This window comes from Kribbella kalugense, assembly GCF_004365875.1.
Classification (GTDB): Bacteria; Actinomycetota; Actinomycetes; order Propionibacteriales; family Kribbellaceae; genus Kribbella; species Kribbella kalugense.
Genome location: NZ_SODF01000003.1, coordinates 687,246 through 742,510 on the forward strand (window position 1 = coordinate 687,246; position 55,265 = coordinate 742,510).

General features: G+C 66.5%; 61 protein-coding genes, 1 tRNA gene and 1 pseudogene (1 of these 63 only partly in view). 38 read left to right on the plus strand and 25 right to left on the minus strand.

Going from position 1 to position 55,265, the window contains the following annotated elements; genetic code table 11:
* Positions 1-335 carry the 5' portion of a hypothetical protein gene (locus tag EV650_RS34600; RefSeq protein WP_134123364.1) on the minus strand. Its footprint begins 172 nt before the window's first position, so the window shows 335 of its 507 coding nt (coding positions 1-335); the start codon lies at positions 333-335; the stop codon falls past the left edge of the window.
* A gap of 1,660 nt (positions 336-1,995) precedes the next feature.
* Here EV650_RS34600 and EV650_RS34605 point away from each other — a divergent pair.
* Positions 1,996-3,249, plus strand: coding sequence for a hypothetical protein (locus EV650_RS34605; protein ID WP_134123365.1), 1,254 nt, complete (start codon positions 1,996-1,998; stop codon positions 3,247-3,249).
* Positions 3,250-3,270: 21 nt separating this feature from the next.
* Positions 3,271-3,846, plus strand: coding sequence for a hypothetical protein (locus EV650_RS34610; protein ID WP_134123366.1), 576 nt, complete (start codon positions 3,271-3,273; stop codon positions 3,844-3,846).
* A gap of 126 nt (positions 3,847-3,972) precedes the next feature.
* Here the strand turns inward: EV650_RS34610 and EV650_RS34615 are convergent, their stop codons facing one another.
* Positions 3,973-4,263: a carboxymuconolactone decarboxylase family protein gene (locus EV650_RS34615; RefSeq protein WP_134123367.1), complete on the minus strand. Its 291-nt coding sequence runs from the start codon at positions 4,261-4,263 to the stop codon at positions 3,973-3,975.
* An 870-nt stretch (positions 4,264-5,133) separates the two neighbouring features.
* Here EV650_RS34615 and EV650_RS34625 point away from each other — a divergent pair.
* Together EV650_RS34625 and EV650_RS34630 are read left to right on the plus strand one after the other, a co-directional pair.
* Complete coding sequence (locus EV650_RS34625; RefSeq protein ID WP_134123368.1) at positions 5,134-5,337, plus strand: hypothetical protein; 204 nt, start codon at positions 5,134-5,136, stop codon at positions 5,335-5,337.
* Between the two features lie 143 nt (positions 5,338-5,480).
* Positions 5,481-5,996: a DUF2690 domain-containing protein gene (locus tag EV650_RS34630; protein ID WP_134123369.1), complete on the plus strand. Its 516-nt coding sequence runs from the start codon at positions 5,481-5,483 to the stop codon at positions 5,994-5,996.
* Here EV650_RS34630 and EV650_RS34635 read toward each other — a convergent pair whose 3' ends face one another.
* Positions 5,997-6,686, minus strand: a complete 690-nt coding sequence (locus tag EV650_RS34635; RefSeq protein ID WP_134123370.1) for an XRE family transcriptional regulator — start codon at positions 6,684-6,686, stop codon at positions 5,997-5,999.
* 1,556 nt (positions 6,687-8,242) lie between these two features.
* On the opposite strand from EV650_RS34635, the gene EV650_RS34640 reads away from it, so the two are divergent.
* Entirely contained in the window at positions 8,243-9,703 is a 1,461-nt protein-coding gene (locus tag EV650_RS34640) for a helix-turn-helix domain-containing protein (RefSeq protein ID WP_166678380.1), read from the plus strand.
* 96 nt (positions 9,704-9,799) lie between these two features.
* On the opposite strand, the gene EV650_RS34645 is transcribed toward EV650_RS34640, so the two are convergent.
* Positions 9,800-9,872, minus strand: a tRNA-Thr gene (locus EV650_RS34645).
* 27 nt (positions 9,873-9,899) lie between these two features.
* Between EV650_RS34645 and EV650_RS34650 the strand changes: the two genes are divergently transcribed.
* Positions 9,900-11,108 (plus strand): MFS transporter, encoded by a 1,209-nt coding sequence (locus tag EV650_RS34650; RefSeq protein WP_369409973.1) that lies wholly within the window; start codon positions 9,900-9,902, stop codon positions 11,106-11,108.
* Here the strand turns inward: EV650_RS34650 and EV650_RS34655 are convergent.
* Positions 11,038-12,231 carry an MFS transporter gene (locus EV650_RS34655; protein ID WP_134123373.1) on the minus strand — a complete coding sequence of 398 codons (1,194 nt, stop codon included), beginning with the start codon at positions 12,229-12,231 and terminating at the stop codon, positions 11,038-11,040. The genes EV650_RS34650 and EV650_RS34655 overlap by 71 nt on opposite strands.
* Before the next feature lie 39 nt (positions 12,232-12,270).
* Here EV650_RS34655 and EV650_RS34660 point away from each other — a divergent pair, with 39 nt between their 5' ends.
* Complete coding sequence (locus EV650_RS34660; protein ID WP_134123374.1) at positions 12,271-13,650, plus strand: pyridoxal phosphate-dependent decarboxylase family protein; 1,380 nt, start codon at positions 12,271-12,273, stop codon at positions 13,648-13,650.
* Positions 13,651-13,717: 67 nt separating this feature from the next.
* On the plus strand, positions 13,718-14,008 hold the full coding sequence (locus EV650_RS34665) for a DUF4287 domain-containing protein (RefSeq protein ID WP_134123375.1): 291 nt from the start codon (positions 13,718-13,720) through the stop codon (positions 14,006-14,008).
* Between the two features lie 81 nt (positions 14,009-14,089).
* Here the strand turns inward: EV650_RS34665 and EV650_RS34670 are convergent, their stop codons facing one another.
* Positions 14,090-14,644 carry an AMIN-like domain-containing (lipo)protein gene (locus EV650_RS34670; RefSeq protein ID WP_134123376.1) on the minus strand — a complete coding sequence of 185 codons (555 nt, stop codon included), beginning with the start codon at positions 14,642-14,644 and terminating at the stop codon, positions 14,090-14,092.
* 167 nt (positions 14,645-14,811) lie between these two features.
* On the opposite strand from EV650_RS34670, the gene EV650_RS34675 reads away from it, so the two are divergent.
* The 4 genes from EV650_RS34675 to EV650_RS41365 all read left to right on the plus strand — a co-directional run bounded on the left by EV650_RS34675 (position 14,812) and on the right by EV650_RS41365 (position 16,310).
* A complete protein-coding gene (locus EV650_RS34675; protein WP_134123377.1) occupies positions 14,812-15,552 on the plus strand; it encodes a TrmH family RNA methyltransferase in 741 nt (246 codons plus the stop codon).
* A 64-nt stretch (positions 15,553-15,616) separates the two neighbouring features.
* Positions 15,617-15,919, plus strand: a complete 303-nt coding sequence (locus EV650_RS34680) for a SigE family RNA polymerase sigma factor (RefSeq protein ID WP_134123378.1) — start codon at positions 15,617-15,619, stop codon at positions 15,917-15,919.
* Positions 15,916-16,191, plus strand: a complete 276-nt coding sequence (locus EV650_RS34685) for a hypothetical protein (RefSeq protein ID WP_134123379.1) — start codon at positions 15,916-15,918, stop codon at positions 16,189-16,191. The genes EV650_RS34680 and EV650_RS34685 overlap by 4 nt, the downstream gene beginning before the upstream one ends.
* Positions 16,179-16,310 carry a hypothetical protein gene (locus EV650_RS41365; RefSeq protein WP_255512127.1) on the plus strand — a complete coding sequence of 44 codons (132 nt, stop codon included), beginning with the start codon at positions 16,179-16,181 and terminating at the stop codon, positions 16,308-16,310. The genes EV650_RS34685 and EV650_RS41365 overlap by 13 nt, the downstream gene beginning before the upstream one ends.
* On the opposite strand, the gene EV650_RS34690 is transcribed toward EV650_RS41365, so the two are convergent.
* Complete coding sequence (locus EV650_RS34690) at positions 16,300-16,890, minus strand: SecDF P1 head subdomain-containing protein (RefSeq protein WP_134123380.1); 591 nt, start codon at positions 16,888-16,890, stop codon at positions 16,300-16,302. The genes EV650_RS41365 and EV650_RS34690 overlap by 11 nt on opposite strands.
* Before the next feature lie 17 nt (positions 16,891-16,907).
* Positions 16,908-17,807: a GIY-YIG nuclease family protein gene (locus EV650_RS34695; protein ID WP_134123381.1), complete on the minus strand. Its 900-nt coding sequence runs from the start codon at positions 17,805-17,807 to the stop codon at positions 16,908-16,910.
* 210 nt (positions 17,808-18,017) lie between these two features.
* On the opposite strand from EV650_RS34695, the gene EV650_RS34700 reads away from it, so the two are divergent.
* From EV650_RS34700 to EV650_RS34715, 4 genes are all read left to right on the plus strand, one after another.
* Entirely contained in the window at positions 18,018-20,993 is a 2,976-nt protein-coding gene (locus tag EV650_RS34700; protein WP_134123382.1) for a PQQ-dependent sugar dehydrogenase, read from the plus strand.
* Positions 20,994-21,032: 39 nt separating this feature from the next.
* Positions 21,033-21,521 carry a VOC family protein gene (locus EV650_RS34705; protein ID WP_134123383.1) on the plus strand — a complete coding sequence of 163 codons (489 nt, stop codon included), beginning with the start codon at positions 21,033-21,035 and terminating at the stop codon, positions 21,519-21,521.
* Positions 21,522-21,587: 66 nt separating this feature from the next.
* Positions 21,588-22,883: an esterase-like activity of phytase family protein gene (locus tag EV650_RS34710; protein ID WP_134123384.1), complete on the plus strand. Its 1,296-nt coding sequence runs from the start codon at positions 21,588-21,590 to the stop codon at positions 22,881-22,883.
* Between the two features lie 191 nt (positions 22,884-23,074).
* Positions 23,075-23,857: an FAD-binding oxidoreductase gene (locus EV650_RS34715; protein WP_134123385.1), complete on the plus strand. Its 783-nt coding sequence runs from the start codon at positions 23,075-23,077 to the stop codon at positions 23,855-23,857.
* Positions 23,858-23,871: 14 nt separating this feature from the next.
* On the opposite strand, the pseudogene EV650_RS41540 reads toward EV650_RS34715, so the two are convergent.
* From EV650_RS41540 to EV650_RS34730, 3 genes and pseudogenes are all read right to left on the minus strand, one after another.
* Positions 23,872-24,312: pseudogene (locus EV650_RS41540) on the minus strand (GNAT family N-acetyltransferase); the annotation flags it as partial.
* A gap of 1 nt (position 24,313) precedes the next feature.
* Complete coding sequence (gene ychF, locus EV650_RS34725; protein WP_134123386.1) at positions 24,314-25,390, minus strand: redox-regulated ATPase YchF; 1,077 nt, start codon at positions 25,388-25,390, stop codon at positions 24,314-24,316.
* A gap of 42 nt (positions 25,391-25,432) precedes the next feature.
* A complete protein-coding gene (locus EV650_RS34730; protein ID WP_134123387.1) occupies positions 25,433-25,963 on the minus strand; it encodes a GNAT family N-acetyltransferase in 531 nt (176 codons plus the stop codon).
* Between the two features lie 67 nt (positions 25,964-26,030).
* Between EV650_RS34730 and EV650_RS34735 the strand changes: the two genes are divergently transcribed.
* The 10 genes from EV650_RS34735 to EV650_RS34780 all read left to right on the plus strand — a co-directional run bounded on the left by EV650_RS34735 (position 26,031) and on the right by EV650_RS34780 (position 34,515).
* Positions 26,031-26,897 (plus strand): DUF817 domain-containing protein, encoded by an 867-nt coding sequence (locus EV650_RS34735; protein WP_238174668.1) that lies wholly within the window; start codon positions 26,031-26,033, stop codon positions 26,895-26,897.
* 75 nt (positions 26,898-26,972) lie between these two features.
* Positions 26,973-27,743 (plus strand): polysaccharide deacetylase family protein, encoded by a 771-nt coding sequence (locus EV650_RS34740; protein WP_238174669.1) that lies wholly within the window; start codon positions 26,973-26,975, stop codon positions 27,741-27,743.
* Between the two features lie 23 nt (positions 27,744-27,766).
* Positions 27,767-28,765 (plus strand): methyltransferase, encoded by a 999-nt coding sequence (locus tag EV650_RS34745; protein WP_134123388.1) that lies wholly within the window; start codon positions 27,767-27,769, stop codon positions 28,763-28,765.
* Between the two features lie 46 nt (positions 28,766-28,811).
* Positions 28,812-30,002, plus strand: coding sequence for a DNA recombination protein RmuC (locus EV650_RS34750; protein WP_134123389.1), 1,191 nt, complete (start codon positions 28,812-28,814; stop codon positions 30,000-30,002).
* 121 nt (positions 30,003-30,123) lie between these two features.
* Positions 30,124-31,296, plus strand: coding sequence for a glycoside hydrolase family 64 protein (locus tag EV650_RS34755; protein WP_134123390.1), 1,173 nt, complete (start codon positions 30,124-30,126; stop codon positions 31,294-31,296).
* Positions 31,297-31,336: 40 nt separating this feature from the next.
* Positions 31,337-31,675, plus strand: coding sequence for an ArsR/SmtB family transcription factor (locus EV650_RS34760; RefSeq protein WP_202875189.1), 339 nt, complete (start codon positions 31,337-31,339; stop codon positions 31,673-31,675).
* The gene (locus tag EV650_RS34765) at positions 31,672-32,121 is read left to right on the plus strand and encodes an SRPBCC domain-containing protein (RefSeq protein ID WP_134123392.1); all 450 of its coding nucleotides are present in this window, start codon (positions 31,672-31,674) and stop codon (positions 32,119-32,121) included. The genes EV650_RS34760 and EV650_RS34765 overlap by 4 nt, the downstream gene beginning before the upstream one ends.
* Before the next feature lie 7 nt (positions 32,122-32,128).
* Complete coding sequence (locus tag EV650_RS34770; RefSeq protein WP_134123393.1) at positions 32,129-33,244, plus strand: aromatic ring-hydroxylating oxygenase subunit alpha; 1,116 nt, start codon at positions 32,129-32,131, stop codon at positions 33,242-33,244.
* Positions 33,245-33,351: 107 nt separating this feature from the next.
* Positions 33,352-33,870 (plus strand): SigE family RNA polymerase sigma factor, encoded by a 519-nt coding sequence (locus tag EV650_RS34775; RefSeq protein WP_134123394.1) that lies wholly within the window; start codon positions 33,352-33,354, stop codon positions 33,868-33,870.
* 3 nt (positions 33,871-33,873) lie between these two features.
* On the plus strand, positions 33,874-34,515 hold the full coding sequence (locus EV650_RS34780) for a hypothetical protein (RefSeq protein ID WP_134123395.1): 642 nt from the start codon (positions 33,874-33,876) through the stop codon (positions 34,513-34,515).
* Here the strand turns inward: EV650_RS34780 and EV650_RS34785 are convergent.
* Both EV650_RS34785 and EV650_RS34790 read right to left on the minus strand, forming a co-directional pair.
* Positions 34,508-35,548, minus strand: coding sequence for a 4-hydroxy-3-methylbut-2-enyl diphosphate reductase (locus EV650_RS34785; RefSeq protein WP_134123396.1), 1,041 nt, complete (start codon positions 35,546-35,548; stop codon positions 34,508-34,510). The two genes, EV650_RS34780 and EV650_RS34785, sit on opposite strands and share 8 nt — an antisense overlap.
* Positions 35,549-35,659: 111 nt before the next feature.
* Positions 35,660-36,157: an HAD domain-containing protein gene (locus tag EV650_RS34790; RefSeq protein ID WP_134123397.1), complete on the minus strand. Its 498-nt coding sequence runs from the start codon at positions 36,155-36,157 to the stop codon at positions 35,660-35,662.
* 45 nt (positions 36,158-36,202) lie between these two features.
* Here EV650_RS34790 and xseA point away from each other — a divergent pair, with 45 nt between their 5' ends.
* From xseA to EV650_RS34805, 3 genes are read left to right on the plus strand one after another with little or no spacing between them, the layout of a single operon-like run.
* On the plus strand, positions 36,203-37,417 hold the full coding sequence (gene xseA / locus EV650_RS34795; protein ID WP_134123398.1) for an exodeoxyribonuclease VII large subunit: 1,215 nt from the start codon (positions 36,203-36,205) through the stop codon (positions 37,415-37,417).
* Between the two features lie 17 nt (positions 37,418-37,434).
* Entirely contained in the window at positions 37,435-37,620 is a 186-nt protein-coding gene (locus EV650_RS34800) for an exodeoxyribonuclease VII small subunit (RefSeq protein WP_134123917.1), read from the plus strand.
* Between the two features lie 8 nt (positions 37,621-37,628).
* A complete protein-coding gene (locus EV650_RS34805; protein ID WP_134123399.1) occupies positions 37,629-38,141 on the plus strand; it encodes a GNAT family N-acetyltransferase in 513 nt (170 codons plus the stop codon).
* Here the strand turns inward: EV650_RS34805 and EV650_RS34810 are convergent.
* Positions 38,119-38,745, minus strand: a complete 627-nt coding sequence (locus tag EV650_RS34810) for a TetR/AcrR family transcriptional regulator (protein WP_134123400.1) — start codon at positions 38,743-38,745, stop codon at positions 38,119-38,121. The two genes, EV650_RS34805 and EV650_RS34810, sit on opposite strands and share 23 nt — an antisense overlap.
* A gap of 40 nt (positions 38,746-38,785) precedes the next feature.
* On the opposite strand from EV650_RS34810, the gene EV650_RS34815 reads away from it, so the two are divergent.
* Positions 38,786-39,382 (plus strand): flavodoxin family protein, encoded by a 597-nt coding sequence (locus EV650_RS34815; RefSeq protein ID WP_134123401.1) that lies wholly within the window; start codon positions 38,786-38,788, stop codon positions 39,380-39,382.
* A 13-nt stretch (positions 39,383-39,395) separates the two neighbouring features.
* On the plus strand, positions 39,396-39,716 hold the full coding sequence (locus tag EV650_RS34820; protein WP_134123402.1) for a DMT family transporter: 321 nt from the start codon (positions 39,396-39,398) through the stop codon (positions 39,714-39,716).
* A gap of 316 nt (positions 39,717-40,032) precedes the next feature.
* Here the strand turns inward: EV650_RS34820 and EV650_RS34825 are convergent, their stop codons facing one another.
* A complete protein-coding gene (locus tag EV650_RS34825; protein WP_134123403.1) occupies positions 40,033-40,692 on the minus strand; it encodes a nucleotidyltransferase family protein in 660 nt (219 codons plus the stop codon).
* 162 nt (positions 40,693-40,854) lie between these two features.
* Positions 40,855-41,469, minus strand: coding sequence for a DUF4245 domain-containing protein (locus EV650_RS34830; protein ID WP_134123404.1), 615 nt, complete (start codon positions 41,467-41,469; stop codon positions 40,855-40,857).
* A gap of 121 nt (positions 41,470-41,590) precedes the next feature.
* Here EV650_RS34830 and EV650_RS34835 point away from each other — a divergent pair, with 121 nt between their 5' ends.
* On the plus strand, positions 41,591-42,538 hold the full coding sequence (locus EV650_RS34835; RefSeq protein WP_134123405.1) for a carbohydrate kinase family protein: 948 nt from the start codon (positions 41,591-41,593) through the stop codon (positions 42,536-42,538).
* A 1-nt stretch (position 42,539) separates the two neighbouring features.
* Positions 42,540-43,010 carry a hypothetical protein gene (locus EV650_RS34840; RefSeq protein ID WP_134123406.1) on the plus strand — a complete coding sequence of 157 codons (471 nt, stop codon included), beginning with the start codon at positions 42,540-42,542 and terminating at the stop codon, positions 43,008-43,010.
* Here EV650_RS34840 and EV650_RS34845 read toward each other — a convergent pair.
* The gene (locus EV650_RS34845; RefSeq protein WP_238174670.1) at positions 43,007-43,675 is read right to left on the minus strand and encodes a FadR/GntR family transcriptional regulator; all 669 of its coding nucleotides are present in this window, start codon (positions 43,673-43,675) and stop codon (positions 43,007-43,009) included. The two genes, EV650_RS34840 and EV650_RS34845, sit on opposite strands and share 4 nt — an antisense overlap.
* Before the next feature lie 206 nt (positions 43,676-43,881).
* On the opposite strand from EV650_RS34845, the gene EV650_RS34850 reads away from it, so the two are divergent.
* Genes EV650_RS34850 through EV650_RS34860 form a run of 3 tightly spaced genes read left to right on the plus strand, consistent with a single transcriptional unit; the run spans position 43,882 to position 46,521 of the window.
* The gene (locus EV650_RS34850; RefSeq protein ID WP_238174671.1) at positions 43,882-45,210 is read left to right on the plus strand and encodes a 2-isopropylmalate synthase; all 1,329 of its coding nucleotides are present in this window, start codon (positions 43,882-43,884) and stop codon (positions 45,208-45,210) included.
* The gene (locus EV650_RS34855) at positions 45,198-45,968 is read left to right on the plus strand and encodes an ABC transporter ATP-binding protein (protein ID WP_134123408.1); all 771 of its coding nucleotides are present in this window, start codon (positions 45,198-45,200) and stop codon (positions 45,966-45,968) included. Before EV650_RS34850 ends, EV650_RS34855 begins: the two co-directional genes overlap by 13 nt.
* Positions 45,969-46,026: 58 nt before the next feature.
* Complete coding sequence (locus EV650_RS34860; protein ID WP_134123409.1) at positions 46,027-46,521, plus strand: hypothetical protein; 495 nt, start codon at positions 46,027-46,029, stop codon at positions 46,519-46,521.
* A gap of 17 nt (positions 46,522-46,538) precedes the next feature.
* Here the strand turns inward: EV650_RS34860 and EV650_RS34865 are convergent, their stop codons facing one another.
* Together EV650_RS34865 and EV650_RS34870 are read right to left on the minus strand one after the other, a co-directional pair.
* A complete protein-coding gene (locus EV650_RS34865; protein WP_238174672.1) occupies positions 46,539-46,838 on the minus strand; it encodes a helix-turn-helix domain-containing protein in 300 nt (99 codons plus the stop codon).
* Positions 46,839-47,037: 199 nt separating this feature from the next.
* On the minus strand, positions 47,038-47,736 hold the full coding sequence (locus EV650_RS34870; protein ID WP_134123410.1) for a DUF1707 SHOCT-like domain-containing protein: 699 nt from the start codon (positions 47,734-47,736) through the stop codon (positions 47,038-47,040).
* Between the two features lie 91 nt (positions 47,737-47,827).
* Between EV650_RS34870 and EV650_RS34875 the strand changes: the two genes are divergently transcribed.
* Together EV650_RS34875 and EV650_RS34880 are read left to right on the plus strand one after the other, a co-directional pair.
* A complete protein-coding gene (locus EV650_RS34875; protein ID WP_134123411.1) occupies positions 47,828-48,172 on the plus strand; it encodes a hypothetical protein in 345 nt (114 codons plus the stop codon).
* Between the two features lie 40 nt (positions 48,173-48,212).
* Entirely contained in the window at positions 48,213-49,880 is a 1,668-nt protein-coding gene (locus EV650_RS34880) for a fumarate hydratase (RefSeq protein ID WP_134123412.1), read from the plus strand.
* A gap of 3 nt (positions 49,881-49,883) precedes the next feature.
* On the opposite strand, the gene EV650_RS40540 is transcribed toward EV650_RS34880, so the two are convergent.
* The 6 genes from EV650_RS40540 to phoH2 all read right to left on the minus strand — a co-directional run bounded on the left by EV650_RS40540 (position 49,884) and on the right by phoH2 (position 55,096).
* Positions 49,884-50,042, minus strand: coding sequence for a hypothetical protein (locus EV650_RS40540; RefSeq protein WP_166678381.1), 159 nt, complete (start codon positions 50,040-50,042; stop codon positions 49,884-49,886).
* A gap of 55 nt (positions 50,043-50,097) precedes the next feature.
* Positions 50,098-50,763, minus strand: coding sequence for a ribonuclease FAU-1 family protein (locus EV650_RS34885; protein WP_238174673.1), 666 nt, complete (start codon positions 50,761-50,763; stop codon positions 50,098-50,100).
* Positions 50,760-52,163 (minus strand): class II fumarate hydratase, encoded by a 1,404-nt coding sequence (locus EV650_RS34890; protein ID WP_134123413.1) that lies wholly within the window; start codon positions 52,161-52,163, stop codon positions 50,760-50,762. The genes EV650_RS34885 and EV650_RS34890 overlap by 4 nt, the downstream gene beginning before the upstream one ends.
* 72 nt (positions 52,164-52,235) lie before the next feature.
* Entirely contained in the window at positions 52,236-52,871 is a 636-nt protein-coding gene (locus EV650_RS34895; RefSeq protein ID WP_202875192.1) for a spermine/spermidine synthase domain-containing protein, read from the minus strand.
* A gap of 32 nt (positions 52,872-52,903) precedes the next feature.
* Positions 52,904-53,593, minus strand: coding sequence for an aggregation-promoting factor C-terminal-like domain-containing protein (locus EV650_RS34900; protein WP_134123414.1), 690 nt, complete (start codon positions 53,591-53,593; stop codon positions 52,904-52,906).
* A 171-nt stretch (positions 53,594-53,764) separates the two neighbouring features.
* The gene (gene phoH2, locus EV650_RS34905) at positions 53,765-55,096 is read right to left on the minus strand and encodes an RNA 5'-3' helicase PhoH2 (protein WP_134123415.1); all 1,332 of its coding nucleotides are present in this window, start codon (positions 55,094-55,096) and stop codon (positions 53,765-53,767) included.
* Positions 55,097-55,265 lie beyond the last annotated feature (169 nt).

The following is a 55,265-nucleotide window of genomic DNA, read 5'->3' on the forward strand; positions in this document are numbered from 1 at the left end:
TCGTCTGCGGTGGCGACATACAGGTCGGTGCTCGCGCGAAAACCCTGACCAGTGATGAGGATTTGAGCGCCAGCCGGCCCTGAACGGTCGGACAACGTGATCGCGCGACCAACTGGAGCACTGATCGCCGACGACCTCGGAGCAGTCTTGGGCGGCGGTGATAACGACGGCACCGGGACCTCAGTCGCACGAATCGAACTCGAACCACTCGGCGGACCGGGGCTCGGCGCCCGCGAGTCATCGCTGCTTGCCCGGAGAATGATTGGGATAAGCGCCGCAACAACGACGCAGATCCCCCCGATCCACGCAGCCTTGACCGTGCCCTCACTCGCCATAGCGCCCCCTCGGCGCAGGCTCAACTAGAACCCTTCCCGCCAGCGTGCACCTGACTGACGACCAGTACAACCTCGACGAGGCTCATCACAGACGTCAACTTGAGCCTAATGATCTTCGTCCCTCGCCCACTCCGGCTCGACTATCCACCTTAGTGAACGGGCCTTGGATCCAAGACACGGTCCACGACGGGCGGCACACGCATCGTTCAAGTGTCCCTGGACAGGCGTTGAGTCGACGAGGAGGGTCAACTGGAGCCACCGCTTTACAAGTGCGCAGGCCCGCATACGGCTTGATGTCTGGAGCTGGAAACCTGTGGATTTCGACTGTCTCCGCTGCCTGTTCTGCCGCAACTCACCTGGGTTTCATTGACAGACCCATTGACAGCCGCTGCCGTCACCGACGCGCGCCCGACCCGACAAGGACCAGGTCGCGGACATCAGGTGGCCTCCCAGTGACACAGCTGTTCGACGAAGAACCACACCGGCCAGATATCCGACACTTTCACCCGATCTACACTCTGCCTGGCACAGGTCTCCGCCGTGCTGCCGAGATCTGGCCGCGAACGTCTCTCTGAGACAGAACCTGCCGCACGCCTTCCTAGTGGCACCGGGCACGCCCGCCGCAGCCCAGCCGTCGGCGAACTGCCCTACCGACAGGCCGGGTTGATCCGTTGGGCTCGGTGAGCCGCTTCCGGTGGGCCTCCTCTTCAAACCCCCCGAACTCGATCCAGCTGGGCGAGTTCGTGGCGGGGGTGCGGCAATTCGTCACTTAGTCCCGGCGCGATCCCTGGCCGCGAGCCCGGCGCTTGGGCTGCGTGAAGTATGCGGCCACCGGTTCCACGCCTAGGCCAGGAAGGTGCTGGACCGGATGCTGAGCCTTGCGTTGGCCGAGTACATCTAGTCCTGGGTCACCTCCCGCGGCGTCGGCCTCGAAGGCGAGTGCCGCCGGTCCAATCGACGGCGATCGCTCGGCGCGCGATCGACCATCACATGGCACCTCGCCACCAAGCAGGCCTGCTCTTACAACCCATACAGCGTTTGTATGGGTCGCTGTATGTGGTCAGGCAGTAACCTACCGAGCATCATCGGCGGCGAGAGTTCCTCTGGACTCGCGTAAGGGGGGTCCAAGTGGACGGACTGCAAAGTCGTCGACGAAGGGATGCAGATGTCCAGACCGTTACTTGCCGCCGCCTTGGCGGCAACAATCCTGGTGATGCCAGCGGGAGTCCCCGCGATCGCGTTGGCAGACCAACAGGGTCGAGTGTCGTCCAACCGGGTGCTGTACATAGACTCTGATGCCTTTCCGCCCGGCCAAACCAGTCCAGGCACTCCGAACGCAGTCTTCAGCGTGATCTCGGAGACCACCCGTGCGAGCCGACTTGAGTTGACCCTGGACGGACACCGGGAACCTGACCGCGACTTCACAGCTCAGGGTGCCCGTGGCCGCACGCAGTTCACATTGTCGCCAAGCGTCGGCTGGCACGACCTCACGCTGACAATCGTGGATGCAAACGGCGATCGGAGCCCCGCCCGCAGGTACTCGTTCGGCGTCCGCGCCGACGGTGGCACAAGATCCACGAGTACCGTCCCGTCCGTCGGCGGTCGATTCACCGAAGCGGACGGCTCACCTGCGGTGAATCTCCCAGTGGGGGTTTATCCGATGCTGCCGATGTCGGGCGAAGGAACAACGATCGAGCAAAAGCCCCTGGCTACGACGACAACCACGGCCGACGGCACCTGGAACGTCGCACTATCTGCACTCCCCAAGGCCGCGATCGATGCTGCAGCGGCCAACGACGGCGTACTGAACCTCCAGGCGGTTGCTGATGGTGTGACACGCGACCCGCAGAGCGGGGAGCTCCGCCAGATGACGGGGGTAGCCGCGTTCGCGACGGGTATCGCAATCGGCGGCACCATGAGTGCTGCCGCAACCGACGCAGCGACGGCCGCCGTGCCCACAGCACCGCTGCTTCCAGTTCGGCGCCCGAAAGAGCTTCCACATTCCCCCGACCAGGCCCCTCCAGCAAATGTAACGAACCCGAAGTCCACGCTGACCGCCGAGCAGGCACAGCACGACCGGCCAGTCTTCTTCGGCCAGCCCGACGTGACGGGAAAGCCAGCCGGCGATATGGCCGCCGCTCAGCGGATCGGTGACAGCGACTACACCAACCAAGCGATCACTCCGGCCACGTCAGCAGACGACGCAAAGCTGGCCACAATTGCGGGGCCGGCCGCAACCGGCGATGAATGCCCCCTTGAGAACGTCCTCGTCACCGACCGCAACAAGGGAACCTGGGGCTACACAACGATGCTCGAGTCCCACGCACGCCAAGACTCGTGGGGCGGTGTCGACTACAGCCACACCGCCGGCTCGAGCATGACCATGGGCCTCAGCTACAGCGGCGGCGCAAGCTGGACCGTGCACGGTACACACTACGTGGGCAATGATTTCGGGATCTCCACAGGCTTCACCAAAGGCCCCAATTGGTCCTACCAGTGGCAAGTCGCAGTCTCCTACGGCTATTACACGGTTTACGACTGCAAGCGCGACAGCCAAGGCATCAACAGGAAGATCTACAAATACAACTACACGACCGCAGAGGGTGTCGTAGTTCCTCAGGATGCCTATGCAGGAAAATACGGCGCCGACGTCTCGAGCTACGACGGGTACTACGGCTGGACAGACGCGCCATACAAGTGGAAGGTCCAAGCCGGCACATACTTCAACGCCAGCACCAACGCCAGCAACAGCCACAGCGCCGCGATCTCCGTCTTCGGATTCTCGGTAACCTCCACCACATCGAAGTCCTCAGCGCGGCAGCAGCGCTACACTGCGGGCAATCAATCTGTAAGTCATAACCTGTTCGCCTACGAAGCCCCCGCGCCGGGGATGAAGGTCTTCTACAGCTACTAATGACAAAATGGGGGCGGTCGGGTGAGGAAGAAGGTCGTGATCGCGTCGGCTGCGATCGTGGTAGCGATATGCGTAGGCGTCGGGCTGATGCTTCGGAGCCCTGGCGATCCGAGCACGACCCGGGAAGGGGACGCATTCGGCACCGCAGACGGCTCGTATGAGATCGGCATCCCGACCGCCCACGTCAACGACGATGTCTGGTACTTCGCCCCGGCCATCACCAACCACTCCTCGAAGAAGTTGACACTGGAGGACGTCCGCCCCGGAACGCTGCCCGACGGCATCAGCTTCGTCGAAGCTCGACTCTTCGACAAAGAGGCGTTCGCCGCTGGTGTCCCGATGTCGTGGGACACCAGCGGCGGCTCGGCAGCTGACGACCCGTCAAGCAAACCGTCAACCGACGTACGAGGCTACACACTGCTCCCAGGCCAGACCTTGCCGGATCAGAAGATCGTCTACCTCCACATTCGGGTCACCTCGGCCAAGCGACCACTGATGTCAGATGGCGTCAAGTTCATCTACCAGCAAAGCGGCAAACGCTACTCGCAGACGTTGAACGCGAATCTCACCATCGCCCCTGCCTCGTCGAAGCGGTGATCAAGCTCCCCGTCGCAGCGACGGCACCGCTCGTTGCAAGCTGGGGTCCTGCCGGCGCTCCCGCCCGGAACTTCACGTGGGTCGCGCTCGACAAGGGGTGCAGCCCAGACAGGATCGACCGGGACTTCACGAGATCCTCACCCCCGCCGAACGCTCTCGCGTTGCCGAGATCGTTAGCGCGATCCTCGACGACTCATCCGGCAGCCCCTGACAACTCCCCCGCCCATCGAGGGCCAGAGTCGAACTGTCGAGCGGCGGATTAAAAGGCTGCGCGATGAAGCCCATATGGGGGGCTGGAACACCGCAGTAGATCGCCGCCTGGGCAGGCGTCTCCTTGATCTCGTCGACCGTGACGTCGTTGCGGCGGGCCGCCTGGATGTGTATCGCGAGCTCCTCGTCACGGCCGCGAGCGATCAAGAAACAGGACTGAGTTCCTTCAGAGCCGTTGAATCAGCTCCCCTGGATACGAGCTTAAGAGAATACTTATCGGACCGATTTGTCGGATCAGGCGGCCGGACGCACGTCGCGAACGAACAAGCAGACCTCCGTGGCGAGGTCGTTGGCAGGTCTGGATCGGTGTCGTCGGGCCAGCCGGTCCACTCGCGGATCAGGCGTGGTGCGTACCGGCGTCGAAATCCTGTAACGACTCACGCCCAGCGACGGATGTAGCAGGCAACATCGCGCAAGGCGGCTCACGGAATCGTAGAGTCGTAGGCTTGTCGAGTCGACCGCTCTGCCGGGAGTGAGGCTTGCGATTCATGGGCGCGACGAAGAGTCCTGGGACCGGATGGTCGCTGCCGGTTTGGGGTTTTGGAGGAGCGCGCACGGCTAGGCATCACCACTACGGACACCGAGCTCAATGCCGTGCCTGTTCGCCGCGCCGGCTGTCGTTCGTTCGACTTGAGCAGGCAGCCGAGCGTGCTGCCATAGGTCATCTTTTGGGGTGCATCGTGGTCCGCACGTATCCGCGGCTCCACCTGATGCTGTCAGCACTCGTCCAGTATCTCGACGCCAACAACGCCGGCCCAGGGTTTCTACCAGCTCGCTCAATCGATGGGGTTGCTAGACAGGCGAGCCGGGCGCTCGGCCAAAGAAGAGTTTGGATGGACCAATGACCGCATTTCATACACAGTTCGCTACCGGGCAAGCTCGGTTAAGCCCGTGGCGCGCCCGGTGCGGAGTTTGCTACCGACGCTTCTGGTCAGGATGACCGCAGACCTGACGAGCGTCAGCGACCGCAAGGTGTTGACAATGGCGGCTCCCAAACCGGAGGGCTAGAGATCGCAGGTGGGATCGAAGATCGGCCAGCTAGTAGTCCAGATGGACTCGCTCGCAGACGAGACCTGGCGGAAGGTCGCCTACGGTCCGCGTCGCAACGTTCGGTTTCGCGAGGACGCGATCACTGGTCACAACCTGTTCGAGCTCGAACAGCGTCATGAGTGGCTGCAAGTCTGGGCGTACACCGCCAAGGAACGTCGAAGACCCGCATAGCAAGCGGGACCGTCCGTGCGGTCCTCCAATGGCGTTGTAAGCCGTCTGTCAGTTGACACCTTCTCTGTGTTCGCTACTAGCGCCGCGGCGGCATCCTCGAGGTAGGCAGTCCGAGCCCTTGGACGCCGGCCCTAGGAGGACCAATGCAGTCGAGGCTTCAGATCCGACTGAACTGTTTATCGACGCCGCGGCGGCGTTCCGCAAATCATCGGAGGCGTGGCGCTCGTTTCCTCGCGCTGCTGACTACCCTGCTGGTGGCCGTGGCCGCCAATGTGCTCTCTCCGGTTGGAACTCCAACAGCATCTGCCGCGGGCTGCTACCGGCAAAGCTGTAACAACCAGGACCCGCAGGCCATGGGCTGCGCGGCGGATGCGAAGTCGCTGGACGCGTACACGTGGAACGGCTTCTACGTGGAGATGCGGTTCTCGCCATCGTGCAGCGCCGCCTGGACCCGAGCTACGACCAGCGATTGCCGCTACGGCGGATCGATCAAAACGATCGCTTGGTACGACTGGCAGGCGACGCAATGGGCGGCTCAGAGCAATGTGACGGTTCCTTGCTACGGGACCCGTTGGACGAACATGTTCAACTTCTACTTCTACATCCAGTCGTGCATCCAGCTGTACGGCGGTCCGCAATACTGCACTCGGACTCATTAATCACGGAAGGTCGATCCAATCCGTCTCGCCGTACGCCACTTCAATGCCGTCAAATCGCACCCTGACCCACGCATGCAGACCGCCGGAGCCGGTCTTGAGAAGGTCACCCCAGTGATAATCGAAGGCATACTCGTCTCGGTACTCGAGCGACTTGCCGTCTGCCTGACGATCGATGCCGATCACGAGATCGACCCTGTGACGGTGCAAGGCAAGCACGTCGAGTCCTTCTGTCCCACCAAACCGTCCCCAGGCTGCCTGCTCACCGTGCGAGTAGCGCAGCTCGATCTCACCGACGATAAGGCGTCGGGTCGTCAGTGAGACCTTCCTCGCCGCGACCGTGACGGCATCAAGATAGCAACCGGAGTCCAGAGGATCGGCGCCGTCGACAGCCTCCTGCTTCGGTCCAGGCGGTCCGGCCATGACGGCTCCAGGTGCTTCCGATGCCCGGATTGCAAGGGCTGCCCAACGCCGCCGCCATATCTCTGGATCGCCCTCGCAAGCCCGGACAAAAGCCATCGTGACATCAAGGGAAGGGAGTGACTTTCCAAGAGCCGCTTCCGCGAGGCTCGTGTGTGAGTAGTGCGCGACCTTCGCGAGCGCGCGGTAGCTGGAGATGCCTGCGCCGGTACGCAACTTGCGGAGATCTGCCGCGAATCGCTGAAGCGAAAGCGAGTCGGATTGCTCGTTCATCGAGGTCGCTACGCGATCGCGCCCCACAGCGGCACCAGGATAGAGCGAACCGTTGCGCAACCATACTGCTGAATCCTCGCGTCCCGACCAGCGGCGGTACCGCCGAGCCAGCTTGCACTGATTGGCGACGTCATCTCCCATCCAGCCCCGGCGAGCCGTTCAGCTAGTTCTTCCTCGACCGTCATCGGGCCCCCGACCTTGCAGAGCGAAAGACACACGGAATGCGGAGGCGACGGAGCGGCACGGCGCCTACGATCCATGCTTCGAGCTTCGGCTGTCGCGCCACCGAACCTCGCAATCCGACCGCTCCCTAGCGGGCACTATGCCGCGATCAGAGTCGGTTGCCAAGCGCTCGAGGACAGGCCACGACCGAGAAGTTTCGCTCCGCGTCGGCACTTGTCTGCGGTGAACGCTGGCGTGACCGCGACGCCGAGCCTCTCCTGCTCACCTCGACCGCCGGGTCCGAGTTGTAAGCGACCGACCGGCGGCGACGCCTTCGAGGTCGGAGACATCTCCGACCTCGACCGTCTCCGCGAACGATCGCCGACCCTGCTGATCAACTTCCACGCGGACATCACACAGTCTGGAATCAGCGCCTGAACATCCACAGTCGGACAATGCCGGCTGAGCGCAGGTGCCGAGCCCTACGTGCGCATTGTGGCCAAAGGCGACTTCACGGCGTACTGCTCGCAGCAGGCCGATCGGCCCGGCTCGCAGGCCCCGACGAACATGCGCGCGCAAGGAGCTGCACGATCCTGAACTTTGATCGCCCGCTCTGTCGCCATGCTGACGACCGTCAGCCCGGTGGTCTCAACGGGAGGGACTGCCACCTCCGTCCCCACGCCCCTCCCCGCTGAGCTCGCCGATCGCAGGGCGCCGCGCCAGGCACTTCCCACAGGCGCCTGTCCTACACTCACGCGGGCGTAACCTCACCTCATGCCGCTGACCGCATGCGCCAAGAAACTCTTGAGCAGGTCCGACCGAGCTGCCTTCTCGATCGGCGAGGATGAACCGAGAGGCATGGACTCCGTCCGGGCGGCCGCCTTGCCGAGACAGAGGCTGAGGATGGCGAGTGCCGATCGCTAATCGCTCGTTTGGCTAGGTACGGCGCTATAGCCAGAGACGCTGTCTGCGAGGACGACCGGCGCCGCGCAGAGGGCGACAGCGACCCAGAGGGCGACGGCCAATCGGTCGTTGCCACGGCCAACGGCTTCGATCGCCTAGCTCGGCTCGACCCGGCACCCTAGGCAGCGAAACTCGAGGACTCCGCGCATAGGCACCTGTCGGCAACGAGGTTGTTGCTACACAGCCAGCCACTGATTCTGCTGAGTCCGTGGACGCCGCAGGGTTACATCCAGCGACACTTCTAGCGATGCCGCGCTTCGTCGCCGGACCTCACTCAGCCGAGAAGACGAGGCGCGGCGTCCTGCTGCAGCCTTGCAGAGAGTCGGCTAGACAGCCAGCAAACTTCGCGCGCACGGATGGAAGTCGTCAAAGTCGTCAAAGTCGTCTCGGCTCGGGCGTTGAACGGACCTCTTATGTGTTCAGGAGGTCTGATGGCGAGGGAACCGCTGCCGGTCGGGACTTGGGGAAAGATCACTTCGCGAGCGGTCAAGTGGAACGACGACGGCCGGGCGAGTAGGTACGAGGCGCGGGCTAAGTTTCGGGATCTGGATGGGCGGACTCGGCCAGTTGCGAAATGGGGAGACACGGCGAGTCAGGCCGAGAATCGGCTCCGGGGTGTGCTCAAGGCACGGCAGCGGGTGGGGGACGCAGGAGAGCTGACGTCCAGTGATCGGGTCTCGGCTGCGGCCGAGTTGTATATGGCGGAGGTACGGGACCTCGTAGATCAGGACGTGCTGTCGCCAGGGACGTACGACACCTACCGGTATCAGTACGACAAGAATCTAGAACCACGCATCGGATCATTGCGGCTCATCGAGGCGGGCACGCCTCGATGCAGCGATGTCATCAAGGCGATCAGAGATGAAGTGGGGTCCGCCAGCGCGAAGACCTGCAAGAGCATCCTGACCGGCACGTTCGCGCTGGCCGTGACACATGGCGCGCTGTCGGCAAATCCCGTACGAGAGGTCAAGATCCGGGCGACGTCGAAGAAGCGACTGCCGCGGGCACTGGAGGCTGACGAACGCGAGCAGTGGTTCGAGCTGATGCGACAGGACGAGCGGGCCGTCCGGGCGGACCTGATCGATCTGAGCAAGTTCATGATCGCTACAGGCGAACGAATCGGCGAGAGTCTCGCCGTCACTTGGCGAGACCTAGACCGCGAGACGGGCGAGATCGATTGCAGTCATCAAATACAGCGGATCAAGGGCAGGGGGCTGATACGGCGGAGGGTCAAGTCTTCAGCCGGGGATCGAATCATCGGGTTGCCGCCGTGGGCACGGGAGATGTTGCTCGCTAGGTGGACGCCAGGAACAGACCTCGACGCGCCGATCTTTCCTGCCAGCAACGGCGGGTTCCGAGACCCCCACAACGTTCAAAAGGCACTGCGAAATGCTCGCCGGCCGGTCGGCGGCCAGAGGCGGCAAGAGCTGGGCAGAACGCTTCGCGATCATCGACGCACTGCCGGCTTCACACAGAACGAGGTCGTCGCCAAGCTCAACTGGCGCAAGACCCGAATCAGTCTGATTGAGACCGGGCGAGTCAGGCTGACCGCCGAGGAAGCGGTCAGCCTGGCCGAGACGTACCGTCTGTCCCGGACAAATCGGGCAGCCTTGCTCGAGCTCACGGAGCTGGCTGGAATGCGCTCGCTGGCTGACGAGCTCGAGTGGGTGACAGCGCACGTGTTCAGGAAGACCACCGCGACGATTCTCGAGGGCGCCGGGCAGACGCCGCGACAGGTCGCCGATCAGCTCGGGCATGCGCAGACATCGACGACGGTCGACGACTACTTCGGCCGACGCCGACGGAACCCGGAGGCTGCCGGGCACCTCGAAGCGGCGCTAAGGCACATCCATGAGGAGGATTGCGAAGCGTCGGCAGAGCCTGAGATCTAGCGGCGATCTCGAACGTCCGCGGATGCAAAGAGGTGAGTAAAGGGTGAGTTGAGTCCCGGAAGTTGATCACGTCCGGGGCATGTTCCCAGGTCAGAGAGCCGGTGAGGGGACTCGAACCCCTAACCCCCGCTTTACAAGAGCGGTGCGCTGCCAGTTGCGCCACACCGGCCGGTGTGCGGGTACATAGTAGAGGATTGTGTGGGGGTTGCTGCGGGGGTCGGCGGGGTTTCGGGCGTTGTGGGGGGCTCGGTCGGTTTCGTTCCTCGGGGACTCGCTGGGGTTGGTGGCGCTGCTGTTGTATGTGCAGGCGTCGACCGGGGCCGCGTTGGCAGTCGCTCTCCTCTTATTGGCGGGCGACACCGTGCCGGGGTTGTTCGGGGCGTTGGCGGGGGCGATCGGGGATCGGTTCGATCTCAGGCGGGTGATGGTCATCTGCGACCTCGTACAGGGGGCGCTGACGGTCGCGATGGCTGTGATCTTGCCGCCGATGCCGGTGCTGCTGGTCATGGTGGCGGTCCGGAGTGTGACGGCGACGGTGTTCCTGGCCAGTTCGCGGAGTGCGATGCCGGCGCTGGTCAACGACGACCAACTCGAGGCGGCCAACTCGGCGTTGGGGGCTGGTACGAACGGGTTGGAAGCGATCGGCCCGATCATCGCGGCAGGTCTGTTCCTGATCACCGACGTACGCGGGATCCTGCTGATCGATGCGGCCACCTTCTTCGTGTCGGCGACCATGCTGAGCCGGCTGCCGAAGATCCCGCCGGTCGAGCCGTCGGGACACAGTCTGCTGAAGGACGCGCGGGACGGTCTGGGCTACATCTGGCGGGCTAAAGCGGTCCGCGTGATCGGGATCGGGTTCTTCGCGGTGGTCGCGTTCAACGGGGTGGATGACGTCGCGATGGTGTTCCTGGCGAAGGACGAGTTGCACGGCAGCGACTCCGCATCGGCGACGTTGTACGCCGGCGTTGGAATCGGGCTCATCGTCGGGTTCATCATCCTGGCGAGGTACGCGGGCAAGCTGACGATGCCGGTCTTGATGCTGATCGGGTTCGCCGTCAGCAGCGCGGGCAACCTGGTCACCGGCCTCGCCTGGGCGATCTGGGCGGCGCTCGCACTGCAGGTGATCCGCGGGCTCGGGATCGCAGCGATCGACGTCGGCGTCAACACTCACCTACAACGCGTCGTACCGCCGCAGCTCCGGAGCCGCGTGTTCGGCAATCTGTACGGCGCAATCGGTCTGGCGGCCGGGATCTCGTACGTACTCGGCGGGCTGTTGCTCCAGCACACCAACGCCCGTACGACGTTCATCACCGCAGGCGTCGGCGGGCTGTTGGCTACGGTTGTGACTGCGATCGGAGTTCGGCGATCGGCCGGCGGAGAGAGCGAGCCCCGGGTACGGCGATGAGCGCGATCGCGGCCATCACCAGGAACGCGGCCAACGGGTGGTCGACGAGGAGCCCGACCACGACCGCGACCACCAGGCCGCCGAGGTTGCCGGCCATCCAGATCAGGCCGGCCGCGGTGCCTTCGGCTTCTCCGGTACGGCGTTCTACGAGTTCGAGCACGATCGGGAGGGCGGGAAGCAGGAGCAACCCGATCACCGTGATGGATACGAATCCAGTCAGTACGCCGGGAGCGACGGCGAGCAGCACGCAGGCCAATGACGTCATGGTCAGGCTCACCACGAGCAACCAGGACTCCGCGCGGCGACGGACGACCAGGATCGGGATGGTCGCGCTGCCGAGGACGCCGGCGACGACGTTCACCAGGAGGATCGTGCTCGCGGTACCGCCGCTCACGCCGGCCGGTTCCAACAGAGCTTGAGCGAAGGTGCTCATGGCAACGAACACGCCGAACGGGAAGAGTGCAAGGACGCACAAGCGGCGGATCAGCGGGTCGCCCCAGGCAGCCGCCAATGCACTGCGGTTCGCGCGTGCAGCCGAAGTGTCCAGACGAGGGGATTCGAAGGGGCCGGGCTGGCGGAGAGTGGCGGTTAGGGCTACGGCCGACAGGACGCAGAAGATGGCGGTGATGAGGAGCATGGTTGGGAGGGAGGATGAGGTCGTGAAGATCGCGGAGAGGAGAAACGCGATCACCATGCCGGCGAAGATGCTGGCCGTGCCGACCGCGATGCCAGTTGGGCGATCCTTCTCGGCGAGGTAACGGCCGGTGATGCCGGTGACCGCGTTCAGGACCAGCGGCTGGGCGATCGAGGCCAGGATCTGACCAGCCAGCAGCCAGCCGAAGTCGTCCCCGATCAGCCGCACGAGCGCCCCAATAGCCGTGAGCACAGCCCCGGCGATCAGCGCTCCACGGAACCAGCGGTCCAGCAAGAGCCCACACGGGATCGCAAGTACGACGTACAGCAGTGGGAAGACCTGTGCGAGCCAGCCGATGGCGCTCTCGGAGACGCCGTACCGCGAGGCCGCGACGGTCGTGACGCCGGCGAAGTTCAGCCAGACCAGCTGGGTGGACGCCCCGACCAAGGAGTAGCCGACGATCGCCGACCACTGACTCCGCATCCGCATGGCCGAACTGTAGCGCCGAGTCTGGCGTACAAAGGAGCCATGGTTGATTGGGAGGGACCGCTCACCGAGGCGTTCGAGCGCGCGATGACCTACTTGAACGGGTTACCGGAGCGCCGGGTCGGGCCGCGGGCGACCTCGGCCGAGCTCCGTCAAGCGCTTGGCGGTCCGCTGCCGACCGGGCCGACGGATCCGCGTGAGGTGATCGCGGGGCTTGCGAAGGGGGTCGAGGACGGACTGCTGCCGAGTGGGAGCGGGCGGTTCTTCGGGTTCGTGTTCGGCGGCGCCACGCCGGCGTCGCTCGCGGCTGATTGGCTCACGACTGCCTGGGACCAGAACGGCGCTATGTACGCGTCGTCCCCCGCCACGGCCGTGGTCGAGGACATCACCGCGGACTGGCTGGTCGAGCTGTTCGGACTGCCGAGCGGTACGTCGGTGGGCTTCGTCACCGGCGCTCAGATGGCGAACTTCACCGGGTTGGCGGCGGCGCGACATGAGGTACTGCGGCGTGCCGGGTGGGACGTCGAGCGGGACGGGCTGATTGGCGCACCGCCGATCCGGGTGCTGGTCGGAGCCGAGCGGCACAACACCGTCGACCGCGCGCTGCGGTTCCTCGGTCTGGGGACGAACTGCATCGTGCCGATCGCGGTCGACGGCCAAGGCAGGATGCGCGCGGACGCGCTGGCGGAGGCGCTCGGTGAAGGACCGCAGATCGTCTGCGCACAGGCCGGCAACGTGAATACCGGCGCGTTCGATCCGGCCGCCGAGATCTGCGAGGTCGCGCACGCTCACAACGCATGGGTCCACGTGGACGGAGCCTTCGGCCTGTGGGCAGCCGTCAGTCCGAGCCTTCAACACCTTGTCCAAGGCATCGAAAACGCCGACTCGTGGGCGACCGATGCGCACAAGTGGCTCAACGTTCCGTACGACTCCGGCCTCGTGCTCTGCGCCCATCCCGAGCCCCTGCGGGCCTCGATGTCGCTCACGGCCGCCTACCTGATCCAGGACCAGAACGGCGAACGCGACTCGCTCGACTACAACCCGGAGTCCTCGCGCCGGGCGCGCGGAATCCCTGTGTACGCCGCGATTCGCGCCCTCGGCCGATCCGGTATCGCCGAGATCGTCGACCGCTGCCACGAGATGGCAAATCGATTTGCACAGCGCCTCGAAGCCGACAACGTGCAGGTGCTCAACGACGTCGTACTGAATCAGGTCCTTGCCCGCTTCGGCGACGACGACGAGCTCACCCGGCGAGTCGTCACGGCGGTCCAGAGCGACGGCACCTGCTGGATGTCCGGCACCACCTGGCAGGGCAAGGCCGCGATGCGCATCTCGGTCAGCAACTGGACCACCGGCCCGACGGACATCGACCGCTCGGCCGCCGCCGTACTCAGAATCCGTGACGAACTAATCCGCTCATAGGCGCCTGTCGATTTCCTCCGTGGTCGTTCGACGTAGGTGTGTACGACGACCACAGGAGGAAACAGACATGTCGTTCCAGGCGTACTTGGACAAGATCGAAGAGAAGACCGGCCGGACCCCGCGGGAGCTGGTCGACGAGGCCGTCAGCCGGGGGTACAAGGACGTCAAAGCCGGCGTGATCTGTGACTGGCTGAAGGCGGACTACGACCTCGGCCGCGGCCACGCGATGGCGCTGGTGCACGTGATCAAGAACGGTGCGCAGATCAGCGACAAGCACGTCGGCAGCAACGGCACCCACGCCGACCCGAGCAACCTGCTCTGGCTTGACGGAAAGGCAACCAACCCGCTCAACGCGTAGGGACCACGATAAATTGGCGTATTCCTCGCGAGCCTCGAGCCATTCCCCGTGCGGGCGGCCGACAAAACCGAATTGACCGTCTCACCACCGGTGGGCGATGTCGATGACGACGCGGCTGCCGGAGCCCGGACCGTCGAGGGTGAACACGCGGAACGGCAGACGGGCGCGGACGCCGATCCCTACCCAGGCGGCGCCTTCGGTGTCACCGGCGTACGCGATCTGGCGGAGAGTGCGGAACCCGGCGACGTTCGCCAGTTCGGACTCGTTCGGAGGCTGGAACGCCCAGTTTCCGTCGTCGTCGAACGCGTTGACGCCGAGCATGATCTCCAGCTTCGCGCCACCACGGAGTGGGACGAGATGGCCGGCGCCGGCGCGGTACACGTCCGGAACGTAGCGCGCGGAGTAGGTGGTCTCGGCGCCCGTCACGTCGAAGACGACGCGGTCGAAGCAGGTGTGCCGGCCGGCGCGGACCGTGGCCAGCGTGCCGGCGCTCACCCTGTTGTTTGCCTCCGGCAAGGATCCCCAGATTTCCTGACAGCCTGGAGCGGCCGAGGCGGACGCGGGTACGGCAACAACTGGAACCGCAGCCACCGCGAGTACGGCGATCGTGGTTCGGATGGAATGGAAAAGCTTCATTTTTGTCCCCCCTTTGAGACACCTGTTCGATGCATCCTGGGAGGTCGAAGTTGACATTTTGGCGAGGCAATCTTTAGGTGCCCGGAATTCGACTCTAGGTGACGGCATTCAATTGCTTGAACCCAGCTGTTTCCCGACCGTGACGTTGCCCGGCGTACCGTAGGCGGGTGGATTCGAAGAAATCGCCGCGGGACAAGTGGATCACTGTGTACGGGCGGAAGCCGGTGCTGGAGGCGTTGCACGATCCGGGCCTGTCGGTGGCGAAGGTGGTGCTGGCGGACAACGCGACCGGGCAGTCGATGCAGGAGATCCTGCGGGCGGCCGAGCGGTACGGGACGCCGGTCGAGCGGGCGACGGCCAGCCGGGTGAAGTGGCTGGCCGGCAACGGCAAGCACGACCAGGGTGTGGTCGCGGACGTGGACGCGCCGCGGATGACGCCGCTGGAGGAGTTCGTCCGGGAGCGGGGGAAGCGCCCGACGAACGTGTTCCTGCTCGACGGCGTCACCAACCCGGGCAACGTCGGCATGATCCTGCGGACCGCGACCGGCGCCGGGTTCGACGGGGTGATCCTCCCCCGGGCCGGTACGCCGCATGTCGGGCCGCTCGTGATCAAGGCGTCCGCCGGGATCGCATTCCAGGCGCCGATCGTGAACACGTCCACCGCGAAGACCGCGGTCGACCTGCTCCGGGGCGCGGGGTACCACGTCTACGGTCTGAGCGCCCGCTCGCAGGACTCCCTGTTCAGGGCCGAGCTCGCCCCACGTGCGGTCTACGTGCTCGGCGGCGAGACCAACGGCATCACCGTCTCCACCGACTCCGACCTCCAGATCCCGCTGCACGCCGGCGTCGAGTCCCTCAACGTCGCCGTCGCCGCCGCAGTAGTCGCCTTCGAGGTCACCAACCGCTGATCGCTGATGCAACCGAACCTCCCGCCAGTGCGTTTATTGCGCAGCGAGAGCCGAGGAGGCCAGGTTGAACAGCGATGCGGAGAGCGACTACACCGCCTTCGTGACCCATCACGCCAACGCGATGTGGCGTACGGCGTACCTGCTCTGCGGAGACCGGCGGCGGGCGACCCAGGAGGCGCTTCTCCGGCTGTACCGCGGCTGGCGGAGGATCTACAGCAAAGGCGGCATCCTCGCGTACGCGAGCAAGGTGGTCGTCTCGACCCCAGGCGCTCGCCGAGCTGCCGGATCGGCAGCGAGCCTGCGTCGTACTGCGGTACTTCGAGGATCTTGCCGACTTCGACCTCGCCGAACTGGGAGGCTGACATGACGAACCAGCTCAAAGACCTGATGACCGAGGCCGTCGACGCGCAAGCGCCGTACGTCCCCGACCTCGACACCCTGATGCGAACCGGACGCCGGCAGGTACGGCGACGTCGCCTGGCGACCGCGGTCGCGACTGCTGCAGCCGTCGCGGTCGTCGCCGGCGCAACCACGGTCGCCTTCAACACGATCAACTGGTCCAGCGATGCACCGGTCGCGCCGATGCTGACTCCAACCTCGCCCACGGTGCCGACGGTTATGTCGGCATGGCCAAGGTGAAGAACGGGCACTTCGCCTACCGCCGCGTGGAGCAGTCGCCGTGGCCGGGGCCGGTGCCGCACGCGATTGTTCGGTTCAAGTTCGCGGGCAAAGCGGAGTACGTCGCGGCTAGCCGGTGATCTTGGTGGCGAGGGCCTCGGCGCTGTCGCGGTTGTAGTCGCCGTTGATCTGGACCTTGCCGCCGGTGATCTCGGACTGGACCGCCGGGGCGGCGGCGACCTTTCCGCGGACCACGATTGCTACCTGGTTCGCGGGCGTGGTCTGTTTGGCGAGATTGGCGGTGAGCTGCTCGAACAGCTTGGCGCCCTTCGAGTCGAGGGTGAGGGCGATGAGCCAGCCGCCGGTCCCGTTCGGATCGGCTGCGGCCTTCACCTCGGACACGTTGCTGCCGTCGAGCTCGACCTTGCCGAGGGTGTAGCGCATGCCGGCGTCGTCGCACGCCGTACCTGCAGGCGTCGGAGTGGGACACGCGCCCGGCTTGGCCGTGAGCACGCGACGGAACTCGACCGCGGTCGGGTCCGAAGGCTTCGTCCGGACCGCGGGTGCCACGGCAGGCTTGTCATCGCTTCGCTTCGCGACCAACACGACACCCGTGACGACGATGGCGATCAGCAGCAGCACCAGCCCGCCGACCAGCAGCAGCGGCCCCCGGGATCGCTTCGGCGGAGGCTGCTGCGGAAAGAGAGGCGGGTAGGTCATGAGGACATGCTAGGAAGTCAGGAAGTCACCTTGAGCAGACGGGCCGCCAACTCAGCGTTGCGCTGAGCAAACGTGCGCCACAACTCAGGCGTCGCTGCGACCCGTTCCCGAGCCGTCGCCTCCCCCACCGCACGCTGCGTCCACGTGCTCATCCGTCCGCCGCGCAGCTCGAAGCGGACGAGTACGCCGTCCGCCCAGCCGTACACGTCCGCGTCGCGCGGCTCGAGCCACGCGACCTTCTGCTCGGCGACGATCCAGGCGAGCGCCTCGATCTCACCCTGCACCTTGGCCGCGAACTCGTACCGCAACCCGGCCGCGGCTCGATCACGTCGTCGTACCAGCTCGTCGCGCAGAGTGGTGACCGCAGCCGGATCGCGTTGCAGTACGGCGATCGCGGTACGCGCCAACGCGTCACGATCTCCCGGCCCGATCCCGAAGAGCCGGCCGAACTCCTCGGCAGAGCCATCGCCTTCCACTGTGTAATGCAGCGGCAACACTCGGTGCAGTCCGGAGATCGCCTGCCGGATCCGCAGACCGCCGAGGTACGGACCGAAGTGCGGCGCGCTCCCGGTGATCGTGTGCTGGAATCGCAAGCCTGGCTTGGATCCGTCGTCGAGGCGGATGTAGCCGACCACCTCCGCGCCACCCTCGGTCCGATTCCAGCGCGGCTTGGAACGCTCAAGCAGGTTGCGCTCCAACCAGGCCGCCTCGTGCTCGGAGTCGCACCAAACCCCTTCTACCCGAGCGATTCGCCGTACCATCCGGGCCAGGTGCGGCCGGTCGCCGACGTTCACCCAGTAGGACCGCACGCGTCGGCGCAGATTGCGGGCCCTGCCGATATACAAAATCTTCCCGGCGTCGTCGCGGAAACGGTAGACGCCCGGGCCGGTCGGCAACTCCCGAACGCTACGGATCATCAGCCCAGTGTGCCCGGTCCGACCGTCCGAGTGAGCAATCGGTGGAGTGTTTGAAACGAATGCTGGTCGGGGCTTGCGTCGCGGGTTGCGCGCAGGTAATCCTTACGGCCGACCGAGTGTCTGTATGGGGCTGTGAGGGCTGGCACCGGGGTTGTGAGGCTGGGGGGCTTCGTGTTGTTTTCTGCCAAGTTGCTGCGTCGTGTTCTGCCCATGTTCTGCGTACTTCTGTTGCTGCCGCTCGCAGTGACGGCGCCGGCACAGGCCGCTGTCACGCCGACCGGATTCAGTGAGCAGGCGGTGTTCAGCGGACTCACCAATCCGACGAACGTCGTGTTCTCGCCGGACGGCCGGGTGTTCGTCGCTGAGAAGAGCGGCCTGATCAAGGTCTTCGACTCACTCGACGATCCGACGCCGAGTGTGTACGCCGACTTGCGGACCGAGGTCGACAACTACTGGGACCGCGGTCTGCTCGGGCTGGCGTTGCATCCCGACTTCCCTCAGGATCCACGCATCTACGTGCTGTACACGCACGACGGACTGATCGGCGGGCCGACACCGAAGTGGGGTACGCCGGACACCGCCGACGATCCTTGTCCCAGCCCGCCCGGTCCGACCGCTGACGGTTGCCAGGCCAGCGCGCGTCTCTCGGTGATCAACGGGAACGGGGCCGAGCAGGTGCTGGTCGAAGACTGGTGCCAGGTGTTCCCGAGCCATTCGATCGGCTCGATCGAGTTCGGCCCGGATGGGATGCTGTACGCCGGCGCGGGTGACGGAGCCAGCTTCAACTACGTCGACTACGGCCAGGACAGCTACCCGGCGTCCGACGTCACGCCGGACAACCCGTGTGGTGACGGGCCCGCGCCCGTCGGCGCGACGCTCACCCCGCCGACCGCCGAAGGTGGTGCGCTCCGAGCCCAAGACGTCCGTACGACTGGCGATCCGACCACTCTGGACGGCTCGATCATCCGCATCGACCCGGACACCGGACAAGCCGCGCCCGGCAACCCGGCTGCGAGCAGTGCGGATCTGAACACGCGCCGGATCGTCGCGAACGGTCTGCGGAACCCGATGCGGTTCACGTTCCGGCCGGGGACGAAGGAGTTGTGGCTCGGTGACGTCGGCTATTCGACGTGGGAGGAGATCGACCGGATCACCGACCCCACGGCCAAGGTGACGAACTTCGGCTGGCCCTGCTACGAGGGTTCGGGCCGGCAGCCCGGGTACGACGCGATCAACGTGAACCTCTGCGAAAACCTGTACGCCGCCGGTCCGTCGGCGGTCACGTCGCCGTACTACGCGTACAAACACACCGATCACATCGTTTCCGGGGAGTCGTGTACGGTCGGCAGCTCGTCGATCTCCGGGATGTCATTCTATGCCGGGGGCAACTATCCGGCGGCGTACAAGGGCGCACTGTTCTTCACCGACTACAGCCGGCGCTGTGTGTGGGCGATGATGCCGGGCTCGGACGGCTTGCCGGATCCCGCACAGATCCAGGTGTTCGCGTCGGGGTACGGCGCGACGAAACTGCAGACCGGTCCGGGCGGGGATCTGTTCGCGGTCGACTACGACAACGGCCGGATCATGCGGTACGTGTACGACGCGACGAACAACCCGCCGACCGCGGTCATCCAGGCGAACCCGGCCAGCGGGCCGACGCCGTTGGCGGTGACGTTCGATGGGACCGCGTCCAACGATGCCGACGGCAATCCGCTGACGTACGCATGGGATCTCGACGGGGACGGCGTCTACGACGACTCCACCGCGGCGACGGTGCAGCACATGTACACGACGTCAGGGGAAGTGGTCGCGCGGCTGAAGGTGTCGGACGGCCATACGACCAGTACGACGTCTACACAGATCAACGTGGCCAACACCGCGCCGACCGCGCTCATCACGTCACCTGGTCCGGCGACGACGTGGAAGGTCGGAGACACGATCAACTTCTCGGGCTCGGCGACCGATCCCGAGCAGGGCACGTTGCCGGGGTCGGCGCTGACCTGGACGTTGATCATGCATCACTGTCCGAGTGACTGCCATACGCACACGATCACGTCGATGACCGGGGCCGGTGGTTCGTTCGTCGCGCCGGATCACGAGTATCCGTCGTACCTCGAACTGAAGCTGACCGCGACGGACGCTCAGGGGTTGACCGACACCAAGAGCGTGCGGCTGGATCCGAAGACGGTCGGGCTGAGGCTCGCCTCCTCGCCGGCAGGGTTGCCGGTGACGTCCCTGGACACGACGGCCAAGACCCCGTTCACCTCCACTGTGATCATCGGGTCGAGTGTGTCGGTGTCCGCGGATCCGGTGCAGGCTTCTTCGAACCAGCTCTATCGCTTTGCGAGCTGGTCGGACGGTGGAGCACGGAACCACAACCTGGTTGCACCGGAGGCGGCTGCGACGTACACAGCGACGTACGGCGTGAAACGCAACCTCGCTCGCGGTCGACCGGCGCTTGCCTCGAGCACCTATCTCGCCGGGCGCGAGGCGGCGAAGGCTGTCGACGGTTCGATGACCACGGCGTGGTCGAGTGCACGGAAGGATCCGCAGTGGCTCCGGATTGATCTGGGATCGGTGCAGGTGGTCAACCGGGTGCTCCTGAACTGGCTGTCGACGGCGTACGCGAAGTCGTACCAGATCCAGGTGTCCGGGTCCGGGCGGACGTGGAAGACCGTCTACTCGACGACGGCCGGCGACGGCGGGACCGACAGTTTGCTGTTCAGTGCGAACTACGCGCGGTATGTGCGGATCAGCGCGACCTCTCGTGCTGTTGCCGGCAGCTACTACTCGCTGTGGGAGTTCGGCGTCTTCCAGGACACCGGGCCGGTGACCGGGATCGCCGGGCAGTGTGTCGATGTCTACCAGGCTTCGACAGCTGACGGTACGCCAACAACGCTGTACACCTGCAAGGGCGCGGTCAACCAGCAATGGACTCCGTCCCCGGACGACGGCACCCTACGCACGATGGGCAAATGCCTCGACGGTCGAGCTGCAGCGGCCGTCGCGTTGTGGACCTGCAACGGCACGCCCGCCCAACACTGGACCCCACAACCCAACGGAACGCTACTCAACGCCGCCTCAAATCTATGCCTCGCACCAGCCGGCGGCCTGTCCACCAACGGCACCAAACTGACCCTCACCACCTGCACCACCACAATCAACCAGAAGTGGGTTCTCCCGTAGAGGACGGAAGCTGTCCTCTACTGCGGACATGATCGAGACATGACAAAGAACCCCGGCGGTAAGGCGACCGTTACTCCGTATGTGGCCGTTCGTGGAGCGGCGGCCTGGCTCGAGTTTGTGCAGGAGGCGTTCGGGACGAAGCCGGCCTTCGCGGTCCAGAACGAGGACGGGACGATCGGCCATGCCGAGATGACGATCGGCGACTCGGTCGTGATGGCCTTCGACGCCCAACCCGACTGGCCCGACACCCCAAGCTTCCTGAGCGTGTACGTCGACGACGCGGACGCCGTGGTCGACCGTGCAGTCGCAGCCGGCGCGACCGTGATCACCGAGCTGACCACGTCCCGGATCGTCGGCGACCGCGGCGCCCGGATCAAGGACCCGGCCGGCAACATCTGGTGGATCCAGACTCACCTGTACGACGTAGACCCCGCCGACCTTCCCGCCCTCTTCGCCGACCCCGCCGAAGCCGCGACCATGCGCCGCCTCCAGGAATCCTTCGCCACCGAAATGCGCTCCCGCGCCTAACCCCGTTCATTTGGCGTTCACGCGGTCGGGTGAGGGTCGCGGGGACGTCTGTGAGGGGAGATTCGCATGTCGCGTAATAGGTGGCTGGTTGCGGCTTCGATGGTTGGGGTTGCCGCGTTGGTGGGAGGTACGGCGCAGACCGCCGTCGCCGGTGATCGCGGGCCGAAGGTGGTGGGGACGGCTACGTTGCCGGACATCTCCTTGAAGAAGTTCTCGAATGACCTGATCCGCGGCTCGGTGGACAACGACCGGAAGGTCGATCTCGGTGGGATCGGGAGTGACATCTTCCCGGCCGGGAAGAGCGGTGAGTTCTGGACCGTGACCGACCGTGGGCCGAACGGGCAGATCAAGGTCGACGACGTGAACCGGCGGACGTTTCCGGTGCCGGGGTTCGACCCGGCGATCGTGAAGGTCAAGGTGGACGGCAAGAAGCTGAAGGTGATCGACGCGATCCCGATCACCACGCGGCACGGTAAGGCGGTCACCGGCCTGTCCAACCAGGAGAGCCGCGACGAGCTTCCCTACAACTTCGACGCCTCCACCCGCCTCGGTCTGAACCCGAACGGCCTCGACACCGAAGGCATCGTCCGGGCGGCCGACGGGACGTTCTGGCTGGTCGACGAGTACAGCCCGTCGCTCGTCCACGTGTCGAGCCGCGGTCAGGTGCTCGCGCGGTACGTTCCGAAGGGCCTGAATCTCAAGGGCGCCGACTACCCGGTGATCGAGTCGCTGCCGGCGATCTTCCTGACCCGCAAGATCAACCGCGGTTTCGAAGGCCTGGCGCAGCTGCCCGGCGGCGACCTGGTCCTCGCGCTGCAGAGCCCGCTGTCGAACCCGAGCAAGAAGGTCGGCGAGGCCTCGCTCAACACGCGGCTGCTGCGGTTCTCGCCGCACCGCGGGAAGCTGACGGCGGAGTACGCGTACCAGTTCGACCCGGTCGGCGTGGTCGACCCGGGTGAGGACGACACGAGCGAGCTGAAGATCTCGTCGATCGTTGCCGCAGGCCCCGAAACGCTGCTGGTGGAGGAGCGGACCGACAACGCTGCGCGGCTGCAGACCGTCGTACTGCGACCATCCGCCAACATCCTCGGCTCGAAGTGGGACGATGTCGCGACCACGCCGTCGTACGAGGCGGACGCGACCGGCGTACCGGTGCTCAAGAAGAAACTGTTCCTCGACCTGAACGCGGTCAAAGGCGCGCCGAAGAAGATCGAGGGCATCGCGCTGCTGCCGCACGACACGCTGGTCCTGATCAACGACAACGACTTCGGGATGACCGACGGGTCGGCCGCATTCGATGCCGACGGCAACCTGGTCGACAGCGGAATCGAGACCACCCTGGTGACTGTCCGCCTGCACTGAAGCGGACCGCCACGCAGGCAGAACCCCGCATTCCGACCGCGTCAGACGGTCAAATGCGGGGTTCTGCCTGCATGCAGGTCCACCCCTGACGAAATAGACCGCTGATCTGTGATGTGGCGTTGTTCACGTCACATGCTCTGCTCGGCCGGCGTCAGGTGTTTGTTCGATGAGGGCAAACACTAAGGATCGTCATGAGCGCAGTAGTCGAAGGATTTGGTGGGGAGATCGTCGCGCCGGGCGACGAGGGGTACGACGTCGCGAGCCGGACGGTGCTGGTCGCCGGCAGCCCGGCGTACGTGCTCCGGCCGGCGAACGTCGAGGATGTCCGGAAGGCCGTGGCGTTCGCCGTTGAGAGCGGCCTGCCGCTCGCGGTGCGCGGCGGCGGGCACTCGTTCGCGGGGTTGGGGACGAACGACGGCGGTGTGGTGATCGACCTCGGCAAGCTGGCCGGGATCGAGATCATCGACAAGGAACGGCATGTCGTGCGGATCGGCGGCGGCGCTACCTGGGGACAGGTCGCGGCCGCGCTGGCGCCGCACGGGCTGGCGATCTCGTCGGGTGACACGAAGAGCGTCGGCGTCGGCGGGCTGACGTTGAGCGGCGGGATGGGGTGGAAGGTCCGCAAGTACGGTCTCGCGCTGGACCAACTGGTCGCGGTACAGCTCGTGACCGCAGCGGGTGACGTAGTCCGCGCCGCCGACGACGAGAACCCCGAGCTGTTCTGGGCGATCCGCGGTGGTGGCGGCAACCTCGGGATCGTGACCGCGTTCGACTTCGCGGCGCACCCGACGACCGACATCTTCTTCGGCAAGATCGCGTTCCCCGCGAACGAGATCGCCGAGGTGCTCCAGGGCTGGGCGGAGTACCAGCGCACCGCGCCCGCCGAGCTCACCTCGATCGCGTCGTTCGCGAACTTCCATGCGGTGAACACCTCTCCGGACGGTGCGGTCACAGCCTCGGGCTCGCCCACCTGACGGTAGCCGGCGCTGAGCAGGGTCTGTTGCGACGCTTGGTTGTCAGGGCTGGTCCTGGCGTCCAGGAAGGTCAGCCCCAGACGAGCCGCAATGTGCGCGGCCGCCGAAAGAGCATCCCGGGCCGCGCCTCTCCCCCTGCCCCAAGGAGCCAACCAGAAACCGACCTCCGCCCGGTCCGCCCTCACGTTGAACAGGACGATGCTGCCGAGGAATCCGTCCGAGCCGGCGTCGGCGATCGCCAACACGGCCAAGGAACCGTCCGCAAGCCCGGCCGCGATGTCTCCGTCGATCTGCTCCCGGACGAGATCTTCGGTGTAGTCGGAGAACGGTAGGTGCCCGTGCCGCTCGACCGACTCGTCTTTGGATCCCAGCGCGTACGAGGCAGCATCGCCATGCTCGAGAGTGCGGACCCGGACCCGACCTTCGAGACAGGGCAGCGCGTCAAGCACGGTCACGTCAGACGTTGAACCTGAATTCGACGACGTCGCCGTCTTGCATGATGTAGTCCTTGCCTTCCATCCGGACTTTACCGGCGGAGCGGGCGGCGTTCATCGAGCCGGCTTCCATCAGGTCGTCGTACGAGACGATCTCGGCCTTGATGAAGCCGCGCTGGAAGTCGGTGTGGATGACGCCGGCTGCCTCGGGGGCGGTGGCGCCGCGCTTGATCGTCCAGGCCCGGGATTCCTTGGGGCCGGCGGTCAGGTACGTCTGCAGGCCGAGGGTGTCGAAGCCGACGCGGGCGAGTACGTCGAGGCCGGGTTCGTCGATGCCCATCTCGGCGAGCATCTCGCGGGCCTCGTCCTCGTCGCCGAGCTCGACCAGTTCGGCCTCGAACTTCGCGTCCAGGAAGATCGCCTCGGCCGGTGCGACCAGGTCCCGCATCTGCTGCTTCAACGGCTCGTCGGACAGTTCGTCGGCGTCGCAGTTGAAGACGTAGATGTACGGCTTGGCGGTCATCAGCATCAGTTCGCGGATCGCGTCGCGGTCCACGTTGGTCGCGATGATCGGCGTACCCGCCTCAAGGTGCTTCTGTGCTTCCCGGACCGCCTCGAGCGTGACGGCGGACTCCTTCTTCAGCCGGGATTCCTTCTCCAGCCGCGGGATCGCCTTCTCGACGGTCTGCAGGTCGGCCAGGATCAACTCGGTCTGGATGGTGGAGATGTCGTCGGACGGCGAGACCTTGCCGTCGACGTGGGTTACGTCGTCGTCACGGAACACCCGGGTGACCTGGCAGATCGCGTCCGACTCGCGGATGTGGCTGAGGAACTTGTTGCCCAGCCCCTCGCCCTCCGACGCGCCGCGGACGATGCCGGCGATGTCGACGAACTGGACGGTGGCCGGGATCACCTTCGCGGAGCTGTACAGCTCGGCCAGCTTGCCCAGCCGCGCATCCGGTACGCCGACCACCCCGACGTTCGGCTCGATGGTCGCGAACGGGTAGTTCGCGGCGAGCACGTCGTTCTTGGTCAGCGCGTTGAACAGGGTGGACTTGCCCGCATTGGGGAGCCCGACGATTCCGATGGTGAGTGCCACGGGCGTCAAGGTTACGCGGCGAACACCGAAGTACCCCAATCGTCAGAGGACGAATGCTTCCATTGAGGCGCCGTACCAGCGCTCCATGCGGCCGAGGGAGCGCATGCCCAACCGGCCGCAGACTGCCAGCGAGGCCACATTGTCCGGGCGCACGACCGCATAGATCTCACTGAGACCGGCCTTGAACCCATGCGAGATCGCGCCGCGCGCCGACTCGGTCGCCAGCCCGCGCCCCCACGCGTCCGGGTGGAAGTGCCAGCCGACCTCGACCTCCCCCTTGCTCGCGGTCCCGTCCGATGGGTCGGGCAGCGGCACGAGCAACACGGTCCCCGCGACGACTCCCGTCGTACGCTCCTCCACCGCCCAGACGCCGTACGTCGCGTCGCGGTTGCGCTCGCTCCAGCGCTCGATCACCTTCTCGGCCGCGCCCCGATCCGTCATCACCCGCGGCTCGGCGCCCAGCCAGCGCGACACCTCCCAGCGCCGGTAGATGTCGAACACCCGGTCGCCGTCCGTGTCCGCCCAGTCGCGCACCAGCAGCCGGTCCGTTTCGTAGACCACCTTCGGAATCATCGCGACCACCTCCCAAGGCTGTTCTTATTTGTCCCAACCAGGCGATCGCAAGCAACGTCTCCTTTCTGTGACCACTTGGACCGACCGCACTGCCTCGTCTTCACGCTTCGTGTTCGGATGTCTGCAATTCCTGCGTTTCGGCTGGCTGGAACTGGTGTCGTGCCTGTTCCCGGCATTCCTGTTCCTCGGCCTGGGGATCTCGAAGTACGTCGACCTGCCGATCGCGCGGTACGACGCGTTGCTGATCTACTGCCTCGGGCTGACGTTCCTGTTCTGGATCGTCCGGCTGGAGACGTGGCGTGAGGTCGCGGTGATCTTCGGGTTCCACTTGATCGGGCTCGGGCTGGAGCTGTTCAAGATCCAGGTCGGCTCCTGGCAGTACCCGGGTGACGCGGTAACGAAGGTCGCCGGCGTGCCACTGTTCGCCGGATTCATGTACGCCGCTGTCGGCAGCTACCTGTGTCAGGCCTGGCGCCGGTTCGACCTCCGGGTCAGCAACTACCGCCCGGTGCTGACCACGATCTTCGCGGTGCTGATCTACGCGAACTTCTTCACCCATCAGTGGATCCCCGACCTGCGGATCCCGATCGCGCTCGGTCTGCTCGTCGTGTTGCGTCGTACCTGGGTCTTCTACACGGTCGGCGTACGGCGGTACCGGATGCCGCTCGCGGTGGCGTTCGCGCTGATCGGATTCTTCCTCTGGATCGCGGAGAACTTCGGCACGTTCCTGGACGCGTGGAACTATCCGGACCAGGTGAGTGTGTGGCATCTCGTACACCCGGCGAAGTTCGGCGCGTGGTCGTTGCTGGTCAGCATGAGCTTCGTGCTGGTCGCGAGCGTGAAGTCCCTCGAGGGCCGGTTGTACCACCGTGGCAGCACCGCAACAGTCGAGATCTCTCCGCAACACGACGACGCCAACCAAGCTGCGGAGTAAGGCGTCTCTTGTGGTGTGAGGCTCCTGAGGGGGAGCTGTTGCTGGGGAACAAACCGCCTGATTTACAAGGGGAGCATGATGTCGCGAAAGTTCGCCGCCTTCGTCGCGACCGGTGTCGCACTGGCCGTCGTGGCCGGTTCGCTGCTGGTTCTGGCACTCAGCCATCAACGACAGCCGGAGCCGACCGCCGCGACCACGCAGACCTCGACAACACCGTCGCCCACACCGACCGAGACGCCCACGCTGAATGCTCCACCGTCGACTCCGCGCCGCCCGGCGCCGAACCCGACCGCAGAATTTGTCAAAGGCAACAAAAAGGTGCTGTTCCTGAGTTTCGACGACGGACCGGACCCGGCCTGGACGCCGCAGATCCTGCAGGTGCTGGCGAAGTACGGCGCGCACGCGACCTTCTTCGAGCTCGGTCAGATGCAGGCCGCACACCCGGGCCTACGCGAGCAGGTGCTTGCCGCCGGCAACTCCATCGGCAGCCACTCGATCTCGCACCCGCAGCTGACCATCCTGTCAGCGGCGAAGCGGCACCACGAGATCTTCGACGGACCGAAGTCGACCTGCTTCCGGCCGCCGTACGGCGCCTCGAACCCGAAGGTCCGCGCCGACATCAGGGCGGCCGGCATGGTCCAGGTGCTCTGGGACGTCGACCCGCGCGACTGGGCCCGGCCGGGGACGAATGCGATCGTGCACAACATCCTCACCCACGCGCACAACCACAACATCATCCTGATGCACGACGGCGGCGGCAACCGCAGCCAAACCGTCGCCGCGCTCGACAAGGTCCTCCCCCAACTGAAGGCCCAGGGCTACAGCTTCCCAGCCATGGACTGCTGACCCGCCCCGGCGCAGAATGCGCCATGGATGCTTCGCAGGAACTGCACCGGCTGACCAGCGGCTATCAGGTGACCGAAGCGGTGCACGTCGCCGCCCGGCTCGGTATCAGCGACGTACTTGCTGATGGCCCGAAGAGCCTGACTCAGCTCGCAGAGTCCACCAGAACGAACGTCCAAGCGTTGGAGCGCCTGATGCATGCGCTGTCCGCGCTCGGGCTCTACAGCTCCATTGATGGGAAGTACAGCAACACCGAGCTCGGTACGGCGTTGCGGATCGACGTACCGCGTTCGGTCGCGGGCTGGGCTCGCTTCGTCGGCACAGGGTCTCACTGGCAGGCGTACACCGGTCTGGAGGACAGCATCCGCACCGGCGAGACGGCCTTCCCGACGGTCCACGGTGAGGCAGTCTGGGAGTACCGCGCCAAGCATCCGGCCGAGCAGGAGGCCTTCGACGCGGCCATGACCGCGATGTCGCAGACGGTGTCCGACGCGGTCGTGAACGCCTACGATTTCAGCCGGTTCGGCACGTTGGTCGACGTCGGCGGCGGGCGTGGTCGACTGCTGGTCGACGTCCTCTCGCGGTACCCATCGGTCGGCGGAGTGCTCTTCGACCAGCCAGACGTGGTCGCCGGCGCGGATGAACTGCTGTCCGCAGCCGGCGTGGCGGACCGTTGCCGCGTCGTCGGCGGCAACTTCTTCGAGGCCGTTCCGAAGGGTGACGCTCACCTGCTCAAGTCGATCATCCACGACTGGGCGGACGCCGAGTCGATCGAGATCCTCCGCAGCTGCAGGCGGTCGATGCCGGACCACGGCCGCCTCCTGCTGGTGGAACAGTTGCTGGACGAGTCGCCGGATCCCGTGCGTACGGCGTTCTCGGACCTGAACATGCTGGTCATGACCGGCGGTCGGGAGCGGACGACCGACGAATACCGCGCACTCCTCGCCGCCGCCGACCTCGACCTTGTGACCACGGTCCCCACCGCCGGCCCGGCGTTCGTGCTTGAGGCAAAACCCGTTCGCTGAGCGTGTTTTTCAGAAACTGTCGGTGGCGTTCGGCACTATCAGTGACATGACCGGTACGACGCTGTTGCTGATCCTGCTGTTCCTGTTCATCGGGCTGCTGCTGGGTGCTGCATTCGGCCTGCTCTGGGCGCGCGGGCGGGACGGGTCACGCCTCGCGCGGATCACGGCTGAGCGCGATGCGGCCGAGGATCGCGTGGTCGAGCTGACGCAGGAGCGGACGTCTGTCGGGCAACAGATGGGCGGCCAGGCCGTCGTCAAGGAAGCGCTGGATCGCCTGCACGCGCAGCTGAATCAGCTCGAGAAGGGGCGTGCCGCCTGGCAGAGCCAGCTTCATCAACAGGTCAACGAAGTGCGGATGAGTGGCGAGGCGCTGCGGCGTGAGACCGCGTCGCTGTCGACCGCGTTGCGAAAACCCCAGGTGCGTGGACGATGGGGCGAGCTGCATCTGCGCCGGACGGTCGAGCTGGCCGGCATGGTGGCGCACTGCGACTTCACCGAGCAGACCACGACGGTCGGCGAGGACGGGACGCTCCGCCCGGACCTGGTCGTGAGACTTGCCGAGGGCAAGAATATCGTCGTCGACTCGAAGGTGCCGCTGGCCGCGTTCCTGGAGGCAGCTGAGTCGGACGATGCCGACTTCATTGCGGATCGGTTGCGAGCGCACGCGCGGCATCTGCGGACGCATGTCGATCAGTTGGCCTCGAAGCAGTACTGGACCCGACTGTCACCGTCACCGGAGTTCGTCATCCTCTTCGTGCCGGGTGAGTCGTTCCTGTCCGCGGCCCTCGACGTCGAGCCCTCTCTCCTCGAGTACGCCGCCGAGCGCCGGGTGATCCTGGCGACGCCGACGACGTTGATCGCGACCCTGCGAGCAGCGGCGTACGCCTGGAACCAGTCGGCGCTGACCGAGTCGGCGCAGCAGGTCTTCGAGCTCGGCCGGGAGTTGTACGAGCGCCTCAGCACGATGGGCGAGCATCTGAGCCGGGTCGGCCGGTCGCTCACGTCCGCCGTCGAGGCGTACAACGGCACGGTCGGCTCGTTCGAGCGGCGAGTCTTCATCACCGCTCGCAAGCTCCGCGACCTGCATGTCACCGAGTCCGAGCTGACCGCGATGGAGTCGATCGAAGCGTCCGTCCGCCCGCTGACCGCACCCGAGTTCCTGGCCATCGAAGACCCACAGCCGACCAGACATTGGCCGCCTACTAGACCGGGTGAGTCTGGCAGTCAGGCGGGTTGAGCCTGCCACCCGGACCGGGTGACCCTGTCGGAAAGCCGACAGTGGTGGGCTGTTGACAGTCAGTGGTCACTTCACGACACGATGAGAGCGCTCTCTCGGGGGGCCGACGTGAGGAGGAACCATGCGCTTCAGAACGCGAATGCTGGCAATCGTCGCGGCCGCCGTGACGGTGGCCGGCGTACTGTCGGCGACCGCGCACCGATCGGCCGACGCGGCCGTCCCGGCGACGATTCCGTTGACGATCACCAACAACTCGGGCCGCGGCGACGCCGTGTACATCTACAACCTGGGCACGAACCTGGCGACCGGTCAGCAGGGCTGGGCCGATGCCGGCGGCACCTTCCACGCCTGGCCGGCCGGCGGCAACCCGCCCACCCCGGCGCCGGACGCCTCGATCGCCGGACCGGGCAACGGGCAGTCCGTCACGATCCAGATGCCGAAGTTCTCCGGCCGGGTGTACTTCTCCTACGGCCAGAAGCTCGACTTCAGACTGACCACGGGCGGCCTGGTGCAGCCCGCAGTACAGAACCCGACCGACCCGAACCGGAACATCCTGTTCAGCTGGTCGGAGTACACGCTGAACGACAGCGGCCTGTGGATCAACAGCACCCAGGTCGACATGTTCTCCGCGCCGTACGCCGTCAGCGTCAACGGGAACACGACCGGGCACCTCAAGGCCGGCGGCTACAACGCCGTCTACAACGCACTCCGCAGCGCCGGCTGGGGCGGTCTGATCCAGACAGCACCTGACGGTTCGACACTCCGGGCGCTCTCACCGCTGTACGGCGTTGAGACGGGCGCTCTCCCGGCGAGCGCGATGGACGACTACGTCAACCGAGTCTGGTCGAAGTACAGCTCGGAGACCCTGACGGTCACACCGTTCGGCGACCAGCCCAACACGAAGTACTTCGGTCGCGTCTCCGGCAACGTCATGAACTTCACCGACAGCTCCGGCGCGGTCGTCACGTCGTTCCAGAAGCCCGACTCGGCCAGCATCTTCGGCTGCTTCAACCTGCTCGACGCACCGAACGACCTGGTGCGCGGGCCGATCTCCCGCACCCTGTGCGCCGGTTACAACCGCTCCACCTTGCTGACGAACCCGAACCAGCCGGACGCCAACGACGCGAACTTCTACGCCGACTCGGTTACCAACCACTACTCCAAGAACATCCACGCCCAGATGGTCGACGGCCACGCGTACGGGTTCGCCTTCGATGACGTCGGCAACCACGAAGCGCTCGTCCACGACGGCAACCCGACCCAGGCCGGGCTGATCCTCGATCCGTTCAACTAGAGGCTTGACTCCTCGGTTCGTTAGTGGGAGCTTACCGTTCGTGGGAACTTACGGATCACTCGAGGCCGCAGGCCCGGTGCTGGACGCACTGGGCGATCCGACCCGCCGGGTGATCCTCGAGACACTGCGGTCCGGTGGGCCGTGCTCGGTCGGTGTTCTGGCCGAGCACGTGCCCGTCAGCCGGCCGGCGATCTCGCAGCACCTCAAGGTGCTCGGCGCCGTCGGCCTGGTGCGGCACGAGTCGCGCGGGACGCGGAACATCTACCGCGTCCATCAGGCAGGTCTCGACGAGCTGCGCAGCTGGCTCGACCGGTTCTGGGGCGACGCGCTGGACGCGTACGCCGACCACGTCAGGCGGACCGAGGAGGAACGGAAATGAGCGTGGAACAAGAGATCTCGCCCTTGGTGAAGACCGTTGTCGTGCCGGTCGGCGTCGACCGGGCGTTCCAAGCCTTCACCGCGGAGACGTCGGCGTGGTGGCCGCTGTTCAGCCACTCGGTCGGCGAGGCGGCGGCGAGCGAAGTACGGATGGAAGGCGCTGTAGGCGGCCGCATCGTCGAGTACGGCGCTGACGGCGAACTCGCCACCTGGGGGACGTTGTCGGACTGGGATCCGCCGACGTCGGTCGCCTTCAGCTGGCACCCCGGCGGCGATCCGTCCGAGGCCGGGCAGGTGACCGTCACGTTCACCGCGATGGACGACGGCACTCAGGTTCAGCTCGTGCATTCCGGCTGGGAGCGTCGCGGCGATGGCGCCCGGGCCCGCCTCAGCTATGACACGGGATGGGACTACGTGCTGGGCAAGTACGTGGAGTTCGCCCGATAGTTGGCAGATGACTCCCGTTGACGCCCGTGCTCTGGAAGCTTCGCTGCGGCCGCATGGTGAATCGGTCATGCTGCCGCGGGCGGCGTACACCGATCCCGCCGTACTCGAATGGGAACGCCGGCACTTCTTCGCCGGGACGTGGACCTGTCTCGGCCGCGTCGACGAGCTGTCCGACGGTACGACGTACCGCGAGGTGACCGTTGGCGACATCGCGACCGTGGTGACGTTCGGCGAACGACCGCGTGCCTTCGCCAACGTCTGCAGGCATCGCGGGCACGAGTTGCTGCAGCGGGACGAGACCAGCGATCGGCGGGCCGTGGTGTGCCCGTACCACGGATGGTCGTACGAGCTCGACGGCTCGGTGAAGGCAGCTCCGCGGATGGGCGACGCCTTCCAGACCGAACCGTATGGTCTGGTCGAGCTGCCGGCGGAGGTGTGGCAGGGCTGGCTGTTCGTGAACGCGACCGGTACGGCGACGTCGTTCGCCGATCATGTCGGCGGACTCACCGACCTGGTCGCTCCGTACGCGCCGGAAACCCTTGTATTAAAGGCGCGGCACGCGTACGACGTCGCGTCGAACTGGAAGACGATCGTGGAGAACTACCACGAGTGCTACCACTGTCCGTTGATCCACCCGGAGCTGTGCAAGGTGTCGCCACCGACCTCCGGTGACAATTGGAACCTCCCCGGCGCGTGGGTCGGCGGGCTGATGGACCTACGCCTGGATGCCGAGACGATGTCGCTCGACGGCCGGTCGCTCGGAGTCCCGCTCGACGGTGTCGATCCACGGACCGTGAACTACCTCGGTCTCTTCCCCAACCTGCTGATCTCACTGCACCCCGACTACGTGATGACCCACCGCCTCGAGCCGCGAACACCGAGCCTGACCGCGATCGAATGCTCCTGGTACTTCCGTCCCGAGGTCACCGATCCGTCGTACGCGGTGGACTTCTGGGACATCACCAACCGCGAAGACTGGGCCGCCTGCGAGTCCGTCCAGCGCGGCGCCGAGTCCCCGCACTTCCGCCCAGGCCCGCTCGCCCCCGCCGAAGACGCCGTCTACCAATGGGTCACCATGCTTGCCCGCGGCTACCTCGGCAAACCCCTCAGCACCCCAGCCTGAACCTGTTTCAACATCACAAGGTTCGCGCTGTCGGGTTACAGCTCAACCTTTTCGGACTGTTGGCTCATCACACTCCTGACCGGATGACAGCTGGCTAGGGGTGTGGGATGGATCCAGGACGGGATCGGGAGTTCGCGGACTTCGTGGACGGACGGTTCACGGCGTTGCAACGGTTCGGGTACCTGCTGACAGGTGAGTGGCATCTGGCCGAGGACCTGGTGCAAACGTCGCTGACCAAGGTGTGGTTCCACCGCAACTCCTTGCGCAGCGGGAACGCGCTGGAGAGCTACACCCGCACAGTGATGGTCAACACGAGCACCCAGTGGTGGCGACGCAAGTGGAAGGGCGAGACGCCGACCGAGCACCTCCCGGAGCCGGCGGCGCCTTCCGAGTACGGCGTCGTGGACGACCGCGATCTGTTGCTCAGGGCACTCGCCACGCTCCCCCGCCGTACCCGCGCGACGTTGGTACTGCGGTACTTCGAGGACCTGCCGGAATCCGAGATCGCCCAGATCATGGGCTGTTCGCTCGGCACCGTGAAGAGCAACGTGTCCCGCGGGCTGGCCAAGCTCCGCGAGCACCACCTGGTCGCCGCCGTCTCCGCCCCTGCCCAGAAGGAGGGCTGAGTCATGACCGAAGACCTGAAGACCAGGTTCGAGCAGCTGGTCGCGGACCCGCCGCCGCCGAGCGCCGTACCGAGTGAGGCCGTGTTCGCCCGCGTCCGGACGGTACGCCGACGCCGTACCGCCGGCGTGGTCACCGTGGCAGCCGCCGCAGTGGTCGCCGTCGCACTTGCCCTAGGCAACGTCACCAACATCGGCGGCGCCCCGCCGGTCACCAACACCCCAGGCGCACCAAAGTCGGTCATCACCGGCCCGCCAACGGCCGCCCCAAAGCCGCCACCACCGATCAAGGTCGCCCTGAAACCGTCGATCAACGGCCGGACGGTCGGGATGACCGTCACGGTGTCCGGGAAGGCGTTCATCCCGACGGGAATCCCCGAGGGCACACTGCTGCCCGCGAGCACAGAGTTCCTGGACATGTCCGGCGGCACGGACTATTCCTTTGGCGACGGCTACCAAAGCGGCTCCGACGGCGGTTCGATCGACTGCACGCGGAAGAAGCTGACGACCGGGTCCCAGACGTATGTCATCCCGGAGACGCATGCCTTCAAGAAGCCCGGAACCTACAAGTTCACCTACACGGTCCGCTACTGCGGCACCAAGGGCTGGTTCCCCACCACCGCCACCACGAAGCTGGTGGTCAGATAGTCCAGGCGTGGTCTGAGGTGCCGGTGGTGGGAAGGCCGGCGGCCTTCAGGTCGGTGCGGAGGTCGCGGGGGAGGGCGAAGGTGAGGCTCTCCTCCGCGGTGGTGACTTCCTGTACGTCGGCGTACCCGCGCTCGGCCAGCCAGCGCAGTACGTCGCGGACCAGCACCTCCGGGACGCTCGCACCGCTGCTGACTCCGACCGATTCGACGCCCTCGAGCCAGGCCTCGTCGATCTCGTCGGCGTAGTCGACCAGGTAGCCGGCCTTCGCGCCGTGCTCGACGGCGACCTCGACCAGGCGGACCGAGTTCGACGAGTTCCGGGAGCCGACCACGATCATCAGGTCGGCGCCGGGGGCAAGCTTCTTGACCGCGGCCTGACGGTTCTGGGTCGCGTAGCAGATGTCGTCGCTCGGCGGGTCCTGCAGGTTCGGGAACCGCTCGCGGAGTCGCCGTACCGTCTCCATCGTCTCGTCGACCGACAGCGTGGTCTGGGACAACCAGACGACCTTCTCGGGGTCGCGGACGGTGACGTTTGGTACGTCGTCCGGCCCGTCGACGAGGTGCACGTGGTCCGGGGCCTCGCCGGAGGTGCCGATGACCTCCTCGTGACCCTCGTGACCGATCAGCAGGATGTCGTAGTCGGTCGCGGCGAACCGCTTCGCCTCGTGGTGGACCTTGGTCACCAGCGGGCAGGTCGCGTCGATCGTCTTCAACTGCCGCGCGGCCGCCTCCTGGTGCACGATCGGGGCGACGCCGTGCGCGGAGAAGATGACGGTCTCCCCCTCCGGTACCTCTTCGGTCTCGTCGACGAAGATCGCACCACGCTTCTGCAGCGTCTGTACGACGTACTTGTTGTGCACGATCTCCTTGCGCACGTACACCGGCGGACCGTACAGATCGAGCGCCTTCTCCACCGCCACAACGGCCCGATCCACGCCCGCGCAGTACCCCCGCGGCGCCGCAAGCAGCACCCGCTTGGTCTCAACCACGGTCGTCGTACCAATGTCGTCAGGCTGGGCAGTCACGTCACCCATGGTACGGGCCGCGATCTGTGAGCAGCATCACCGTCGTCAACGGTGGAACGAGCATCGGGGAGCCGCCCGCCCTATCCGGGCGGCTCCTCCGTGGGAGGTGTTACCAGCACCTCAAGAATGCGGCCGAAACGCCTTTCCCGCAAAGGATTTTCCGGCCCACTCCCTCAGTACGCCGAAGTCCTGGGCAGTCAGTCCGACGCGTGGATCGACCGGAAGAATTAGTTGCTGTGGGAACCGGGTCTGCTCGGGCTCGCCGATCTCGTCGTCTACCCAGGCGAACGGGCGGTCGCCCACCCAGTTTGCGACGTACGGCGTCTTCCAGGAACCCCGGCGTACCCGCGTGCGATCCGGCCAGAGGATCGTCGGGAGCTCGGGCAGGCCGAGGAGTGGTCCGAGGAGGCGGTTGGCGCCGTGCTCCCAACTGCTCGCCCACACCAGGTCGAAGGTGGCGGCGAGCTGGTTGAGCTCCGTTCCGTGCTGCGGGTTGAGCAGCACTCGCCAGGTCTTTGCGCCCTCAGTGATCTCGTGCTGTTCGTACCCAGGCGGGATCCCGTCGGCCGCGTGCGGGTTGAGCGGACCGTCGAAATCGAGCAGCAGGAGCGGGCGCATCACTCAACGTTAGGACTTGTCGGTGCCGGGTCGTAGGGTCTGGGGGTGGCATTGGAGACGTCGCCGGAAGCACCCGCCGCCGTTCGCACGATCGCGAACGGGATTGCCGGCTGGATCAACCAGCTCGGCGCCGTGTGGGTCGAGGGGCAGCTGACGGACGTCTCCATCGGGCGCGGTACGACGACGGTGTTCGGGACGCTGCGGGACACGGACGCGGACATCTCGCTGCGGTTCACCTGCAATCGGCGGGTGTTCGAGACGGTCGAGGTGCACGACGGCTCGCGGGTGCTGGTGCACGCGAAGCCGAACTTCTTCGCCCGCCGCGGCACGCTCGCGCTCGCGGTGAGCGAGATCCGCCACGTCGGCATCGGCGAGCTGCTGGCGCGGATCGAGCGGCTGAAACAGCTGCTCGGGGCCGAAGGGCTGTTCGAGCCGTACCGGAAGAAGAAGTTGCCGTTCCTGCCGCAAACGATCGGGCTGATCTGCGGGCGTGATTCGGCGGCTGAGCGCGACGTACTGGAGAACGCGAAGCGGCGGTGGCCGGCGGTCGCGTTCCGGATCGAGTACGCGTCGGTGCAGGGGCCGTCGGCGGCCGGCGAGGTGATGACGGCGCTCCGGAAGCTGGACGCGGACGAGTCGGTCGAGGTGATCGTGATCGCGCGCGGCGGCGGGTCGCTGGAGGATCTGCTGCCGTTCTCGGACGAGGGGCTGATCCGGGCGGTGTCGAAGACGAGTACGCCGGTGGTGAGCGCGATCGGGCACGAGCCGGATTCGCCGCTGCTCGACCTGGTCGCGGATCTGCGCGCGTCGACACCGACCGACGCGGCGAAGCGGATCGTGCCGGACGTGCGCGAGGAGCTGGACGGCGTACGGCTGCTGCGCGAGCGCGGGTTGCGGGCGATCACGTCCTGGCTGGATCGGGAGACGCATGCGCTGGCGGCGATCCGTTCGCGGCCGGCGTTGGCGGCGCCGGTGACGGACCTGCAGCGACGGTCCGACGAGGTTGCCGCGCTGATCGAGCGGAGTCGCCGTACGCTGACGCATCGGCTCGACCGCGCGAGCGACGACCTTGCGCACCGGTTGGCGAGCGTACGGGCGTTGTCCCCGAAGGCGACGCTGGAACGCGGGTACTCCGTGCTGCAGCTGGCGGACGGGACCGCCGTACGGGAAGTGGCGCAGGTAGCGCCGGGTGACCTGCTGCAGGCGCGGGTCAGTGACGGCCGGTTCGCGGTCGAAGTCAAGTCCGAGGAGAACACGTGAGCGGCGACCGACCCGAGATGACCTACGAGCAGGCCCGCGAGGAACTCGTCGAGGTAGTCCGCAAACTGGAAGCCGGCGGCACCACCCTCGAAGAATCCCTAGCCCTCTGGGAACGCGGAGAAGAACTGGCCACCACCTGCCAACACTGGCTGGACGGCGCCCGAGAACGCCTAACCAAAGCCCAAGAACAAAAACCCACCTGAGCACTGCAGTGCCTGGCCACGGGCTCACGACGCGGACTGCTCGCTCTGGCGACCTCCTCGGCGCCGCTGAAGCCCGGGTAGCCAGTTGGCGTGCCGCGTTCACGGGCCTGGTGCCGCAGGACTTCCTGGACGCGATGGATCCGGCCGCGATCGCGGCGTCCTGGTCGGACAGCATTACGGCCGGCCGCTCCCGGCTGTACGTCGCCGTACTCGGAGATCAGGTGGTTGGGTACGCCGGACTCGGCCCCGAACGTGATCCCGCGGCGCCACCCGGAACCGGTGAGCTGTACGCGCTCTTCATCCATCCGTCGTACTGGGGCACAGGGGCTGGACGCGCGCTGACGGACGCCGCCTGCGCCGACCTGCGTGAGAACGGGTGCGTGAACGTGTGGTTGTGGGTGCTCGAGGCAAACACCCGGGCGCGCCGGTTCTACACGACGTACGGCTTCACCGACACCGGCGACCGGACGCACTCGTCGTTGAACAACCTTCTTGAGATCAGGCTGGCAGCAAGGCTGTAGCTACGGTGCGGAGGCCTGCTTTCATTCGGTCGAGGTCGAAGCCCTGGGTGCGGAGGGCGTTGTGTAGGTCGGCGGCTAGGGGGGCCAGTAGGGCGTGGGCGGTGTAGTTGGCGTCCAGGGACGGGTGGGCGGCTTCGATCAGGTGGGCCAGGTGGCGGTGCCAGAGGTGGTAGGAGCCGATTCGGTAACGGGCGCCGTCTGAGGCGTTCTCGCTGTCCATGAAGAGTTCGACGTGCCGATCGAGTAGCTCGAGGTAGGCATCTAGGAACGCCGTTACGCGGTCGAGCGGCGGGGCTCCTGGGCCTAGCGGCGGTGGGCCGGTGATGATCTTCGCCTGTAGTTCCTGCTCGCGCTCGTCCAGCAGTGCGACCGCCAGCCCGGCACGGTCGCCGAATCGCCGGAACACCGTGCCCTTCCCCACGCCTGCCTCAGCGGCGATGGCGTCGAGCGAGACGTTCTTCACCCCGTGCTCGGTGAACAGCCGGTCGGCCGCCTCCAGCACGCGTAGCCGGTTGCGCCGGGCGTCCGCGCGTTCCGGGCGCGGCTCACCCACGACCGGCAACTCCCGTTGTGAAACGGACTGCGGTCCGCTACTGTCGTTCATAAGACGGACTGTAGTCCGCTAAGCCTTCAGGAGGAAGCACATGAGCAACAGCGCGACGGTGGCGATTGCGTACCACTCGGGTTATGGGCACACCGGCAAGCAGGCGGAGGCGGTCGCTGCCGGCGCCGCGTCCGTGCCGGGCACCGTGACGGACCTCGTCCCGCTCGACGAGCTGACTGAGGACGTGTGGGAGCGGCTGACTGCGGCGGATGCGATTGTCTTCGGCGCGCCGACGTACATGGGCAGCCCGAGTTGGGTGTTCAAGAAGTTCGCCGAGGAGAGTGTGCGGATCTGGGCCGCCGACCTCGGCTGGCGGGACAAGATCGCGGCCGGGTTCACCAACTCCAAGGCGATGTCCGGCGACAAGCTGAACAGCCTGGTCGACCTGGCTGTGTTCGCCGCGCAGCACGGGATGATCTGGGTCGGCCTGGACATCTACCCGGGCTGGGCGGAGAGCACCGCGAGCATCGAGGACCTCAATCGCCTCGGCAGCTGGATGGGCGCGATGGCCCAGTCCGACGCGGACCTCTCGGCGGAGAAGGCGCCCCCGGCGACCGACCTCCGTACCGCCGCCGCCCTCGGGGCTCGAGTCGCGACCATCACCCACCGCCACCTCCGCGGGGCGCTAGCCGCATGAGGAGGCTCGGCTGATGGCTTGGCTTGTGCTGCTGGCGGCGGCGGTGTTTGAGGTCGCCTTTGCGCTCAGTCTGAAGCCCAGCGAGGGGTTCACCCGGCTCTGGCCGACGATCGGCGTGCTGGTATTCGGCGTGATCTCCGTCGTACTGCTCGCGAAAACCCTCGATCGCCTCCCGGTCGGTACGGCGTACGCGATCTGGACCGGACTCGGCTCGGTCGGCGTCGTCACCCTCGGCATCGTCGTCTTCAACGAACCACTCACCCCGGCCCGCATCGCCTGCCTCGCCCTGATCGTCACCGGCGTCATCGGCCTCCGCCTCGCTGGCGCGGAATAGCGAACCTCCCCCACTCACCAACCGCCGCTGTGTGCGCGCCGCACCCGCCGGCTGAGCGTGCACCCGGCCGGCCACGCGCAATTGATGAGTGATGCACGTCCGCCCTCGCCATCGCCGCCGCGCCAAACACCCCCACGCCCCCGAACCTTCTCGCTTCGGGGGTTGCCCCTTGAGGTAGAGGGTTGCCCCCTCAGAATCTCGATGGGCAACCCTCCAGCTGGATGGGCAAGCCCTGAAGGCCACAGCGGACGAAGGCTTTCGGGCGGCGGTGCGCGGCGCGGTGGGCGGAGGTGGGAGGCGGGCGAGGCGTCCGGGGTCAGTAGGTGGTACGGCGGCGCGGACGAGGGCGGGGTGGGAGGCGGACGGGGTGGGTTTCTACCGGGCCCTCGTCGGTCGGGTAGGCGGCTTGGGTGGAGATCAGCTGGCGGTAGTTTTCCCAGCTGGTGGCCCGGGGCGGGATGTTGCCGATGGCATCTACCTTGGTGACGGGGTGGGTGCCGTCCTCGATCGGGTCCCACAGGTCGGCGTCGCTGCGGAGGGTACGGAGTTCGCCGAAGAGTTCGCGACCGAACCAGCACGGGTGGCTCTCACCGTCGTCGTACCGGCAGACGCCGATCGGGGTCGCGGCCTCGGCGACGAGTGACCAGACGGTGGCCGAGGTGATGCCGGGTTGATCACCGAGCAGTACGACGATGCCGTCCGCGCGCCGGTCGACCGCGTCCAGCGCCGGCACGATCGACGAGCTGTCGGTGTCGGAGTGGGGCGATTCGACCACCCGGACCCCGTCGAGGTCGATCCGGTCGTGGATCTGCTCCGACGCGCTGCCGAGCGTCACGACCAGCTGGTCGAACCCGCATTCCCGCGCACCCTCCAGCGTCGCGCCGAGGAGCGGGCCGCCTTGGTAGGAGAGCAGCTGCCAGGGCGCGCCGAGGTGCGGTGAGCTGTCGGCGCCCAGCAAGAGCCCGGTGATGAACATCGGCGGGTCAACTCCCCGCCCGGGACGGCGCGACCATCGGGGCCCTTTCGCTGGTCCCCGAGCGTAAGAAAGCCGAACCTTGATCGAACCCCGTGCCGTGGGCATGTGTCAACGACCGTCCGGAGAGCGGTCGGAAATGCCCGCAAAATGGTCAGATCGACGTCAATGCAAGGAAGAAGCAAACGTTTCAAGCGCAGGATAACCGGCATTTCCGGTGACGATGGTGGTGACTCCGGATCCGACCAGTACCAACGCGTTCTCGCCCTTACGGTCGAGCAGAACCTTGCGCTGCCAGGTCACGCCGGCAACTGTCGTCGTACCGTCGTCGGACGTCCGGCCGAGCTTGTCAGCCGGAAATTTGCCGGTGGTGACGTTGGACTGCTCGATACCGACGTATTTCTTCTCATTGGTGACGACGCCGAGATGCCAGGTCATCGGCTCTTGCTGTGGAGCGAGGAATTCGACGCTGGTCGCGGTCCAGCCGGACGGCATCGGCTCCGGGCCGCGCACCCAGGCCGCGGCCTTCCGCGCGTCCTGCAGTTGCGCGGTGTACTCGACCGCCTTCGGCTTGGCCTCCCCCTTCGGCCGCCACGTGACCAGGATCAGGAACGCGACCACGACCAGGCAGATGACCATCGCGAACACCATGTTCCCGACGGTCTGCGACTTCGCCTTGTCCCGTCGGTACGCCTGCCGGTACTCGTTCGCCTCCGCCTGGATCTGCGCCTTCTCCCGCGCCGCAGCCTCGTTGGAAGCACCCTGACCTGTCGAACTCATGCCCACAGTGTCTCGCGCCCACCAATCCGCCCGAACAGCGGCCACTCCGCTCGAAGAGCGGCGACACGCGTTGGCTACGATCCGTTGGCATGAGCGACCCGACCACGCCACCGGCCCATCGATGAGTGCACCCGTCCTCGTCATCGGTGAGGCTCTCGTGGATATCGTCGGTACCGCGGCGAAGACAACCCGCAACGGCAACGGGAAGACCAACGCCACCCCCGGCGGCTCTCCCGCGAACGTAGCGGTCGGTCTGGCGCGCCTCGGCGTACCGACCGAGCTGGTCACGCGCTTCGGCACCGACGCGTACGGCGACCAACTGGGCGCGCACCTGTTCGGGAACGGTGTCCAGCTCGCGCCCGGCTCGGTCGACCCGAACTTCCGGACCAGTACGGCGACTGCAACGCTGGACGCGGCCGGGGTCGCGACGTACCAGTTCGACATCACCTGGGAACCGCCGGCGCTGTCGCTCTCGCGCGGCTGCCCCGCGGTCCACACCGGTTCGATCGCGACCGTGCTCGAGCCAGGCGCGGCCGCGATCCGGGAGTTCCTGAAGTCGCTCGCCGACCAGCCGGTCACGGTCACGCTCGACCCGAACGCGCGCCCGAGCATCACGCCCGATCCCGTCTCGACATGGTCCGCCGTACGGGCGTTGGCCGCGATGAGCGACCTGGTCAAGCTGAGTGACGAGGACTGTGAGTTCCTGCGGCCCGGCTCGACACCGCTGGACATCGCGGAGGAGTTGCTGACCGCCGAGCGGACCCAGTGCGTCGTGATCACCCGCGGCGGCAAGGGCGCCCTCGGGGTCAGCCGCGACGCGCGGGTCGACGTGACGGCTCCTGCGATCGAGGTCGTGGACACCGTCGGCGCGGGCGACTCGTTCATGTCGGCGCTGATTGCCGGCCTGGAGACGCGTGAGTTGCTCGGCGAGCGGCGGCTGACCGGGCTGACCTCCGAGGATCTGCGCGAGGTCGTGGACTACGCGGTGAAGGCCGCTGCGATCACCTGCACTCGGCATGGCGCGGACCCACCGACTGTCGCCGAGCACGCTGCGCGGTGGGGCGCCTGACATGTCGGCGGAGACGTGGACATCCGAACTGGAGTCCAAGGGCAGTGTCGTGTTCCAGCCGCGCCGCGGTCGGTTGGTGGTGCGGCTGGCCGCGTTCGCGCTGCTGATGGTGCTGTCCGCATGGACGAACGTCGACCACCTGCGCGCGGACGGCATCTCCGGGGCTCTCGGCGTACTGCGACTGACCGCGCTGGCCGCCTTCGTCTACGGCACAGCACTCACGGCATACCAGCTGATCACGAACCGCCCAGTGATCAAGGTCGACGCCGACGGCATCACCCGCGGCCGCAACCTGCCCTGGTCCGGCATCACCAGCATCGACGACCCGGCCGGCCTACCGCTGGCCCGGACCGTCCAGGTCAACCCGGCTGACCGGCGTACCCGCCCGATCTCGATCCCCCAGGACAACGTCGAGGACCTGGAAGCTCTCAGCCCCTGGCTCCGCTCACTTCTCGAGCAGCACCGCGATTAGCCGAGGGTGCTGCGGACCGCACTGAGGTGTTCTCGGGACCGGTCTGCGGCTAGGTCGGGATCCTGAGCGCGGATGGCTTCGGCGATCGCCTCGTGGGCGGCCTGGTCGTGCCGGTGGCGGTGCTGGTCGTCGAGCTTCAGCATGTCGATCATCGCCCGGCGGATCCGCGGCACGAACGTGTCGAACAACTCCGTGAGTACGGCGTTGTGCGCGGCCGTCACGACCGCCCGGTGGAACGCGAGATCGGCCTCGATGTACCAGTCGTCCGGCGCACTCACCGCCGCCCGCTTCCGGTCCGTCAGCGTGTAGCGGAAGTTCTTCAGATCGGCCGGGGTACGCCGGGATGCCGCCAGCCGGGCCGCTTCGGTCTCGATCGCGAGCCGGCCCTCGAGGACATCGGTGATGTCGGCCTTCCGCAGTACCTTGTCCCAGTCCTCGGCGGCCTGCAGCGCGATGACGAACACGCCCGCGCCCTGCCGGCTCTCCAGCACCCGACGGCCGGCGAGCTCGCGGACCGCCTCGCGGATCGTGGACCGGCCCACGCCCAGTTGCGCGGCCAGTGTGGTCTCGCCCGGGAGCTTGGCGCCGAGCACCCATTCACCGCTCCCGATCCGGCGCAGCAACTCCTCGGCGGCCTGCTCGGCGAGTGGGTGACGGCGAATCATGACGGACATTCTAGGGGTGCTCAGGTTGTCAGCTTGTCTGAGGAGTTGGTAGCGTGTTCGTCATGACATCGGTTCTCCGGCTCCCGGGCCTCCTTCTTGGCCGCCTCCTTCTTGGCCGCCACGGCGGGAGCTGATTCGACCGGCGCTCCCTCCGTGGAGTGCCGTCGTACGCCGGTCCTCCCCCGCTTGCCCGGAAGGACCACCTCATGAACCGTCAGCAGCCCTCTCCCATGCCCAGCCACCGCTACCGCGACATCTTCGCCAAGGTCCCGGTGGCGCCGGTCGACCGCACCTGGCCGGACCGCCGGATCACCACCGCGCCGCTCTGGGTACCGGTCGACCTCCGCGACGGCAACCAGGCGTTGGCCGAACCGATGGATCCTGAGCGCAAGCGCCGGTTCTTCGAACTGATGGTTGCCATCGGCTACAAAGAGATCGAGGTCGGCTACCCGTCCGCGTCCCAGACCGACTTCGACTTCGTCCGGTTGCTGGCGGCAAGCGATCTCGTCCCCGACGACGTCACGATCGTCGTCTTCACACCGGCTCGGCGGGACCTGATCGAGCGGACCGTCGAGTCGGTCGCCGGGATGCGTGGCGACGTCGTGATCCACATGTACGCCGCGACCGCTCCGACCTGGCGCGACGTCGTACTGCGTCGTACCCGGGACGAACTGGCGTCGATGATCTACGCGGGTTCCGAGGAGATCCTGCGGCTGGCCGGAGATTCGGTGCGGTTCCAGTTCTCGCCCGAGGTGTACAACCTGACCGAGCCGGACTACGTGCTCGAGCTGGCCGATCACCTCACCAAGCAGTGGGATGCGACCCCGGAGCGGCCGGTGATCCTGAACCTGCCGGCCACGATCGAGGTCGCGACGCCGAACGTGTACGCCGACCAGATCGAGTACATGCACCAGAATCTGCCACGGCGCGACGGCGTGATCCTGTCGGTGCACCCGCACAACGATCGCGGGACCGGGATCGCCTGCGCGGAACTCGCCGTACTCGCGGGTGCGCAACGGGTCGAGGGCTGCGTCTTCGGGAACGGCGAACGCACCGGGAACGTGGACATCGCGACCCTCGCGCTCAACCTGCACGCCCAGGGCGTCGATCCGATGATCGACTTCTCCGACATCGACGGGATCCGGGAGGTGGTCGAGTACTGCACCCGGATGCCGATCCATCCGCGGCATCCGTACGTCGGGGAGCTTGTCTACACCGCGTTCTCCGGGACGCATCAGGACGCGATCCGGAAGGGGTTCGCGGTGCAAGGGCCTGGGCTCTGGGAGGTGCCGTATCTGCCGATCGATCCGGCCGACGTCGGGCGCGGGTACGAGGCGGTGGTCCGGGTCAACAGCCAGTCGGGTAAGGGCGGGATCGCGCATGTACTGGAGTCCGTGTACGGAATCCGGCTAACGGGCGTGCAGGAGGTCGAGTTCGCGCGGCATGTGCAGCGGCGTACGGACGAGACCGGGCGGGAAGCGAGTGCGGAAGAGCTGAAGGCGTTGTACGAGGAGGTTTACGGGTGCTCGAACTGAAGGATGTCGACTTCGTCCGGGACGGCAAGTCGTTGCTGTCCGGAGTGACGCTGACCGTCGGCGAGGGTGAGCGGTGGGCTCTGCTCGGGCCGAACGGCGCGGGCAAGAGCACGCTGCTCGGTCTCTGTGGGGCGATCACGCATCCCACTCGCGGGACGGTCGAGATCCTGGGCCGGCGCTTGGGTACGGTCGATATCCGGGAGGTGCGCGAGTCGATCGGTCACGTCAATCCGCGGCATCCGCTCCGCTCGCCGCTGTCCATCCTCGACATCGTCCTCACCGGTCTGACCGGCACGATCGAACGCATGCCCCGCCGGGAACCGACTCCCGCTCAGACAGCTCGCGCTCAGGAGCTGATCGAACTGCTGGGCATCGGCGGGCTGGGCAGCTGGACCACCCTCTCCCAAGGCGAACGCGGCCGCGCCCTCATCGCCCGGGCCTTGATCTCCGACCCCAAGCTCCTACTCCTCGACGAACCCTCCACCGGCCTGGATGTCGCGGCCCGCGAGCAACTCCTGGAAACCCTCGACCAGATCCACACCAGCCATCCACATCTGCCGTGGCTCCTCGTCACCCACCACCTCGAGGAGCTCCCCACGTGCACTACGCACGCAGCCCTCCTCCGCGAGGGCCGCCTGCTGGCTGCCGGCGATGTGCACGACGTCCTCACCACCGATCTCGTATCGGAGGCCTTCGACCACCCGATCTCCATCACCCACGCCGCCGGCCGCTGGACCGCCACCGCCCGGCGTAGGTAACCGCTACAGTGAGTCAGCTCCGAGGCTGTCGTGAGATCTGGGGAACTACATGGCGGTGATGGGTGAACGACTACCCGAGGCATGGATGGTCGAGCTGCACCGAAATGGGCGCGTCGAGTTCCCACTGCGGCGATGGGCGTTCATTTGGTTGCCTGTGGCACCGCTGCTCGTGATGGGGTTGTTCGGTGCGATCCGGCTCCCCTACATGCTCGACAGCTGGCGCGTCGTCGGCTGGATCGCGATCGCGGCGTACGCCGGTATCGCGATCGTCATCGTCTGGCAGTTCGCCACCCAGCGACCGTTCGTCGTCATCGACCACAACGGCATCCACCGCGGCCGCCGCCGCTTCATCCCCTGGACCGAGATCAGCTCCATCGGGCCACTCTCCGGCCCGAAACTAGCCCGCCAGTTCCTCATCTTCCCGAAGAACGTCCGCGCCAAAAACCTGGCCCTAACCCAACAACACGCCAACGACCTACAGTCCTTCAGAACCTGGCTAGAACAACTCCTGGCCGAACACCGGGGTTCGGGCGCCTCGGGAGAACGCACCTAGAGCTCGGCGGCGAAGGCTTAGGCCGCAGGCGAGCTCTCGTCGAAGCGGACGACGAGTTGGGCGTGGAACGCGTGCGCGATCCGCTCCAGGAGAGCGAGGGTCGGCACGGTCCCGCCGGCCTCGAAGCGTGCGAGGGCCGACTGAGTCATCCCGGCCGCCTCGGCCAGCCCGGTCTGCGTCCAGCCGCGCTGCTCACGCATCGCCCGCACGGTTGCCCCGAGCTCGAACGCGCGGCGGGTCGCGTCGTACGCGTCCACGGCGCCCGGCTCAGCCATCCGGCGCTCCCGCAGACCATCCCATCCAGTCCGGCCAGTCACCTCAGTCCTCCTCCGTCGCCGAGACCACGTGCGCATCCTCCACACACTTCCGGTACGCCCGTCACGTCGTGTCTCAGGCGGTCTGCTTCGTGTACGGCTCGGTGAACTACTCGCCGAGCGCCGCCGGATGGTCCGGGTGGAAAACACGAACCTGGGGAGGATCCTGTACCCGGGTCGGGTGGTTATCCTCCCCAGCCCGTCAGGTGAGGCCGAGGCGTTTGCTGAGGCGGGGGCCTCGTTTGATTTTGATTTCGCCGAGGATGGCGGTGCCGCGGATGTGGAAGCGTTTCGGGGCGGTGGGCTGGGCGTTGGGGTCAGGGACGGCTTTGAGGCCGGATTCCTGTTCGGAGACGGAGCCGAGGATGGGGTTGCTGTCGAGCAGGACGATCGCGTTCGCGGGGACGCGGATCTTCACGTCGGCGAGGATCGACTTCACGTCGACCTGGATGTCGTCGTACGGGATCTGCGCCTCGGTGTAGTCCAGCGTGACGTCGCCGAGGACCGCGTTGACCTCCTGGCGCTGCGGGACCAGCCAGTTGCCCATCCGCTTGGTCTCGGACATGAACACGTTGAGCACAGGCCCGGTCTCGACCATCGCGCCGCTGTACTGCGGACTCACCGAAGGCACCCCGGAAGCGCCCGGTGCGCGCGGACCGTTCGGCAGGTCGGCGGTCAATTCGACGAGCTCGCCGTACGTCTTGGAGCCGTAGAGCGACTCGAGTCGCTCCTCCAGTTCGCCGTACGACAACCGCCCTTCGCCGGCGGACTCACGCAGTACGTCGGCGACCTCCTCCCGCTCGAGGTCGGACACCCGCCGCCGCATCGCCGGATCTGTCGGCGCCTGCGCGGGCACGGCATCCTGCGGTCGGTTCTCCTGGGGAACGTCATCCTGAGCCACGGCAAAACCATACGCGCGCCCACCCCCACTCGCAGACCCGTTTCCTCCCCGATTCACCCCTGATCCCACCCCTGAGCCGCATACTGACGGCATGAACTGGGGCGGGGTACGCAACGGACGACTTCTGGCCGGCCTGTATCTGGCGGCGTTCGCTGCGATCGCCACCGGGCTCGTGTGGATCCTGATCCTGCAATTGACCGGGAGCGACGCGACCATCGTCGCCGCGACGATCCTGTTCGTCGCCGGCGGGCTCACGATCGGCGCGTTGGCCTTCGGGCTCCGGAACCACGCGCCCGAGTCGAAGAACCGGCTGACGAAGAACGCGACCGGCTACCAGCGGAACTACAACCGGCTCGCGCTGGGAATGGAGCTCCCAGGGGCGTGGCGGATCGTGACGGGCCGGGGTGCGGGCGCGGGAGCCGAGCGGGCGAATTAGGCTGGGACGACTCAGACCATTCGTCCTGGAGGTATGCCCGGTGTCTGCCGACTTCAACTACTCCGATCTGTTGCCGTTGGGTGTTGACGAGACGGAGTACCGGCTGCTGACGACGGAAGGTGTCAGCACGTTCACGGCGGGCGACCGGACGTTTCTGCAGGTGCAGCCAGAGGTGCTGCAGGCGCTGACCGCGGAGGCGATGCACGACATCTCGCACTACCTGCGGACCGCGCACCTCGCCCAGCTGCGGCGGATCATCGACGATCCGGAGGCGTCCGGTAACGACCGGTTCGTCGCGCTCGACCTGCTGAAGAACGCGAACATCTCAGCCGGCGGCGTACTGCCGATGTGCCAGGACACCGGCACCGCGATCGTGATGGGCAAGAAGTCCGAGGGCGTGCTGACAGGCGCGGTCGACGAGGAGTGGATCAGCCGCGGCGTGTACGACGCCTACACCAAGCTGAATCTCCGCTACTCGCAGATGGCCCCGCTGAACATGTGGGACGAGAAGAACACCGGCTCCAACCTCCCGGCCCAGGTCGAGCTCTACTCGACTCCAGCCGGCAGCGGCGATCCGGCGTACAAGTTCCTGTTCATGGCCAAGGGCGGCGGCTCGGCGAACAAGTCGTTCCTCTACCAGGAGACGAAGGCGGTCCTGAACCCGCCGCGGATGATGGAGTTCCTGGACGAGAAGATCCGCTCCCTGGGTACGGCGGCCTGCCCGCCGTACCACCTTGCCGTCGTGGTCGGTGGTACGTCGGCCGAGTTCGCCTTGAAGACCGCGAAGTACGCCTCGGCGCACTACCTCGACTCGCTGCCGACGACGGGATCGCCGGTGGGGCACGGGTTCCGGGACGTGGAGCTCGAGGAGGAGGTCTTCAAGCTGACTCAGGAGTTCGGGATCGGGGCGCAGTTCGGCGGGAAGTACTTCTGCCACGACGTCCGCGTGATCCGGTTGCCGCGGCACGGCGCGTCCTGCCCGGTCGCGATCGCGGTGTCGTGCTCGGCGGACCGGCAGGCGCTGGCGAAGATCACGCCGGAGGGTGTGTTCCTCGAGCAGCTCGAACGCGACCCGGCCCGCTTCCTGCCGGACACCACCGACGAGCACCTCGACGACGCGGCCGACGTCGTACGCATCGATCTGAACCGGCCGATGAGCGAGATCCGCGCCGAGCTGTCCAAGCTGCCGGTGAAGACGCGGATCTCACTGAGCGGGCCGCTCGTGGTGGCGCGGGACATCGCGCACGCGAAGATCAAGGAGCGGCTGGACGCTGGTGAGGCGATGCCGCAGTACTTACGCGATCACGCGGTGTACTACGCCGGGCCGGCGAAGACGCCTGAGGGTTATGCGTCCGGTTCGTTCGGGCCGACGACGGCGGGGCGGATGGACGCGTACGTCGACCAGTTCCAGGCGGCCGGTGGGTCGTTCGTGATGCTTGCCAAGGGCAATCGGTCGGCGAAGGTGACGGCGGCGTGCAAGGAGCACGGCGGGTTCTACCTCGGCTCGATCGGCGGACCGGCGGCGCGGCTGGCGCAGGACTGCATCAAGTCTGTGGACGTGCTGGAGTACGCCGAGCTCGGTATGGAAGCCGTGTGGAAGATCCAGGTCGAGGACTTCCCCGCCTTCATCGTCGTAGACGACAAGGGCAACGACTTCTTCACCGACACCAGGAAGCCCGTCCCGCTGACGGTCCGCCCCCGCAGCTGACTCTCACCCGGCCTTGGCTTCGACGGCTTCGGGGAGTTTGAGCATCAGTGTCTTTGCGGCCTGGACGAGATCGGCTTCGTTGTGGCCGAAGGCCTGGAGGTAGCTCCTGAGGGCGGATCGCAGTAACTGGAGCTCCTCGTCCTGCAACTCGATGGTGTACATACTTCCAAGGTAAGTCCGAACCCGGTGGAAAGATCCGCCCGTGACCCACCCGTTGTCAGCTGTGCAGTTCCTCGGCGATCAGCGTGGGCTGGTGGGTCGTGGGCGCGGCCGGTAGGCGCCAGTCCGGCGGGGGTGTCCAGTGCTGCCAGCCGTCGGAGAACGGGGACGTCCAGGCCTCGATCTCGCGGACCGCGGCGTGGGCGTCGGCGATGATCGCCTCTGCCTCGGCCGGGGTGAAGCGGCCGGCGGTGACGGCGCCTTCCAGTTCGTCCTCGTCCTTCCACTCGATCGTCCGGTCGGCCTTGATCCACAGGTCCAGAACGCGGTCGACAGTGCTGGTACGCCGGGATGCCCAGTCGCGGACGTGTTCCCGCTCGAGGTTCACGTACCACCCGTGGAACGTCCCGTCGGCGCCCCAGAAATGCCAGACCGACCAGGGCTTCCCCGGCGGTGACACCTTGAGGATTCCGGTGCCGTGCCAGGTGTCGAGCTTCAGCACGCGGTCCGCGGTGAACATCCCGACCGGACCGGCATGCCGCGTCTCCCGCCCGTCTTCGAGCACCGGTTTGAGCAACGGCGTACCACCAGCGAGCCAGGCGACCAGTCCGTCCGCGTCGTCACGCACGACTGTCATCGGCCGCACGTTCGGCTTGTCCGCGTGCTTGCCTGTCCCCTCGTACACCCACTCGATCGTCGTGCCCGGCTGCCAGTACTCCGTCACGACTCGGCCGGCCGGGTCATCGAGAGTACGTCGAGGGCCGCGTCCAACTGCTCCTCGGTGAGATCTCCCTTCTCGACGTGACCGTTCTCGATGACGACCTCGCGGATCGTTTTCCCTTGTTTCAAAGCACTCTTGGCCACAGTGGCCGCGTTCTCGTACCCGATGTAGCGGTTCAGCGGAGTGACGATCGACGGCGACGACTCGGCCAGCGCGCGGGCGTGCTCGACGTGCGCGGTGACGCCGTCGACGCAGCGGTCCGCGAGCAACCGTGAGCTGTTTGCCAGCAGCGTGATGGACTCGAGCAGGTTGCGCGCGATCACTGGCAGCATCACGTTCAGCTCGAAGTTGCCGCCGGCACCGGCCACCGTGATCGTGGTGTCGTTGCCGATCACCTGGGCGGCGACCATCAGCGTCGCCTCACAGATCACCGGATTCACCTTGCCCGGCATGATGCTCGACCCGGGCTGCAAGTCCGGCAACGCGATCTCGCCCAGCCCGGCTCGCGGCCCGGAACCCATCCAGCGCAGGTCGTTGCAGATCTTCGTCAGGCTGACGGCGACCGTCTTCAACTGCCCGGACAGCTCGACCAGCCCATCCCGGGCACCCTGCGCCTCGAAGTGGTCCTCGGCCTCGGTCAACTCCAGACCGGTCCGACGGTTCAGCTCGGTGATCACCGCGGCCGCGAACCCGGGCGGCGTGTTGATCCCGGTCCCGACCGCCGTCCCGCCCAGCGGGAGCTCGGCGACCCGTGGCAGCGTCGCCCGCACCCGGGCCGCGCCCCGGCGGATCTGCTGCGCATACCCATTGAACTCCTGGCCGAGCGTCACTGGCGTTGCATCCATCAGGTGCGTCCGCCCGGACTTCACCACCTCGGCGAACTCAGATCCCTTACGAGACAGGGAATCCACGAGATGCTCCAGCGCCGGCAACAGCTCCTGCACGACACCTGCCGTGGCGGCGACGTGGATCGCCGACGGGAACGTGTCGTTGCTGGACTGGGATGCGTTCACATGGTCGTTCGGGTGCACGTCCGCACCGAGCGACCGGGTGGCGAGCGTGGCCAGGACCTCGTTGACGTTCATGTTGGTCGACGTACCCGAGCCGGTCTGGAAGACGTCGATCGGGAACTCCGCGTCGAACTCCCCCGCCGTCACCTGGTCCGCGGCGGCAACGATCGCGGCCGACCGGTCCGCGTCGAGCACGCCGAGCGAGGCGTTCACCACGGCGGCCGAGGCCTTGATCTGCGCGAGCGCGTGCACGAGCTCGGGCGCGAGTGGCCGCCCGGAGATCGGGAAGTTCTCCACCGCACGCTGCGTCTGCGCCCGCCACAACGCGTCCCGAGGCACCTTGACCTCGCCCATCGTGTCGTGCTCGATCCTGAATTCCACGTCATCACCCATACCTGCAGAGTACGTCGATCGGCCCTGCCGAAACGCCCCGATCCGCAAGCTGTGGACAACGCCACAGAGGGACTACGAGCCACCCTGATAAACGTAGTACGTCTCGTCCCGGCCCTGCAGCCGCACGGGAACGGGCGTGACCTTGCAGGCGCCGAACACGCTCGCCATGGCGGCCTCCAACGCAGCGGACGCCGACGACGACCAGACCGTGAGTACGCCGCCGTCCCGCAACTTGGACCGGCAGACGGCCAGGAACGACGACGAGTAGATCGCCGAATTCTCGTTGTAAACAAGGAAGTCCGGCCCGTTGTCCACATCCAGCAGAATCGCGTCGACCGATGCGTCCGGCAACTCCGTGACCACTGCGCGGACGTCACCGACCACCACACTGACGCGGCGGTCGTCGAGGACCGATGGGATCAGGCCCGAGCCCATCCAGGACACGAGGTCCGGTTCGATCTCGGCGACGACAACCTCACCGAGCCGGGAGTCCGCGAGGAGCGCGCGGACCGTGTACCCGAGTCCGAGCCCACCCACGACCACCCGGTCAGGACGCCGTACCGCCTCCAGCGCAGCCGAAGCCAGCAGCTCCTCGCTCGACGTCTCCTGATCGTCCATCACGAACACGCCGTTCACCCGCAACTCCAGCGCCCCGTCCTCGCGACGCCGCAGTACCAACTCCCCGCGCTCACTCGCTGCCCGCGCCACCTCACCGACAGGACGGTCAGCGGCGGGAGGGGTCAGTACCAGCCCTTTGACTGGGAGTGGCCCCAGGCCGAGCAGGGGGAGCCGTAGGTGGCTTCGATGTAGTCGAGGCCCCATTTGATCTGGGTGACCGCGTTGGTGCGCCAGTCCTTGCCGTACGCCGCCATCCGGTTGCCCGGGAGGGCCTGCGGGATGCCGTACGCCGTCGACGTCGGGTTGTCGGCGTCGGTACGCCAGCGGGACTCCTTGTTCCAGAGCTTCTCCAGGCAGCTGAACTGGCTCTGGCTCCAGCCGTGGTCGGGGAGGAGGTTCATCGCGACCTCCTTCGGCGTGCCCTCGTACTTCTTCCGCTCGGCGTCGCGGCTGGCCCGCTCCTCCTGGACCGAGCGGTCGGCCTCCTGGAGCGCCCGGTAGCGCGCGAGCATGGCGTTCTTGGCCTTCATCTTGACGGTGGCCGCATCCTGGGCCGCGGTGATCAACTCGACCTGGTTACGCATCTGGATGGCCTGCTGGGCCTCGTCGACGGCGGACGGCGACTTGGGCGTCGGCGTGGCGTCGTCGGCCAGGGCCTTGCCACTGTTCAGTACGGCCATCTCGGCTCGCCCTGAGACCTTCTCCGAGGCACTGCTAGTACCCGGTGAGCTGAAGAGGTCGATACCGGCGACAACGGAGACCACGGCGATCCCTGTTACTGCGAGAGCCGTGACGGAGCGCTTCGCTTTCATCTGTCCTTCCGAGAAGACCCGACCCCCGTCGGCTGCAACGAGAACATACTCTGGCGTAAACCGTCCGTGATCACAAGCAGGTCACAGACGAACGGCGCGGCCGCCGCGTGGCGACCGCACCGTTCTTACTCCCGCTTTACAGAAGTTATGACCCAATAACTCCAATGCTCCTTACAGCTGCAGGTCGTCCAGCATCTCGGTGACCAGCGCCGCGATCGGCGACCGCTCGGACCGGGTCAGCGTGACGTGCGCGAACAGCGGGTGTCCCTTCAGCTGCTCGACCACCGCCACCACACCGTCGTGCCGGCCGACCCGCAGGTTGTCCCGCTGGGCCACGTCGTGGGTGAGCACGACCCGCGAGTTCGCGCCGACTCGGGACAGCACCGTCAGCAGCACGTTCCGCTCCAGCGACTGGGCCTCGTCCACGATCACGAACGCGTCGTGCAGCGACCGGCCGCGGATGTGGGTCAGCGGCAGTACTTCGAGCATGCCGCGGTCCATCACCTCGTCGATCACGTCACCGCTGGTCAGCGCGCCGAGCGTGTCGTAGACGGCCTGCGCCCACGGCCCCATCTTCTCGGCCTCGCTGCCCGGCAGGTACCCGAGCTCCTGCCCGCCGACCGCGAACAGCGGACGGAAGACGATCACCTTCTTGTGCTGCCGGCGTTCCATCACCGACTCCAGCCCGGCGCACAGTGCGAGCGCGGACTTACCCGTACCGGCCCGGCCGCCGAGCGAGATGATCCCGACGTCGGGGTCCAGCAGCAGGTCGAGCGCGACCCGCTGCTCGGCGGACCGGCCTCTGATCCCGAACGCCTCCCGGTCGCCGCGGACCAGCCGGATCCGCTTGTCCGGCATCACCCGGCCGAGCGCGCTGCCCCGGTCGGACAGAAGCACCAGCCCGGTGTGGGTCGGGAACTCACCGGCCTGCGCCAGCTCCACCGCGCCGTTCTCGTACAGGTCGTCGACCACGTGGGTCTCGACCTCGAGCTCGGCCATCCCGGTCCAGCCCGACTCCAGGGTCAGCTCGGCCCGGTACTCCTCAGCCTGCAGGCCGCACGCCGACGCCTTGACGCGCATCGGCAGGTCCTTCGAGACCAGCGTGACATCCTTGCCCTCGGCCTTGAAGTTGCAGGCCACGGCCAGAATTCGGCTGTCGTTGTCGCCGAGCCGGAAACCGGCCGGCAACGTCTCCGGGTCGGTGTGGTTCAACTCGACCCGAAGGCTTCCACCCTTCTCCCCCACTGGCAGGGGCGCGTCCAATCGTCCGTGCAGTATCCGGAGCTCGTCGAGCAGTCGCAGCGCGGTGCGGGCGAAGTAGCCGAGTTCCGGGTGATGCCGTTTGGCCTCCAATTCGGTGACGACGACCACCGGGACGACGACCTCGTGCTCGTCGAACCGCAGCATCGCGTGCGGGTCCGAGAGGAGCACCGAGGTGTCCAGCACGAAAGTGCGCTGGTCCGGTGTGGATGAGGTACTTGACGCCTTGGCGTGGATGGCCATGTCGCACGTCCTCTTCTGGGCCGTGACGTACACCCTCGCCCCGGCCCGCCAGTGGTTAGGTGATGGGTCGGGTGCCGCCCTCGGGGTCTGGTGTTGACCCCTTCCGAGCCGCCGCAGAAGCGGCAACGGCGATCAGTGAGTCCGGGACCTCAGGTCTCGGGGACTCCGT

Excerpts from the sequence above, each read along its gene's own strand:
- EV650_RS34605 (WP_134123365.1), top strand. The coding sequence starts at position 1,996 with ATGCTGCCGATGTCGGGCGAAGGAACAACGATCGAGCAAAAGCCCCTG.
- EV650_RS34630 (WP_134123369.1), top strand. The coding sequence starts at position 5,481 with ATGCAGTCGAGGCTTCAGATCCGACTGAACTGTTTATCGACGCCGCGG.
- EV650_RS34635 (WP_134123370.1), bottom strand. The coding sequence starts at position 6,686 with ATGAACGAGCAATCCGACTCGCTTTCGCTTCAGCGATTCGCGGCAGAT.
- EV650_RS34640 (WP_166678380.1), top strand. The coding sequence starts at position 8,243 with ATGGCGAGGGAACCGCTGCCGGTCGGGACTTGGGGAAAGATCACTTCG.
- EV650_RS34655 (WP_134123373.1), bottom strand. The coding sequence starts at position 12,231 with ATGCGGATGCGGAGTCAGTGGTCGGCGATCGTCGGCTACTCCTTGGTC.
- EV650_RS34660 (WP_134123374.1), top strand. The coding sequence starts at position 12,271 with ATGGTTGATTGGGAGGGACCGCTCACCGAGGCGTTCGAGCGCGCGATG.
- EV650_RS34665 (WP_134123375.1), top strand. The coding sequence starts at position 13,718 with ATGTCGTTCCAGGCGTACTTGGACAAGATCGAAGAGAAGACCGGCCGG.
- EV650_RS34670 (WP_134123376.1), bottom strand. The coding sequence starts at position 14,644 with ATGAAGCTTTTCCATTCCATCCGAACCACGATCGCCGTACTCGCGGTG.
- EV650_RS34685 (WP_134123379.1), top strand. The coding sequence starts at position 15,916 with ATGACGAACCAGCTCAAAGACCTGATGACCGAGGCCGTCGACGCGCAA.
- EV650_RS41365 (WP_255512127.1), top strand. The coding sequence starts at position 16,179 with ATGGCCAAGGTGAAGAACGGGCACTTCGCCTACCGCCGCGTGGAGCAG.
- EV650_RS34690 (WP_134123380.1), bottom strand. The coding sequence starts at position 16,890 with ATGACCTACCCGCCTCTCTTTCCGCAGCAGCCTCCGCCGAAGCGATCC.
- EV650_RS34695 (WP_134123381.1), bottom strand. The coding sequence starts at position 17,807 with ATGATCCGTAGCGTTCGGGAGTTGCCGACCGGCCCGGGCGTCTACCGT.
- EV650_RS34700 (WP_134123382.1), top strand. The coding sequence starts at position 18,018 with ATGTTCTGCGTACTTCTGTTGCTGCCGCTCGCAGTGACGGCGCCGGCA.
- EV650_RS34705 (WP_134123383.1), top strand. The coding sequence starts at position 21,033 with ATGACAAAGAACCCCGGCGGTAAGGCGACCGTTACTCCGTATGTGGCC.
- EV650_RS34710 (WP_134123384.1), top strand. The coding sequence starts at position 21,588 with ATGTCGCGTAATAGGTGGCTGGTTGCGGCTTCGATGGTTGGGGTTGCC.
- EV650_RS34715 (WP_134123385.1), top strand. The coding sequence starts at position 23,075 with ATGAGCGCAGTAGTCGAAGGATTTGGTGGGGAGATCGTCGCGCCGGGC.
- EV650_RS34730 (WP_134123387.1), bottom strand. The coding sequence starts at position 25,963 with ATGATTCCGAAGGTGGTCTACGAAACGGACCGGCTGCTGGTGCGCGAC.
- EV650_RS34740 (WP_238174669.1), top strand. The coding sequence starts at position 26,973 with ATGATGTCGCGAAAGTTCGCCGCCTTCGTCGCGACCGGTGTCGCACTG.
- EV650_RS34745 (WP_134123388.1), top strand. The coding sequence starts at position 27,767 with ATGGATGCTTCGCAGGAACTGCACCGGCTGACCAGCGGCTATCAGGTG.
- EV650_RS34750 (WP_134123389.1), top strand. The coding sequence starts at position 28,812 with ATGACCGGTACGACGCTGTTGCTGATCCTGCTGTTCCTGTTCATCGGG.
- EV650_RS34755 (WP_134123390.1), top strand. The coding sequence starts at position 30,124 with ATGCGCTTCAGAACGCGAATGCTGGCAATCGTCGCGGCCGCCGTGACG.
- EV650_RS34765 (WP_134123392.1), top strand. The coding sequence starts at position 31,672 with ATGAGCGTGGAACAAGAGATCTCGCCCTTGGTGAAGACCGTTGTCGTG.
- EV650_RS34770 (WP_134123393.1), top strand. The coding sequence starts at position 32,129 with ATGACTCCCGTTGACGCCCGTGCTCTGGAAGCTTCGCTGCGGCCGCAT.
- EV650_RS34775 (WP_134123394.1), top strand. The coding sequence starts at position 33,352 with ATGGATCCAGGACGGGATCGGGAGTTCGCGGACTTCGTGGACGGACGG.
- EV650_RS34780 (WP_134123395.1), top strand. The coding sequence starts at position 33,874 with ATGACCGAAGACCTGAAGACCAGGTTCGAGCAGCTGGTCGCGGACCCG.
- EV650_RS34785 (WP_134123396.1), bottom strand. The coding sequence starts at position 35,548 with ATGGGTGACGTGACTGCCCAGCCTGACGACATTGGTACGACGACCGTG.
- EV650_RS34790 (WP_134123397.1), bottom strand. The coding sequence starts at position 36,157 with ATGCGCCCGCTCCTGCTGCTCGATTTCGACGGTCCGCTCAACCCGCAC.
- EV650_RS34800 (WP_134123917.1), top strand. The coding sequence starts at position 37,435 with ATGACCTACGAGCAGGCCCGCGAGGAACTCGTCGAGGTAGTCCGCAAA.
- EV650_RS34810 (WP_134123400.1), bottom strand. The coding sequence starts at position 38,745 with ATGAACGACAGTAGCGGACCGCAGTCCGTTTCACAACGGGAGTTGCCG.
- EV650_RS34815 (WP_134123401.1), top strand. The coding sequence starts at position 38,786 with ATGAGCAACAGCGCGACGGTGGCGATTGCGTACCACTCGGGTTATGGG.
- EV650_RS34820 (WP_134123402.1), top strand. The coding sequence starts at position 39,396 with ATGGCTTGGCTTGTGCTGCTGGCGGCGGCGGTGTTTGAGGTCGCCTTT.
- EV650_RS34825 (WP_134123403.1), bottom strand. The coding sequence starts at position 40,692 with ATGTTCATCACCGGGCTCTTGCTGGGCGCCGACAGCTCACCGCACCTC.
- EV650_RS34830 (WP_134123404.1), bottom strand. The coding sequence starts at position 41,469 with ATGAGTTCGACAGGTCAGGGTGCTTCCAACGAGGCTGCGGCGCGGGAG.
- EV650_RS34835 (WP_134123405.1), top strand. The coding sequence starts at position 41,591 with ATGAGTGCACCCGTCCTCGTCATCGGTGAGGCTCTCGTGGATATCGTC.
- EV650_RS34840 (WP_134123406.1), top strand. The coding sequence starts at position 42,540 with ATGTCGGCGGAGACGTGGACATCCGAACTGGAGTCCAAGGGCAGTGTC.
- EV650_RS34845 (WP_238174670.1), bottom strand. The coding sequence starts at position 43,675 with ATGATTCGCCGTCACCCACTCGCCGAGCAGGCCGCCGAGGAGTTGCTG.
- EV650_RS34850 (WP_238174671.1), top strand. The coding sequence starts at position 43,882 with ATGAACCGTCAGCAGCCCTCTCCCATGCCCAGCCACCGCTACCGCGAC.
- EV650_RS34860 (WP_134123409.1), top strand. The coding sequence starts at position 46,027 with ATGGGTGAACGACTACCCGAGGCATGGATGGTCGAGCTGCACCGAAAT.
- EV650_RS34875 (WP_134123411.1), top strand. The coding sequence starts at position 47,828 with ATGAACTGGGGCGGGGTACGCAACGGACGACTTCTGGCCGGCCTGTAT.
- EV650_RS40540 (WP_166678381.1), bottom strand. The coding sequence starts at position 50,042 with ATGTACACCATCGAGTTGCAGGACGAGGAGCTCCAGTTACTGCGATCC.
- EV650_RS34890 (WP_134123413.1), bottom strand. The coding sequence starts at position 52,163 with ATGGGTGATGACGTGGAATTCAGGATCGAGCACGACACGATGGGCGAG.
- EV650_RS34900 (WP_134123414.1), bottom strand. The coding sequence starts at position 53,593 with ATGAAAGCGAAGCGCTCCGTCACGGCTCTCGCAGTAACAGGGATCGCC.
- phoH2 (WP_134123415.1), bottom strand. The coding sequence starts at position 55,096 with ATGGCCATCCACGCCAAGGCGTCAAGTACCTCATCCACACCGGACCAG.